Source organism: Flavobacterium sp. Root935 (assembly GCF_001429295.1).
In the GTDB taxonomy this organism is placed as follows: Bacteria; Bacteroidota; Bacteroidia; order Flavobacteriales; family Flavobacteriaceae; genus Flavobacterium.
The window spans coordinates 744,842-802,512 of the sequence record NZ_LMJL01000012.1; the positions used below are offsets into that span (position 1 = coordinate 744,842).

Annotated in this window: 50 protein-coding genes (2 of these 50 running past the window's edge); 27 read left to right on the forward strand and 23 right to left on the reverse strand. The window is 35.8% G+C overall.

The annotated features are described in order from the left end of the window. The 4 genes from pta to ASE40_RS17995 all read right to left on the reverse strand — a co-directional run. Positions 1-2,004 carry the 5' portion of a phosphate acetyltransferase gene (gene pta, locus ASE40_RS17980; RefSeq protein WP_057118507.1) on the reverse strand. Its footprint begins 90 nt before the window's first position, so only the first 2,004 of its 2,094 coding nucleotides appear in the window; its start codon is at positions 2,002-2,004; the stop codon falls past the left edge of the window. A gap of 67 nt (positions 2,005-2,071) precedes the next feature. Further along, entirely contained in the window at positions 2,072-3,145 is a 1,074-nt protein-coding gene (corA, locus tag ASE40_RS17985; protein ID WP_057118508.1) for a magnesium/cobalt transporter CorA, read from the reverse strand. A 165-nt stretch (positions 3,146-3,310) separates the two neighbouring features. Beyond that, positions 3,311-3,742, reverse strand: coding sequence for a hypothetical protein (locus ASE40_RS17990; RefSeq protein WP_128414990.1), 432 nt, complete (start codon positions 3,740-3,742; stop codon positions 3,311-3,313). Positions 3,743-3,976: 234 nt separating this feature from the next. Next, complete coding sequence (locus ASE40_RS17995; protein WP_057118510.1) at positions 3,977-4,642, reverse strand: IS6 family transposase; 666 nt, start codon at positions 4,640-4,642, stop codon at positions 3,977-3,979. Positions 4,643-5,790: 1,148 nt separating this feature from the next. On the opposite strand from ASE40_RS17995, the gene ASE40_RS18000 reads away from it, so the two are divergent. Continuing rightward, a complete protein-coding gene (locus ASE40_RS18000) occupies positions 5,791-6,225 on the forward strand; it encodes a DoxX family protein (protein WP_241774392.1) in 435 nt (144 codons plus the stop codon). Then, positions 6,218-7,348: a chromate efflux transporter gene (chrA, locus tag ASE40_RS18005; RefSeq protein ID WP_057118511.1), complete on the forward strand. Its 1,131-nt coding sequence runs from the start codon at positions 6,218-6,220 to the stop codon at positions 7,346-7,348. The genes ASE40_RS18000 and chrA overlap by 8 nt, the downstream gene beginning before the upstream one ends. Before the next feature lie 320 nt (positions 7,349-7,668). On the opposite strand, the gene ASE40_RS18010 is transcribed toward chrA, so the two are convergent. Then, positions 7,669-8,370 carry a LytR/AlgR family response regulator transcription factor gene (locus ASE40_RS18010; RefSeq protein WP_057118512.1) on the reverse strand — a complete coding sequence of 234 codons (702 nt, stop codon included), beginning with the start codon at positions 8,368-8,370 and terminating at the stop codon, positions 7,669-7,671. Further along, positions 8,367-9,173 (reverse strand): sensor histidine kinase, encoded by an 807-nt coding sequence (locus ASE40_RS18015; RefSeq protein ID WP_057118513.1) that lies wholly within the window; start codon positions 9,171-9,173, stop codon positions 8,367-8,369. Before ASE40_RS18015 ends, ASE40_RS18010 begins: the two co-directional genes overlap by 4 nt. Before the next feature lie 203 nt (positions 9,174-9,376). Between ASE40_RS18015 and ASE40_RS18020 the strand changes: the two genes are divergently transcribed. Further along, positions 9,377-10,549 carry a metallophosphoesterase gene (locus tag ASE40_RS18020; RefSeq protein WP_057119842.1) on the forward strand — a complete coding sequence of 391 codons (1,173 nt, stop codon included), beginning with the start codon at positions 9,377-9,379 and terminating at the stop codon, positions 10,547-10,549. Positions 10,550-10,787: 238 nt separating this feature from the next. Then, entirely contained in the window at positions 10,788-11,009 is a 222-nt protein-coding gene (locus ASE40_RS18025; protein WP_128414991.1) for a hypothetical protein, read from the forward strand. A gap of 663 nt (positions 11,010-11,672) precedes the next feature. Here the strand turns inward: ASE40_RS18025 and galA are convergent. The 7 genes from galA to ASE40_RS18060 all read right to left on the reverse strand — a co-directional run bounded on the left by galA (position 11,673) and on the right by ASE40_RS18060 (position 27,164). Continuing rightward, complete coding sequence (galA, locus tag ASE40_RS18030) at positions 11,673-14,483, reverse strand: beta-galactosidase GalA (RefSeq protein WP_057118515.1); 2,811 nt, start codon at positions 14,481-14,483, stop codon at positions 11,673-11,675. Between the two features lie 40 nt (positions 14,484-14,523). Next, complete coding sequence (gene bglX, locus ASE40_RS18035) at positions 14,524-16,791, reverse strand: beta-glucosidase BglX (RefSeq protein ID WP_082586829.1); 2,268 nt, start codon at positions 16,789-16,791, stop codon at positions 14,524-14,526. Between the two features lie 78 nt (positions 16,792-16,869). Next, a complete protein-coding gene (locus tag ASE40_RS18040) occupies positions 16,870-18,366 on the reverse strand; it encodes a glycoside hydrolase family 30 beta sandwich domain-containing protein (RefSeq protein WP_057118517.1) in 1,497 nt (498 codons plus the stop codon). Continuing rightward, on the reverse strand, positions 18,359-20,647 hold the full coding sequence (locus ASE40_RS18045) for an FAD-dependent oxidoreductase (protein WP_057118518.1): 2,289 nt from the start codon (positions 20,645-20,647) through the stop codon (positions 18,359-18,361). The genes ASE40_RS18040 and ASE40_RS18045 overlap by 8 nt, the downstream gene beginning before the upstream one ends. Beyond that, positions 20,648-22,381 carry a sodium:solute symporter family transporter gene (locus ASE40_RS18050; RefSeq protein ID WP_057118519.1) on the reverse strand — a complete coding sequence of 578 codons (1,734 nt, stop codon included), beginning with the start codon at positions 22,379-22,381 and terminating at the stop codon, positions 20,648-20,650. 28 nt (positions 22,382-22,409) lie between these two features. Beyond that, positions 22,410-24,098, reverse strand: coding sequence for a RagB/SusD family nutrient uptake outer membrane protein (locus tag ASE40_RS18055; RefSeq protein WP_057118520.1), 1,689 nt, complete (start codon positions 24,096-24,098; stop codon positions 22,410-22,412). Positions 24,099-24,110: 12 nt separating this feature from the next. After that, a complete protein-coding gene (locus ASE40_RS18060; RefSeq protein WP_082586830.1) occupies positions 24,111-27,164 on the reverse strand; it encodes a SusC/RagA family TonB-linked outer membrane protein in 3,054 nt (1,017 codons plus the stop codon). Between the two features lie 214 nt (positions 27,165-27,378). Between ASE40_RS18060 and ASE40_RS18065 the strand changes: the two genes are divergently transcribed. Next, complete coding sequence (locus ASE40_RS18065; RefSeq protein ID WP_057118522.1) at positions 27,379-28,554, forward strand: substrate-binding domain-containing protein; 1,176 nt, start codon at positions 27,379-27,381, stop codon at positions 28,552-28,554. Positions 28,555-28,570: 16 nt separating this feature from the next. On the opposite strand, the gene ASE40_RS18070 is transcribed toward ASE40_RS18065, so the two are convergent. Beyond that, positions 28,571-29,575 carry a LacI family DNA-binding transcriptional regulator gene (locus ASE40_RS18070; protein WP_057118523.1) on the reverse strand — a complete coding sequence of 335 codons (1,005 nt, stop codon included), beginning with the start codon at positions 29,573-29,575 and terminating at the stop codon, positions 28,571-28,573. 252 nt (positions 29,576-29,827) lie between these two features. On the opposite strand from ASE40_RS18070, the gene ASE40_RS18075 reads away from it, so the two are divergent. Beyond that, a complete protein-coding gene (locus ASE40_RS18075) occupies positions 29,828-32,344 on the forward strand; it encodes an Ig-like domain-containing protein (protein WP_057118524.1) in 2,517 nt (838 codons plus the stop codon). A 583-nt stretch (positions 32,345-32,927) separates the two neighbouring features. Then, a complete protein-coding gene (uraH, locus tag ASE40_RS18080) occupies positions 32,928-33,335 on the forward strand; it encodes a hydroxyisourate hydrolase (protein WP_057118525.1) in 408 nt (135 codons plus the stop codon). A gap of 502 nt (positions 33,336-33,837) precedes the next feature. Here the strand turns inward: uraH and ASE40_RS18085 are convergent. After that, complete coding sequence (locus tag ASE40_RS18085) at positions 33,838-34,101, reverse strand: IS6 family transposase (protein ID WP_057118526.1); 264 nt, start codon at positions 34,099-34,101, stop codon at positions 33,838-33,840. Positions 34,102-34,262: 161 nt separating this feature from the next. Between ASE40_RS18085 and ASE40_RS18090 the strand changes: the two genes are divergently transcribed. The 7 genes from ASE40_RS18090 to ASE40_RS18115 are packed head-to-tail and all read left to right on the forward strand — an operon-like array spanning position 34,263 to position 40,047. Further along, positions 34,263-34,568, forward strand: coding sequence for a TIGR03643 family protein (locus tag ASE40_RS18090; protein WP_057118527.1), 306 nt, complete (start codon positions 34,263-34,265; stop codon positions 34,566-34,568). A gap of 13 nt (positions 34,569-34,581) precedes the next feature. Continuing rightward, entirely contained in the window at positions 34,582-35,001 is a 420-nt protein-coding gene (locus ASE40_RS18095; RefSeq protein ID WP_057118528.1) for a DUF2452 domain-containing protein, read from the forward strand. A 15-nt stretch (positions 35,002-35,016) separates the two neighbouring features. Further along, on the forward strand, positions 35,017-35,667 hold the full coding sequence (locus ASE40_RS18100; protein ID WP_128414992.1) for a flavin reductase family protein: 651 nt from the start codon (positions 35,017-35,019) through the stop codon (positions 35,665-35,667). A 20-nt stretch (positions 35,668-35,687) separates the two neighbouring features. Next, entirely contained in the window at positions 35,688-37,091 is a 1,404-nt protein-coding gene (locus ASE40_RS18105; protein ID WP_057118529.1) for a cryptochrome/deoxyribodipyrimidine photo-lyase family protein, read from the forward strand. Beyond that, positions 37,078-37,215 (forward strand): DUF2256 domain-containing protein, encoded by a 138-nt coding sequence (locus tag ASE40_RS21755; protein WP_082586833.1) that lies wholly within the window; start codon positions 37,078-37,080, stop codon positions 37,213-37,215. Before ASE40_RS18105 ends, ASE40_RS21755 begins: the two co-directional genes overlap by 14 nt. Position 37,216: 1 nt before the next feature. Continuing rightward, on the forward strand, positions 37,217-38,755 hold the full coding sequence (locus ASE40_RS18110; RefSeq protein ID WP_057118530.1) for a cryptochrome/photolyase family protein: 1,539 nt from the start codon (positions 37,217-37,219) through the stop codon (positions 38,753-38,755). Further along, entirely contained in the window at positions 38,752-40,047 is a 1,296-nt protein-coding gene (locus tag ASE40_RS18115; protein ID WP_057118531.1) for a DASH family cryptochrome, read from the forward strand. Before ASE40_RS18110 ends, ASE40_RS18115 begins: the two co-directional genes overlap by 4 nt. Positions 40,048-40,343: 296 nt before the next feature. Here the strand turns inward: ASE40_RS18115 and ASE40_RS22545 are convergent, their stop codons facing one another. The 6 genes from ASE40_RS22545 to dnaK form a co-directional block, all read right to left on the reverse strand. Then, positions 40,344-40,562: a helix-turn-helix domain-containing protein gene (locus tag ASE40_RS22545; protein ID WP_317039125.1), complete on the reverse strand. Its 219-nt coding sequence runs from the start codon at positions 40,560-40,562 to the stop codon at positions 40,344-40,346. Positions 40,563-40,792: 230 nt separating this feature from the next. After that, complete coding sequence (locus tag ASE40_RS18125; protein WP_057118532.1) at positions 40,793-41,542, reverse strand: hypothetical protein; 750 nt, start codon at positions 41,540-41,542, stop codon at positions 40,793-40,795. After that, positions 41,539-42,354 carry a site-specific integrase gene (locus ASE40_RS22410; RefSeq protein ID WP_317039126.1) on the reverse strand — a complete coding sequence of 272 codons (816 nt, stop codon included), beginning with the start codon at positions 42,352-42,354 and terminating at the stop codon, positions 41,539-41,541. The genes ASE40_RS18125 and ASE40_RS22410 overlap by 4 nt, the downstream gene beginning before the upstream one ends. After that, on the reverse strand, positions 42,318-42,797 hold the full coding sequence (locus ASE40_RS22415; protein WP_241774393.1) for an Arm DNA-binding domain-containing protein: 480 nt from the start codon (positions 42,795-42,797) through the stop codon (positions 42,318-42,320). The genes ASE40_RS22410 and ASE40_RS22415 overlap by 37 nt, the downstream gene beginning before the upstream one ends. Then, entirely contained in the window at positions 42,794-43,348 is a 555-nt protein-coding gene (locus ASE40_RS18135; RefSeq protein ID WP_057118533.1) for a helix-turn-helix domain-containing protein, read from the reverse strand. Before ASE40_RS18135 ends, ASE40_RS22415 begins: the two co-directional genes overlap by 4 nt. Positions 43,349-43,553: 205 nt before the next feature. Next, positions 43,554-45,440: a molecular chaperone DnaK gene (gene dnaK / locus ASE40_RS18140; RefSeq protein ID WP_057118534.1), complete on the reverse strand. Its 1,887-nt coding sequence runs from the start codon at positions 45,438-45,440 to the stop codon at positions 43,554-43,556. Between the two features lie 381 nt (positions 45,441-45,821). On the opposite strand from dnaK, the gene ASE40_RS18145 reads away from it, so the two are divergent. From ASE40_RS18145 to ASE40_RS18200, 12 genes are all read left to right on the forward strand, one after another. Further along, the gene (locus ASE40_RS18145) at positions 45,822-47,093 is read left to right on the forward strand and encodes a Na+/H+ antiporter (RefSeq protein WP_057118535.1); all 1,272 of its coding nucleotides are present in this window, start codon (positions 45,822-45,824) and stop codon (positions 47,091-47,093) included. Positions 47,094-47,152: 59 nt separating this feature from the next. After that, on the forward strand, positions 47,153-47,620 hold the full coding sequence (locus ASE40_RS18150; protein ID WP_057118536.1) for a hypothetical protein: 468 nt from the start codon (positions 47,153-47,155) through the stop codon (positions 47,618-47,620). Positions 47,621-47,705: 85 nt separating this feature from the next. Then, positions 47,706-48,167, forward strand: coding sequence for an SRPBCC domain-containing protein (locus tag ASE40_RS18155; protein WP_057118537.1), 462 nt, complete (start codon positions 47,706-47,708; stop codon positions 48,165-48,167). A 78-nt stretch (positions 48,168-48,245) separates the two neighbouring features. Then, on the forward strand, positions 48,246-48,719 hold the full coding sequence (locus tag ASE40_RS18160; protein ID WP_057118538.1) for a DUF1203 domain-containing protein: 474 nt from the start codon (positions 48,246-48,248) through the stop codon (positions 48,717-48,719). Positions 48,720-48,846: 127 nt separating this feature from the next. Continuing rightward, the gene (locus ASE40_RS18165) at positions 48,847-49,284 is read left to right on the forward strand and encodes an acyl-CoA thioesterase (protein ID WP_057118539.1); all 438 of its coding nucleotides are present in this window, start codon (positions 48,847-48,849) and stop codon (positions 49,282-49,284) included. 89 nt (positions 49,285-49,373) lie between these two features. Beyond that, on the forward strand, positions 49,374-50,237 hold the full coding sequence (locus ASE40_RS18170) for a mechanosensitive ion channel family protein (RefSeq protein WP_057118540.1): 864 nt from the start codon (positions 49,374-49,376) through the stop codon (positions 50,235-50,237). A 155-nt stretch (positions 50,238-50,392) separates the two neighbouring features. After that, positions 50,393-51,385 carry an alpha/beta fold hydrolase gene (locus tag ASE40_RS18175; protein ID WP_057118541.1) on the forward strand — a complete coding sequence of 331 codons (993 nt, stop codon included), beginning with the start codon at positions 50,393-50,395 and terminating at the stop codon, positions 51,383-51,385. A 120-nt stretch (positions 51,386-51,505) separates the two neighbouring features. Next, positions 51,506-51,895, forward strand: coding sequence for a DUF1398 domain-containing protein (locus ASE40_RS18180; RefSeq protein ID WP_057118542.1), 390 nt, complete (start codon positions 51,506-51,508; stop codon positions 51,893-51,895). Positions 51,896-51,924: 29 nt separating this feature from the next. Further along, positions 51,925-52,755, forward strand: coding sequence for a ThuA domain-containing protein (locus ASE40_RS18185; protein WP_057119846.1), 831 nt, complete (start codon positions 51,925-51,927; stop codon positions 52,753-52,755). 6 nt (positions 52,756-52,761) lie between these two features. After that, positions 52,762-53,613 (forward strand): sulfurtransferase, encoded by an 852-nt coding sequence (locus tag ASE40_RS18190; RefSeq protein WP_057118543.1) that lies wholly within the window; start codon positions 52,762-52,764, stop codon positions 53,611-53,613. Between the two features lie 15 nt (positions 53,614-53,628). Next, a complete protein-coding gene (locus ASE40_RS18195; protein WP_057118544.1) occupies positions 53,629-54,870 on the forward strand; it encodes an ATP-binding cassette domain-containing protein in 1,242 nt (413 codons plus the stop codon). After that, positions 54,871-55,482 (forward strand): family 16 glycoside hydrolase, encoded by a 612-nt coding sequence (locus ASE40_RS18200; protein ID WP_057118545.1) that lies wholly within the window; start codon positions 54,871-54,873, stop codon positions 55,480-55,482. A 203-nt stretch (positions 55,483-55,685) separates the two neighbouring features. On the opposite strand, the gene ASE40_RS18205 is transcribed toward ASE40_RS18200, so the two are convergent. Continuing rightward, on the reverse strand, positions 55,686-56,732 hold the full coding sequence (locus ASE40_RS18205) for an RluA family pseudouridine synthase (RefSeq protein WP_057118546.1): 1,047 nt from the start codon (positions 56,730-56,732) through the stop codon (positions 55,686-55,688). Further along, positions 56,722-57,342 (reverse strand): PASTA domain-containing protein, encoded by a 621-nt coding sequence (locus ASE40_RS18210; RefSeq protein WP_057118547.1) that lies wholly within the window; start codon positions 57,340-57,342, stop codon positions 56,722-56,724. Before ASE40_RS18210 ends, ASE40_RS18205 begins: the two co-directional genes overlap by 11 nt. Positions 57,343-57,601: 259 nt before the next feature. Here ASE40_RS18210 and ASE40_RS18215 point away from each other — a divergent pair, with 259 nt between their 5' ends. Beyond that, a protein-coding gene (locus tag ASE40_RS18215) for a D-alanine--D-alanine ligase (protein WP_057118548.1) crosses the window boundary here: on the forward strand, positions 57,602-57,671 show its beginning. Its footprint extends 902 nt past the window's final position; only the first 70 of its 972 coding nucleotides appear in the window; it begins with the start codon at positions 57,602-57,604; the stop codon falls past the right edge of the window.

Below are 57,671 nucleotides of genomic sequence, written 5' to 3' on the forward strand. Positions count from 1 at the left end.
ATTTAAACCTTGTAACATTGGACCAATTGCTAAAGCTCCGGTTTCTCTTTGAACAGCTTTATAAGTATTATTTCCTGTATTTAAATCTGGGAAAATAAGCACACTTGCCTGCCCTGCTACTTCTGAGTCTGGCATTTTGCTTTTCCCAACACTTAAATCAACTGCTGCGTCATATTGAATTGGTCCTTCAATTTTTAAATCAGGGCGTTTTTGTTTTACAATTTCAGTTGCAGTTCTTACTTTTTCTACTTCATCTCCTTTTCCTGAAGATCCAGAAGAATACGAAAGCATTGCAATTTTTGGTTCAATTCCGAAAGCGGCACTTGATTCTGCTGATGAAATCGCTATTTCTGCCAATTGTTCTGCTGTTGGATTCGGATTAATGGCACAATCTCCAAACACCGAAACTCGGTCTTCTAAGCACATAAAAAACACAGAAGAAACTACAGATGAATTTGGTTTAGTTTTAATGAATTGAAGTGCTGGAAGTATAGTATGCTGTGTTGTGTGAGCCGCACCAGAAACCATTCCGTCTGCGTGGCCTTTATACACCATCATCGTTCCGAAATATGAAACATCTTCCATTAAATCCCTTGCCATTGTGATACTTACATTTTTAGCTTTTCTAAGCTCGTAATAGGTATTAGCGTAATCTTCGTAAAATTCAGATTCTATAGGATTGATAATGTTTACTTTTGAAAAATCCAGAGAAATACCAAGTTCTGTTACCTTACTTTCAATTTGTTTTTTATCACCAATAATCGAAATATCAACCACATCCATATCTAGTAATCTTGATGCTGCAGTAATAATTCTATCATCATTTCCTTCTGGCAGTACAATATGTTTTCGATGCTGCTTGGCTCTTTTAACCATGTTGTATTGAAACATTTTTGGCGTCATGCCTTCTGCTTCAAAAGTGATTAATCTTTCTGATAAAGCCTCGTTATCAACGTATTTCTCGAAGGTTGTAATTGAAGTTTCAATTTTATGCGTGTTATTGGCATAAATTTCAGATTTAATCGAACCTATTTTATTGGTAATATGATAAGTACCTCCATCGACAGCAATGATCGGAACAATTGCCGAAAGTCCTTCAATAAGCTTTAAAATACTTTCTTCCGGAACAATATTTCCAGTTAGAATAATTCCTGATATCGTTGGATAATTAGCCGATTCATTTGCTTGTAAAGCGCCTAAAATAATATCCGAACGATCTCCAGGAGTAATCACCAGAGCATTATCATTAAGATGAACCAAATAATTATGAAGCTGCATGGCACCAACGCTAAAATGGCCAATTTCATTATTAAGATAATTTTCTCCAAACAAAACTTTAGCATGCAATTCGTTTACAATTTCCTGCATTGTCGGATTGTTCAAGCTTGAAATTAAAGGAATTGTATTTACGAGAACATTCGAGGGTAAACTCTTCTGCAGACTTTTGGTAACCAATTCTATATTTTCAGGCTGTACTTTATTAGCAAATACTGATAAAACCTCAACCTCTTTTATTTTAAAGGAATCATAAACCAAATACAAACTATCAACCAGTTCTTCTAAAGTCTTTCCAACTCCTGAGCCAATAATTATTGTTGGAATTCCGAGATTTTTCGCAATTAAAACATTCAAATCTAATTCGATAGAAGTTCCTTCTCCGGTAAAGCTTGTTCCTTCAACTAAAACAAAATCAAATCGTTCTTCCAGCTTTTTGTATTTTTCGATTATTAAATCTAATACCTCTCCTATTTTTCCTTTATTCTTCTTTTTGATGAGTTTGCTTTTCGTGATGGCAAATGCATCTTCAAACTGAATATCGAGGTTAAAATACGACAAAACAGTTTCGATATGATTATCTACTTCTCCATCAACAAAATCTTCGATTATAGGTCTAAAATAACCTACTTTAGCTGTCTTCCCAATCAAAATACTCATTAAACCGAGCGTAATGATCGATTTACCACTATTCTGATCACTTGTCGCTATATATATTGCTTTACTCATGATTTATTTATATTTATTCTAAATAACAAATTTAATACAATTCAAATTGTTTTAGCCCTAACAAACGTTAAAACCAGCGTCTTTTTTTGAAATAGAAAATTAAGGCTATTACCAGTAAAAACATGACTCCCATAACTACGAAGTAACCATTTTGAGTTTTAAGTTCTGGCATGTTTTCAAAGTTCATTCCATACACTCCCACAATGAAAGTGAGCGGAATAAATATGGCCGAAATAATAGTCAGAGTTTTCATAATTTCGTTCATTTTTCGGCTTTGTTCCGAGAAATAAAAATTAGAAGCACTTTCTAATGCGCTCATATCAGATTCAATTTGTTCTAAAAGCTCTAAACTTTTTTGGTGAAGCCTGATAAAGAAATTAAACGTTTCTTTCTGAATAAGGCCGTTATTTTCATCATCATCTTTAATTGTTTTAAGATAATACAAAGAATCTCGAAGCGGTACAATTGACCGCTTTAAAAAATTAAAGTTATCTCTATGATTTTCGATTTTTTCCAGAATAACCGGATCGGCGCCTTTTTTGGTTAGATTGATTAATTCCTCAATTTTTTCTTCTTCATCTTCAATTGTAATGTAAAAGTTTTCCATTACGGCATCTAAAAGCAAATACAAAAGATAATCTACTTTTTTAGTTCTAACGATTCCCGCATGTGTGCGAAGGCGTTCGCGGATATGCGTAAAGAAATCACTCCTTTTTTCTTGAAAAGAAATCAGAATTCCATCTTTTAGAATAAAACTAATTTGTTCGACACTTAGATTATCTGAATATTCAGAAGGCAGAAGCGACTTTATATTAAAAAATAAAACATTCTGCTGTTCTTCTAACTTGGTTCTTTTAGTAGTGTTTAAAATATCAGCAAGAAGAAAATCATCGATTTTGAAATGTGCTCCAATCGTTTTAATGAGATTAATATCATTTAATCCGTGAACATTGAGCCAGTTATTTTTGGTATAATCAAAACAAGAGTTCAAAGCCTGAACGGTAAATTTATCATATTCTACAACATCAATATCATCATAAACAAAAAGTTGCATTTCGGTTTCATGCTCTTTATGCGATCCTGTATACTCTAATGTAATATGCTGCAGCTTGCGGCCTTTCTTGTATTTAATCTTTCTCATTCAAAAAAATTTACAATAGTAATATTACGAAAAAGAATTCGAAGAAGAAATGACATTTGTCATTTTATAGAAGACCTTGTAAATAAGACATACTGCAGTACGAATCTATTTTAAAACTATAGATTTTTATTTAAAAACAAACTGATAGATTTTATTTACAATCAACTATTTATTTGATTGATTCCAAAATCTTAAAGGGTAAGTCCAGTCGTTAGAATAAAAATGAGAAGATAATTTATCTCTAAAATCAGGTAGAAATATTTTATATATAGAATAATTTTTAACTTTTAATCTATTAGAATATGATAATGCTTCAAGTACTGTTTGCAAATAGTATTTATTACCTTTATAGTACTCTTTTAATATGGTTATTAATCCAGTTAAATTTATTGTTTTTTCATTATCATTAACTCTTTTAATAAAATCATCTATCCAATCTTCATTTTTTATAATTTGATTCTGATAAGGCAAATTTATCACTAAGTCAGCATACAGATATTCAAGATTGTATCTATCAACCGAACCACCACGAAAGATTTTTAGAAACAACTGCCAAACTATCTTCTTTTTTGTTAGTTGTGTTGATTTCCATTCCAAAGTACTTAACTTTTCTTTAGTTGCATTTGCTAAATAATGGAATGACGAGTACTCAGAGATTGAGCAGTAATTACTTTGCATTGCTCCAGCAATAAAATTTTCATTTAATTGATCCTTTTCTATTTTTTTTAACGAATCATAAATTTCATTTATAACTTGATTTTTGTTAAGGTTTTCTTCAGTGGTTCTGTCGCAACTGCCATGTAAATCCGCAAGAAATCAGAAACCCGAAAATTATGCAGCCAATTTACAAAATGATTTGAACATACTTGTTCCTGGGTTAAGCATTTGATTTTTTCTCAACATGTGTACAACTTCAATTCCTGCCAGGGTTCTTTTGGCAGACGCAAAACTTTTAAAACCTAAGCCGATTTGTATCCGCCACTTTATGAAGCGATGGTCTTGTTCAACTATATTGTTGAGATATTTACATTGACGAATCTTTATATTCGAAAATGATCGTTTGTTATAAACCCGTATTGCACTGGTGTTAGAGCCGCTTTTGTCTATATTTATTACCGTTGGCCTGCAGTTATTTCTTATCGCTTTTATTAAAAATGACTGCGCACTCATTCGCTGTCTTCTTCTGGTCAAAAGAAAATCCACCGTATTACCCCATTTATCAACAGCTCGATATAAGTAACACCAGACACCTTTTACTTTTATATAGGTTTCATCCATTCGCCAGCTGGCTCCTACACTCTTCTTTCTCTTCTTGAGTTCCGAGTCAAGCAGAGGTGAAAATTTAAATACCCAACGTTGAATCGTCGCATGATCAACTACTATTCCACGCATTTTCATTATTTCCTCAACATCCCGGTAACTCAATGTAAATCGCAATTTGAAATAAACAGCCTGCAGAATAATGGCTTTGGGAAAACAATGACCTTTCGTATTCATAAAATATATTTCGAAGATCTAAAGATAATAGTTATTAAACAGATGCGACAGAACCAAAAATTATAATAAATCCCCAACAGTACATCCAAACCAAATTTACAAAGCCAATGGAAGACAGACAACTACATATAATAAGCCAACTTCTTCAAATCATCTAAAAAAATGTTGAAATTTGTCCCGTCGAGGTCACAAACAAGCCAAATGGCGCCAATTGAAGATAATTGGCGCCATTTTTTTATAATCTCACTTATTTTTATTAGTCTAAAGAGCCAGGCTCCTTAGCAGCCTAGCCCCGATAGCAGTGGAAATCCTTTTGTGCCGGTGTTCGGCACAAAAGATTGCAACGAATAGCGGGAAAAAGCTCCCAAAGAAATATCAAACATAAAAAAACCAGTGATCAGCATCGTAAATTGTAGGCAATAGTGCACGTACCTGGGGATGATCTGATCGCTATTTTGTAAATGCAAACCATTATACACAGCAAAATTACGACAAGGATGACCGTAACTCTCAAAACCCCAGCACAGACACAAAAAGCACAGGTCCAAACAGCAGCCCTTATGACTCGGAGAACCTTAATAAGGAATCCCAAAGCGACCCAAAGACATAACCGAAAAGGACATTGAAAAAGACCATATGGAAAATGCCCCTTCAAAGAGGCTTAAAAGTGATACCCAAAAGAGCGATGAGGCTGAAAGCGCAACCTTTGAGACCATAGAACCCGAAAAGGACAATCGCGTAAATAGGGAATTCGAAATAGAATAGCTTGACCGTGAGGAGCTAAAAAAATTTCATCCATTCTCCAACTCGTGTTCCCACCCTGCCTTTTCTCTTCTTCATTTCTAACTCGATGAAAAGCGTAAATTTATAAACCCACCTTTGAATTGTAGCATGATCCACAAGCACTTCTCTAATTTTCATTATTTCCCTCAATATCACGATAACTAAGTGTAAATCTTAATTTGAAATACACTGCCTGCAGAATGGTATATTTTGGATAACAATGACTTTTAGTATTCATTTTTTATTAGTTTTGAAAAACCAAAAATAAAACTTAGTCATAAATGCGACAGAACCAAAATCCAGCTCTTTAAAGTTTCCTTGATCCTCTTTATAATTACGAACCTTGTCTTTAAATTTTAAACTGCATGAAAATTAAATCTAAAATATTCAATACTGATAATTCAAAAACTACCATACTGATCAGGCTCATGACAGGAGCCGTATTTCTCTCTGAAGGCATGCAGAAATTTCTATTCCCTGAAACCTTAGGTGCCGGCCGGTTTGCGAAAATTGGACTGCCCGCTCCTGAGTTTTTAGCGAATTTTACAGGATGCTTTGAAATTATCTGCGGCATTCTGGTTTTACTAGGTCTATTTGTAAGGGCTGCCAGTATTCCGTTAATCATCATTATGATTTCTGCCATTGCCGCAACAAAAACGGAAATTTTAATAGATAAAGGCTTCTGGAAAATGCTTCACGAGAGCAGAACCGACTGGGCCATGCTTTTAGGCAGTATTTTTCTTTTAATAAAAGGCTCAGGCTCATGGGCATTTGACAAAAGATGGTTTAATAATGGATAACAAAACTCCTTTAAAAGAGATTGCAAAACTTTTTCTCAAGCTTGGAGTAATTGGTTTTGGCGGTCCTGCAGCTCATATCGCCATGATGCAGGAAGAAGTAGTTGAAAAAAGAAAATGGCTCACACAGCAGCACTTTCTGGACTTAATCGGCGCAACAAATTTAATACCCGGCCCAAACAGCACCGAAATGGCAATTCATATCGGACATGAAAAAGCAGGCTGGAAAGGCCTGATTACTGCGGGAATCTGCTTTATTTTTCCCGCGGTAATCATTACAGGATTTTTCGCCTGGCTGTATAAAGAATACGGTCAGATTCCAGAAGTTAAACCTTTTATATACGGCATAAAGCCCGCTATTATTGCCGTTATATTGTCTGCGGTTTTTCCACTGGGAAAAAAATCCATAAAAACAATCCAGCTGGGAATTATCGCGGCTGCAGTTTTGCTTCTTTCACTGCTGAATTTCAATGAAATATTTTTGATGTTTGGTGCCGGAGTACTGGCCGTGCTGCTTTATTATTTCAAGCTCGAGAAGAATAATAACCTTCATTCCATTATTCCTCTGGCGCTTTTTCAAATTTCGGATCATCGTTTCTTCTCGGCATTAAACTGGAATTTATTCTTGATTTTCTTAAAAATTGGTGCAATTTTGTATGGAAGCGGTTATGTGCTTTTCGCATTTCTCGATGCTGAATTAGTTACGACGGGGCTTTTGTCCAGAACACAATTAATTGATGCGATAGCTGTCGGTCAGTTTACACCCGGTCCGGTTTTCTCAGCAGTAACTTTTATCGGCTGCCAGATTAATGGTTTTTCAGGAGCTTTATTTTCAACCATTGCCATTTTCTTACCCTCTTTTGTTTTTGTGGCATTACTAAACCCGCTGGTAAAAAAAATGCGGCATTCTCAATTGTTTTCTGCATTCTTAGATGCTGTAAATGCGGCATCCATAGCCATTATAATTTCCATTTGTCTGGAAATGGGAAGCGAAATTATTGCCGGCTGGCGCACTGTCTTAATTGCTTTATTAAGCATTGCCATACTATTTAAATACAAGAAAATCAACAGCGCTTTTATAGTTTTAGCTGGTTCTATAACGGGATATCTGCTGACTTTTGTCTAAATTTTGAAAATTAAAATAAGCAGGATAAATGATATAAACTCTACACCTGAGTAAGGTCCTGGTTTACTGTCATATTCTGCTATTAAAATAATGACATAAGAGTTTTTACTTATCACAATTATAAAATTACTAAATACTATTACTTGGCACTCACAGGACACTACTACCACTGTATGAAAGACTTTAAGATAATTACTTTAAGGCTTTATTTTGTAATTTCAATGCTTCTTCCTATGCCCTGGAAACCAGTAATAATAGGAGTTACAGCACCAAAGCGCTATGGCAGGTTTTATCTTAATTCATGTTTTCTAATTTTTGGATTATAATTTTGAATTTAATAATCCATTTACATTCATCTTATACAGTTTCCCAATAGGAATTGTAAAATCGCTGATTTTGATTCTGTTTCCTTCCAAACTTTTAATATGTTTAATGGCAACAGCAAAGGATTTATGCACCTGAATAAAATCATTTTTGGGCAATTGTTCTAAAAACACAGAGATTTTTTCACGAATTGTAATGGTTTCAATCGTGGTTATAACTTTGGTGTAATTCCCTGTTGCTTCAATATAAAGTATGTTTTCAAGCTCTACTTGAAAGTGTTTTTTATTGCTCTGAACAAATATTCGGTTTGAAATAATACTATTTTCGGACGGTATAACCTTTTGATTAACTGAACTAAACGCTTTATTGATGGCTTTTAAAAAACGTTCAAAACCAAAAGGTTTAAGCAAATAATCCGAAATAGTATATTCGTATCCTTCCAATGCAAATTCTTGATAAGCGGTTGTAACGATTACTTTTGGCAAATTTTGCAGCGTTTTTAAAAAATCAAACCCTTTCAAAACGGGCATATTCAAATCCAAAAAAATCAAATCCACTTCATTGGTGTTCAGAAATTCAAAGGCTTCCAAAGCATCGTAACAGTTTTTTCTTAGTTGCATATTGGGAACTAAATCGCAATAGCCTTTAATGATGTCGTGAGCGATAGGCTCATCGTCAATTATTAAATATCTAATCATAATTGTTTCAAAATTAGTCGGGCCTGATAGACACTTTCTGTTGTAGAAAAAGTCAAATCATGTTGGTTTGGATAAATTAATTCTAACCTTCTTTTTAGATTTTTCAAACCAATTCCAGATTGGTTATCCATTTTTTCGTAGTTGTTTTCAATTGCAAAACTTATTTCGTTTTGTGAAGTGGTCAAATTCATTTTAATATAAGCATTCTGCCTCAAATTTTCAACTCCGTGTTTGAATGCATTTTCCAAAAGTATGATAAACAACAGTGGCACTACTTTTCGTTTTTCATCTACATCACAATTAAAATCGACTGTAATATGTTTATGGTAACGCATTTTGTGCAGTTCGATATAGTTTTTTAAAAAATCAATTTCTTCCTGAATTTTAACTATTTCCTTTTCTCCCTCATAAATACTATAACGCATCATATCCGAAAGTTTCAGTATTAATTCTTGTGCTTTTCGCGAATCTTTGGCAACCAAACCATATAAATTATTAAGCATATTGAAAAAGAAATGCGGACTAACCTGGCTCTTCAAGAGCATCAATTCGGCTTTTGTTTTTTCGCTTTTCAGTTTAGTGATAAAAATAATCTGTCTGATGAGCCAAACAACCCCTAGGCATACAAGCAAAACATAGTAACAAATTACAATTAGGGCAGCTTTTGGATGGTAATTGCCTAAAAATACAACGGATTTGTTTTCCGTAAAAATCACTTCATAAACAGTAATCATTATAGGAATAACTCCTATTATCAGAAGAGCAATTACAACCCATTTTAAATTTCGTTTCACAGCAATCATTTTGCAATATTACAATTATAAACAGCCCTCTGCAATAATGTTGGCAAACAACAGTCAATGCGTTTTGAAATGATGTAAATGAGTGATGAAAGCAGTTTGAGTATTCACAAACACTTTTTTATCGAGCGGATTAAGACGTTTGTCACAATTATTTTAATCGTAAAGCATGCATTTCTATGTTTACCAAAATTAATCGAAAAACAATGAAAAAAAAAATTATCAGATATGTAAAACATATCAGTATCACATTTGTAATATTAGCCGCTATGGCTATTTCATTCGGACTTTATCACGGAGCAAGTTTTCGTTATGCAGAAAATCCCGAAATGATGAATTGGGATAAAGACGGCCCTTATGTTTTTAATAAAAATGACAGCACTGCTACTATCAGATACATTAGAGGAAATCAGGATGACGGGTTTTATTTAGACCAAAAAGATTATCCCTTGAATTCAAAAATCCCCGCTTATTGTTATTTCCCATTAGATGCAACACGTTTTGAATTTACAATAAATAACAAAATTATGATTCCGAAAAACACCTATAATGACAATTCTAAAATTTTAGCCATTTCCGATATTGAAAGCGGTTTTAAAACCTTTCGGGATTTTTTGATTGCCAATAAAGTAATTAATAAAAAGCTAAATTGGACATTTGCAAATGGACATCTTGTTTTGCTAGGGGATTTTGTGGACAGGGATTTTTCTACCACTCAAGTACTTTGGTTTATTTACAAATTAGAACAGGAAGCAAAAGAGAAAGGCGGAACAGTTCATTTTATTTTAGGGAACCACGAATTAAAGAATATGCAGGGAAATTTTGAATCTACTTCCCCGAAATATTATCACGTTGCTTCGATCCTAAAAAAACAGCAAACCGAATTGTATGGCACAAATTCTTTTCTTGGCAGATGGATGTCAAGCAAAAACACAATCGAAAAAATTAATGGTATTCTTTTTACACACGGAGGGATACATCCTGATTTGGCTGATTATAAAATAAATCTGGAAGAGGTAAATCAAATAATTCGCAGTAATTATTACAAACCTTACTATCCTAATCCACAAAAAAATATAGAACAATTACTGATTTCTTCGCACAAAGGCATCGCTTGGTACCGAGGTTATTTCAAAGACGATCTGACTCAGGAAGATGTAGAGCGAGGACTATATAAATTCGACGCAAATTCAATCGTTGTTGGTCATACTCTTCAATCAAAAATTAATACACAATTCAACGGGAAAGTGATAGGAATTGATGTTAAACATCCCAAAGATTATTATAAAAGTATTCCCAACCAAAAATCAGAAGGTTTGTTAATTGAAAATAACCAATATTATAGAGTTTTACACAATGGAGAAAAAAAGGAAATGTAGAGTGAGCCTCTTTATATTAAACCTTAAAAAAGCCTTTTTAATACTGTTTATCAAGCAAATAGAATAAATACAAGAAATTTAAATTTATAAAACCCTCACATTTTAGATACTTATATAAAAAACAAAAAATAAACATATGAAAAATAAAATAGGACTACTGATAACAATACTCTTACCGAGGTAAGGAACTATGCGAATTGGTGTTGGAGCGGCACTGCTTGCACAAATATTGGAAATCGTGAATACTCAAGAACTAACTGAAGCAACATTAGAAGTAAAACAATTTATGGATATTCGGACTGACAAACAAATAATTTCATTCAGTCTAACAGGATACTTTGCTTATATTTTAGTGATGGGTTTATTGCTTGCAGTTGGAGCTGTTGGCACAATTCTTAGCAAGATTTGGGGGTTGTTTTGTTATGGGTATATCTGGCAGACCGCACCGCACTTTTTATAAATTTTTAGGAAATAAATCCAAAGTTAATTGTACTTGGATTACAAATATTTTTACTCTTAGCTTTGATTTATCTTAGACAAGCCAGACATTAATTTGATTTTATGAGATTCGTATAACATTTCCTTGAAAATCATTTGAGAAATCAAATATTTTTTTCACCAATCCCAAACGGGACATCCAAACCAAATTCCTTAAGCAAATGAAAGTCAGGTACTACCAATACAAAGCCAATCTCTTCAACTCTTCAATAAAATTTATAGAAATTTGTCGTGTTTCTTTCACAAAAGCCAAAAGGCGCCAATTGAAAAAAATTGGTGCCTTATTTTCGTTTACAGTATTATAGAAGGTAACTTTGAATCATTTTTTCTTTTTTTAAATCGCTCTAATACAATATATAACTGCAAAGAATTATATATTGTTATACAAAAAGATAAATTTTAAGTTTTTCATTCGAAAACTTAACAGGAATCGACAAAGAATATATCCGAAATTAAGTTTTTAATTCTCTTAAATTGTTTTAACTGCTGTTCAAAAGCTGATAATACTATCCTATTTACAATTGTTTATTATCTCATCATCCGTTTCCATTTTTTTATTATTACCTTTTACTTAACTGATGCAAAAAACTGGTTTATTCCTGTTATATAAATCTTAGAATCTTAACTACTCAATAGTTACTAAACCACCTAAGCCAGCCCTATTGCCAGTATTTGTTTCAATCAGCACGCTTAACTCTCTTTGGCCTTTTCCATCAGGAAATTGTACAATAAAATCAGTTTCAGCTTCGTCTTTTTTTACTGCCAATAGTTTCCTATCCAGCCAGATTTCGGCTTTTCCTTTGAGGTCTTTAAAAACAATCTTACCTCCATTATCCTGCTGCGCCTGATAAGGCCTAAAACTGTTTCTGTAAACCGCAAAATTGCCATCAACAAAAACTCGCAGCTGACCCGCAGTAACAGACTGCCAGCTGTTCATATCATTACCGGCAATCTCTTTGTTCGGATCTGGTTTCAAGGCACTTGTTGGTGACAAAAGCCATTTATCTAAAACCATATAGGGTTTTATAACTCCAACTGAAGGAATATCTGCAACAGCTTGCACTTCTAAAGAAAGTACAGCTGATTTTAACCCAAGAGAATTTGCTTTTAAAATTAATTTTCCACTTCCACCTTCTTTACTCTGAAGAATAACTTGCGCCAGACCATTAAACAGACTTCTTTTATTCCCTTTTTCCATTTCATGAGAATTAGGATCGCCATTTCCAAGTCCAATGATTTCGCCTGAACCCTGAACCTCAAACTCAATTGGCAAATCTGCTGTCTGTACCGCCCTTCCCTTGCTGTCCAAAACTTCAACTGTTACTGGAACAGCATCCCAGCCATCACCTTTTATCTTATTTCGGTCTGGTGTTAATCTTATCTGTGCTGGTTTACCTGTTGTTTCAACGGTAAAATTTGAAACTTTTTTTCCGTTGCGATAACCAACAGCTTCTAATTTTCCTGCTTCATAGGGAACTTCCCAACTGTTCATCTCATACTGATCAACTTTTTGTTCGCTTAACACTTTTCCGTTCAAAATCAATTTAACTTTTTCGGCATTGCTAATCGCCATTACTTTTACAGGAGTTCCTGCTTTTTCCCAGTTCCAATGCGGCACTAGCTGCAATATTGGTTTGTCTTTAATCCATTGCGCCTGATGAATATAAAAAGCCGTTTTCGGGAATCCGCACAAATCCATGATTCCAAAATTTGAACCAGCCGTCGGCCAGTCAAAAGGTGATGGTTCTCCATGATAGTCGAATCCTGTCCAGATAAAACATCCTAATAAATACGGACGTTCTGCAATAGTTTTCCAAGTTTCTCGATGTGTAGCACCCCAGCTTGCTCGTTGCGTATCATAAGCATCCAAAATATGTTTTGTCAAATCTGTGGTATAATTTCCGCGAATCATATATGCAGAAGCATCCTCAGAACTGGTCAATATCATTTCTGGGTGTTCTTTGTGGAATCGGTCATAATTATCCATTTGATAATTAAAACCAACCACATCAACTGCCTGCGAAACATTTATTGGTTCAAAAAGTCCTCCGTTTGCAGCAGCGGTAACAGGCCTTGTTGTGTCCAGCTTTTTGACTTCTGCACTCATTCTTTTGACCATTTTATAGCCAATTTCAGTTCCCTGCATGGGTTCTTCATTAAAAACCGACCATAAAATAATACTCGGATGGTTTCTGTCTCTGCGTACCATCCAGGTAAGCTGGCTCATATATTCGGGCGAAGAATTGAAATTTCTGTTTTCATCCATAACCAGAATACCCAATCTGTCACAGGCATCCAAAAACTCTTTTGACGGCGGATTATGGGCACAACGGTAAGCATTTGCTCCCATTTCTTTAAGTTTTTTGATTCGAAAATCCCAAAGCGAATTTGGCACCGCCACCCCGACTCCGGCATGATCCTGATGATTGCAGACTCCTTTTAATTTCAATGGTTTGTCATTGAGATAAAAACCAGAATCAGCTGTAAAACGAATAGTTCTGAATCCGCAGGCTGTGGTTAAAGTATCTGTTATCTGCCCGTTTTCTTTAACAACAATTTTGACTTTATATAATATTGGGTGCTCAACTGACCATAATTCCGGATTGTTTACTTTTAGCGATAAATTTGCAACTGTTTTATCAGTCGGAGAAGCTTTAACTGCTATTTCAGCAGCAGTAATTTCATTTCCTTTTGAGTCTACAAGAGTTGAAGAAATTGCGACATCTTTACTAAGATATTCGCTATTCTGAAGCGTAACTTCAACTGGAATTTCCCATTCAGAGGTACTCTTTTTAACCGGATTGGCAAATACTCCATCAGTAATAATATGCAGAGGAGAACTCTTTACCAGCCAGGTATGGCGGTAAATACCAGCACCTTCGTACCACCAGCCTTCCTGATCAACGGCATCTACTCGTATTGAAATAACATTGAGATCATCTCCATATTTGGCCATATCAGTCATATCGATGTAAAAAGAAGTATAGCCTGACCAGTTTCTGTGCACCACATTTCCGTTTAACCAAACGGTACAGTGCGTAGAAATACCATCAAATTGAAGTTCCAGATTTTTTCCTCTGTCTTTCGGATCGATTTTAAAGGTACGTCTGTACCAGCCAATGCCGCGTTTGCGATATCCCTGCGCAAGATTGGCAGTAGAATCAATTTTTCCTTCAATCGCCCAGTCGTGAGGCAGGTTTAGTATTAGCCAGTTGGTATCATCATAATCCGTTGCCGCCGCACCGCCTGCTTTTCCAGCTTTTGCATTAAAATAACTTTCCAAATGCCCTTTCACTTCCGGAAACGGAATATCTCCCAAATGAAATCTCCAGCCTTTATCCAAAGAAAGTTTTTCACGATAATTTGAAAGAGAATTCGACTGTGCAAAACTTGTTAAGCTTAGCAAAGAAAAAACGAAGGTTATAATGAGTTTCATATTCTTAATTTTAAAATGATGAAATTTGTAAATTGAAGGCTTATTTTAGCTCAAATAAAGCTGCTAAAACATCACGCGAATTACCACCTACATAAACTTTGAATTTTCCTTTTTCCAGGATTGAATTTCCATTTTGATCGAAAAAAGAAAGATCATTGGGAGTAATTTTGAATTCGACAGTCGTTTTTTCTCCTGTTTTCAAAAGCAGTTTTTTAAAAGCTTTCAGTTCCTTTACCGGGCGCACTATTGAAGCCGTTACATCCTGAATATAAAGCTGTACTACTTCTTCTCCGTCATATTTACCTGAGTTTTGAAGATCTACAGAAACTGATAATGAACCTTTTTCATCCATAACTGGAGCAGACGTTTTTAAATTACTGTAGTTAAAAGTCGTATAACTCAAACCGTAACCAAATGGATAAAAAGGTTCGTTTGGAATGTCATGAAATCTGGAATAAAAATCAGTTGGTTTTTCTTTGGCATTAGGTTCACCAGCGGGACGCCCGGTATTGAAATGATTGTAATAAACCGGAATCTGCCCCAAAGAATAAGGAAAACTCATTACCGTTTTTGCCGATGGATTGTATTTTCCTGATAAAACTTCTGCAACTGCGTTTCCGGTTTCTGTTCCTAAAACCCAGCATTGTACCAGTGCATCGCTCAAACCTTGAACTTCATTTAAAATCATGGGTCTTCCAGAAGAAACGAGCGTAATAATTGGTTTCCCCGTCTTTTTTAAAGCTTTTAAAAGTTCTACTTGACCTTGGGCAATAGCAATATCAGCCAATGATTTATCTTCACCCGATAAATTACCTGTAATTCCGATATTTATAATTACAACTTCTGCATTTTCTGCATTTTTTACGGCCTGATTTATTAATTCGGGAGAAGTCGAATTATCCTGTTTATAGCCATCGACAAAAGTTATATTTGAAAACTGTTTTTTTAAACCCTCATGGATAGTTAAGCAGTCATGGGCATCAGCACTGGCTTTCCACATATCGACCATATCTGGTTTGCTATTGGCATAAAAACCAATCAAAGCAATCTTCTGATTTGGATTTTTAAGCGGTAAAACTTCGTTATTGTTTTTTAGAAGCAGAATGCTTTTTTTAGCTGCTTCTCTGGCAACCTTTCTGTTTTCTGCATTAAAAACATTTTCTTTCTCACGTTTTTCATCCAAAAACTTATAAGGATTTTCAAATAATCCCAGTTTGAATTTATAATACAAAATCGCTCCAACAGCTTTGTCCACTTCTGCTTCAGTTAATTTTCCTTCCTTAACTAATTCAGGCAAAAAAGCAATGGCCGTTCTGCTCTCCATATCCATCATGCTTCCTGCTTTCAGTGCTTTGTAAACCGCATCTTTTTTGTCTTCTGCATAGCCGTGGGCAATCATTTCTGCGAAAGCATTCCAGTCGCTTACCACAAATCCTTTAAAACCTAATCTGTTTTGCAGAATATCGGTAAGCAGAAAAGAATTTCCGCTGGCTGGCACGCCATCAAAAACATTGAAAGAAGTCATTACCGTTGCTGCGCCAGATTTTATAGCGGCTGTGTAAGGCGGCAGGTATTTATTGTAAAAAGCAACTCTGGAAACATCTACATTATTATATTCCCTTCCCGCTTCTACGGCTCCATAAACGGCAAAATGCTTCACGCAGGCCAAAATATCAAAGACACCATCCAGATTTCCCTGAAAGCCTTTTACCCTTGCCGCTGCAATTACAGAGCCATAATATGGGTCTTCTCCTGCGCCTTCCATTACACGTCCCCATCTCGGATCATTTGAAACATCGCACATTGGTGCAAAAGCCCAGTTTAAGCCAGATGCAGCAGATTCTTTTGCAGCGATTCTGGAATTCTGAAATACCTGTTCCATATCCCAGCTGCAGGCTTCTGCAAGCGGAATTGGAAATAATGTTCTATAACCATGAATAACATCAAAACCAAACAATAGCGGAATTTTTAAACGGCTTTGTTCTACTGCAATTTGTTGTACTTTTTTGATTTTTACAACACCAAGCGTATTTAGAAACGAACCAATTTTTCCCTGTCTGACAAGATCCAATTTTTTCTGCTCTCCATCAACCTTATTATCAGGTCCTGTAAACATTCCGTAATTTATTTGGTTGAGCTGCCCGGCTTTTTCTTCTAAAGTCATTCTGCCCAATAAATCTTTTACGCGTGTTTCTATTGGCGCATTTTTATCCAGGTAAACTGCTTTTTTAGTTTGCGAAAAGGCAATAGAAGTTGTGGATAACATTAGCACAGTGGCTAATGTTATCCTTTTATGAATTTTAAACATAATTTTTGAAATTAGTAATCCATAAAAAATATCAGAAGTAATTTCTTTTACGAATTATATTAAAATGCGGTTTTAGTTTTATTGTTCTACCCAAAATTCAACGGCAAGATCTGGAACAATTGGATTTAAAGTTTTAGGTGATAATATACCAACTGAGATATCTCTTTGATAAGGCGTATAGCGATATCCTTTGAATTTTTTATCAGATTTAGTTTCAATATTAAATTGAAAAGGTTTTCCAGAACGGTTAGTCAGAACAATAACCTGTTTTCCCTTTGGAGTTTTGTAAGCCATTATTCTGTTATCTTTTAAAATTGTAATTTCATCAACGGCAAATCGTTTAGAATCCCAAGGCATATACTTTAGAAAACCTGCAATGGCATTAAAATTCTTTTGAAAATAATCCCAATGCCCTTTTTGAACGTTTGAAAAATGACTGAAATTATCATCAGTCTCCGGGCGCCAGACACCTAACGCAAAACTCTCTGCTTCTTCGTTAGTAGTTGGTTTCAGCGCATGTAGCCAAAACCATGTCGGCGAATTGGCAAATGTCATCCAGTTCATAATTGTCTGGGCGGTATTGACGAAATTTCCGTCGCTTACCCCATCGTTTTTGGTATAATTAAAATACTCAAACTCGTTGGTAAAAATATATTTTCCGTCTGTATTGCCGCTGTATTTTGTCGTTTCATCAATCAAAATATTAGAGTTTGAACCAATACGATGCAAAACCCAGGCATCAACATATTTTAAGGCTTCAGGATCTTTTTTGATTTCCTGCGCGATAAGCCCCAATTGTCCGTCCCAGGAGTCCGTCATGATAATAGCTTCCGGAAAAGCTTTTTTAATTTTTGGTGCAACGGCTTTAAACGCTTTATAATACACCTCAGCATCAAAATAATCTGTAGTAGAGAATGATTGGTTAGCCATTTTATCATTCGGATCAAACGGTTTTGCAGACGGAGCAACATATCCTTTCGGCTTAACATGCTGTCCAGCTTCATTCTGCAGACCCCACATTTTTACTTTTAGTCCGTTTTTATCTAAAAAATTCGCATCATCAACTAATGCATTTCCAAAATCATCTAAAAAATCAGGTTTAGTACTTTTTAATGTTCCTCCTATAAAAGAACTATTTGATTTCCAATATGGTGCAAGCGACCAGTATTCTAACGAAATACCTTCCATTCCTGAACCTTTCATCAATTCTTTCAAATCATTTAGCTGATTTGGATATCTTTCCTGAAAACGCTTGCCCTCTTTATCCAAACCTCTGAAATACAGTCCCATCGCCAGTCTGCAATAGCGAAATCCTTTCAGCATATCTCTATAAAGCCTTTTTCTCTCAGACTTTACCAGATTATTCGGAATTGCGATAACCTCATCTGGAAGTCCAATGTTTCCCGAACCGATAGCATCGTTCTGGATTTCAATTCCCAAACCCCAAATGGTCTGTTCGGGTTTGTCCAGACGAATTTTGTAATTGCCCTGATCCGGCTGCTGCGCCAATAAATGAGAACCTGCAGCCAAAAGGGTAATCAAAAGTGTTTTTTGTATGATAGTATGTTTATTCATAACATCTTATTTCATAGATCTGTGCCGAAGGATCTCCATTTGTCGCATTTACCTGCACTCTAAGCTGAGCCGTTTCAATGCCTTCGAAACTGTATTTTACTTGTCTTTGGAAATTTTCTTTTACAGTTAAAACAGTTTCCCATTTACTATCTTTAAAAGCTAAAATTTCAAAGTCTTTCGGACATTGCGGATCCTGATAAAATGGTCCGTATGCGTGATATTCTCTCAGCAGATGTCCTGGAAAAGTCAGTTCTACTTCTTTAATATTTTTTGTATTTTCCCAAGTTAATTGTAAATACTGAGATAACGGCAAATTAGGATCTGATTTCCATAAATTTGTAAAACGATGTGGTCTAGTAACCCCGCTGATTACATTTTGAGGCCCAAAGCAAGGCTGTGGCGGATTCACTTTGAAACTTAACGTTTGCCCATTTCCAAATCTTCTCATTTTCTCAGCACTGATCTGATACATTGCCATGTGTCCTGATTCAATTTTTCCTGCGCATAGCCATTGCAATTCTGGATTTGGTAAAATATCCAGACGGACAAATTCGCCAGCTGGAGCATTATCTAAATTAACAGGCCATTCTACCCAATGTAATCCAGGTTCTATGGACAATTCCGCTTTCGCTAAAATTTCGCCTTTATTTACGCTGTAATCCCAGATATGCTCTGACTTTTTTAGTTCGACAGAAAACTGCTGTGCTTTATCTGAATTATTTCGAAGGCAAACTTCAATTTTATTTATTTGTTTTGAACCAACAGCGATCAACTGGCCTTTTCTGTATTCCAATTTTTCAATCTCATACTGCGGCTGATCTTCCCAAATTTTGAGGCCTTCATGAGAGCCTTTGCTTTCTGGGCCTGCACCAAACAATAAAGCTTCACTGCTAGCCGTTATTTTCGCTTTAAGCGCAATATCTTTTTCATCTTTATTGGCATAATTCGGAAGAAAACATCCGTCACGTAATAACTGCTGCTGAATTTCCTCAATAATTTTAACAGGCGCTTCCGTTATCGGCAGATTTTTCTGTTTGGCAATAGCCACTGCTGTTCCTGCCGCCTGTCCCATAAGCGCCGTGGTATTCATAACCCTTACCGTTCCAAGAGCGGCGTGCGTAACACTTACATTTCTTCCTGCCATCATTAGATTGTCCATATCTTTAGCAATCAAACTTCTCAGCGGAATTCCATAAGGTCCTGCATAGCTTTTTACGGCATATTCTGAAAACGTAGAATAGTTCTCATTACTTGCGGGTTCACTGTTTGCAGCTAATAAACCTCCGGGAGTATGAAGATCGATAAACCAGCCTCCAAAAGCGATTTCATCATCAAAAACGGTACAGTTCTGCGGATCATGTTCAGTCATAAGATACTGCCCCATAATGCGGCGGCTTTCTCTTTTTCCCGGAACCTGACCTACCCAGTCCAAAGCGTATTCTTTAACAATTTCCTTCATTTTAGGATCTTTGTTTTTCATCCAATCCCAAACTCCAAGCGCGTGACGTGTCAATTCGTGTCTAATGGTTTCATTGTCTGTAATGGTGTTGTACGGAACTCCAATTTCAATCCACCAATAACCTCCTTTTTTTTGTTTTGGAGGTCTTCCCTGCTTGTAAAAGAAACTGGCATCTTCATAATGCATTGCCCAGTCTGGCGCTTTATAACTGCATTCTTTTCCGATATATTTTGTTTTGAAATGAATGGAACTTCCCATTACATCTTTGCTTGCTGTTTCTGGTGCGTGAGGTTCGTTAAATTCGCTTTTAGCTTCGCTTCCCAAACGGAATTCACAGCCTGCTAAATCAGCAACGATTCCGTCTCCTGATGCATCTATAAAAGTATCTGCTTCAAATAAAATATCAGTTTCTGTGTTTTGCACTCTGCCTTTTACACTTTTAATAGTACGACCTTCTTTTTCTACTTCAAACACATCAGTATTTACTTTGATCGTAAGATTTGGCGTTGATTGTGCGAGATTGTATAAAGTTAAATCCCAAATGCTGTTTGTCCAGCCATTTTCGAAAATTTCTTCGTGATTTGCTGCACGCTCGGCTATCAATAACTCTGAAATAATTCCTGTTTCTCTTGCGTAAGCATGAAATGCACAAGCTCCATGAGGGGTAACACGTATCTCGGATGAACTGTTTCCGCCAAAAACGGGACGATTCTGAATGATACAGGTTTTAGTGCCTAAACGTGCTGCCGCAACAGCCGCACAAAAACCAGCCAAACCGCCTCCAACAACTACCAGTTCATATTTTTCTTTTAAAGTCTGCATTTAAATTGATTTTATAAGTAGATTTTTTTTGTTTTTAAATTTTAAGCTCAACAGTATGACAGCACTTAAAATAAGTAATACTGCGGCAAATATTCCGATAAGGATTTGAGAATGACCTGTAGAAAATGCCATAAGGGCAAACATAATTAATGCTAAAACACCAATGCTGTATCCTAATAACTGAGCAGGAAAAATGGCGATTTGGAAATCGCTTTCTGAACTTGGTACTTCCTCCTTAACAGTTAATTTTTCTTGAATTTGTTCAAATCCAATATCCATCGTCTTAGAACCAAACTCCATAATTGCCAGGACGATTAAAGGAACAAAAATTCCAACCCCTACTTCAAACAGCTGGCTGTTGGCATGGTAAAGATTCATAATGAAATTATTTGATTTTATGAAAATAGCCCCTTTCAACACAATTGAAACAACTACGGTAATTCCGGTTGACCACCATATCGAACTTTGTTTTATTTTTCCGAAATACAAACCCCAAAGCATTGGAAGCACCATAGCCACTACCAGTAAACCGGTAATAGTGAGGATAATCTGCTCTGCCCCTCCGAAATAAGGAATGCATACGGCAATTGCCATTATTAGAAGTCCTATTAGAAGAGAACTTATCCTTCCTATAAATACAACTTGTTTTTCGCTGGCATCAGGCGCAATGATATCTTTATAAACACTGTTTGTAATCGCTGCTGCATAAACATTTATTTCTCCGTCGATGTAACTGGCAGCTGATGAAAACATCGCGGCAACCAGTAATCCCATAAGGCCCGGAGGCAGTACCCAGGCGCAGGCCATGATATAAGCCTGCTCCGGGGCTGCATCAGGATGTGCAACACGATAGATGATTGGGGGAAGCATCCATACAATTGGACTTATGATATACAGCCATCCAAACAAATTTGAAGATTTACGGGCATTTTTAGGACTGCTCACCGCTAAAAACCGCTGAACAAAAACCCACTCCCCGCCTAATTTAAACGTATGAACAATAACCCAGCCGATTAGAAACAGCCATGTGAAATTTCCTGATACGGGAGAAAGAAAATCTTTTGGCAATTGATCAATCACACTGGAAACACCGCCTGCTTTCTGAATGCTTAATGGCACAACAAACAAAACAGTCATCGTCAGTACCACAAACTGCACGGCATCGATAATCAAAACGGCCCATAAACCACCGCTGACGGCGTACATCAGCATCAGAAAACCTGATATGATAATGGTATAGGTAACCGATAGTTTATGCGTCTGGGGATCTGCCAGCCAATTATCCGGAGATAACGGTATGAGGGAGGCAACCACAACGGCGAAAGAATAGAGGGCAACCCCCATAGCAATGATTTTAAAAAGCATGCCGATCCACGTATAAAACTGCACTGCCCCCTGCCCGAAACGAATGGCAACATATTCCCCAACTGTACTGATATTAAGCGATGCCCATTTTTCGGCAAAAAACTTTCCAACCAAAAAAGAAGCAATTCCCGAGCACATCAATATGCTTACTGCAACAAATCCCTGTTTGTAAGCGATTCCGCCCCAGACCACAAATGTACCGGCAGAAAATGCGCTCATAAAGGCCGATAAGCCCGAAAGCCACCACGGAGATTGTTTTCTAACCGCAAACATATCCTCAGATGTTTTATTGCGTTTTGAAAGGATGCCGCCGATAAGCAAGATACCGGCAGCGTAAATAATAAGTATGATATAATCTATTAATTCCATTTAAAGTAAATTATAATTTTAATCTAATTTAGTAATTTGGATTTTGTGTCAAATTAGGATTAACAGTTCTTTCAATTGCAGGAATTGGCCATAAATATTGTCTGCCAGCATCAAATTTTCTGGTGGTGAAATTTTTAGCCGCTCCTGTGGCAATGTATGGGGTATAATCCGGGATGCCATCTGCATCAATTACAGGTGCACCGGCAAATGGGAATTTAGCTTTATGGATAGCATTGCCAGGAACCGGATCAGGAATACCTACACCAGGCTTGTTTAATGCTTTCTCTGCAATTTTCCATCGGATAAGGTCCATATATCTTAATCCTTCAAATGCAAATTCAACTCTTCGTTCACGGCGTATAATAGTGCGCAATTCTGTCTGATTGGTTGTAGTTACAGCAGGATATAATGTAGTCTGCCCTACCGTTTTTCCATAAGCTCTTGCTCTGACAGTATTTAGGTAAAGCAATGTAGTGGCGTCAATAGTATTCATTTCAATGTCAGCCTCGGCATAAGTCAAAAACATTTCTGCGTAACGGATAATTTTCAAATCATTGTCTTCTAATTTCCTGTCAGCCCAAGACTGATCAATACCTTTTTTCCATAAAAAACCTGAAAAACTGGCATTGACAGCATTTGCACGATTATCGTTATTAGTTACCATTGCATTATCACTTATTCTTCTTACTTTTAAAGAATCTGGATGAGGCTGGTAAATATAACCAAGCCATATAGAACTAAAAGGAACAATGGTCTGCGCTAAACGCGGATCCCTGTTTGCAAATGGTTTTTGGGGATTATAAAGCGGCGATTTATCCACAGGCAGACCATCTATACATTCGTAAGAATCCACTAATTCCCAAGTTGGGAATTTAGCAGCAAATCCACCAGCATTTCGAGCGATATGGTCTGGGGCAGTAAAACCATCGGAAACAACCCCATTGGCCTGGTCCCTTACTACGGTTAAAATATTTTCTTTGCATTGTTCTCCCGGCTTTAAAAACAAATCACGATAACTTGGATACAGCGTATATACATTTAAATCTATAACAGCTTTAGCCGCTGCTTTGGCAATGTCATATTTTCCCATATATAAAGCTGTTCTTGCTTTAACGGCCAGCGCAGTACCGCTTGTAAAACGCTGTATCGCACTAGCATTGTAAGAGGCAGGCAGGTTTGCAGCTGCAAAATCTAGATCTTCAAAAATAAATTGCAAAACAAGATTTTTATCAGTTCTGGTAAAAGAATACGATTCAGCTAAGGTGATCGGTGTTTTAATTAACGGCACATCACCAAAATGTGTAATTAACCTTGAATATTGATAGGCCCTGGCTAATTTAGCCTGCGCTTCAAAAGAGGCTAAGGCTGCTGCTGAGGTATTTCCGGCAGCTCTGTTTAAACTGGCAATGATTGTGTTGGCTCTTGTGATTATTTTATAGGCATCTGTCCATAATTTTTGAGCATCGGGATCACCGCTGTTCATGGTACCGTTAATTACAGCATTTGGATTGGCTCTATATAAATAATTATCGCTGTACTCTTCCTTATCATTCTGGATAAAGGAGAACCGGTACAAATCATTCACAGCAATCGTAAGCTCAGTTTCGTTGGAATAAAAGTTACCACTCGATGGATCTGATAATGGATTATAATCTAATTCCTGACAGCTGGTAAAGAACACCAGACATAATGCAGTTAAATATATTGAAATTTTCATGATAATTAATTTTTAAAATTTAACATTTAAACCTGTCATAACGGTTTTAACAATTGGATATGAAATAGCATCTACTTCAGGATCTGAACCTTTTGGAAAATGGCTGATCGTAAATACGTCGTTAGCAGCTAAATACAGGCGAAGTCCTTCCAATCCAAGCTTATCAGTGATTTTTTTACTAAAATTATATCCCAATGTGATATTTTTAATTCTTACATAGCTGCCATCAACCAGCCAAAAATCAGACATGGCATAGTTATTTCCACTGCTTGCATTAGACAATCTTGGATATTCTGCGGCTGCGTTTTGCTCCGCTGTATTATTGACGCTCCAGAATTTGCCATCAATCAGTGTCGGCACATTCCCAAAAGTTTCCTGAAATGGCTGTACTGCATAATTGCTAAGTCTTACCTGTTGTTTGCCTACTCCATAAGCAACAAATGAAAAATCAAAAGTTTTATAAGTCAATCTGCCATTAAAACCGAAGGTGTAGCGTGGCAATGATCCACCCAAAATAACCCTGTCTTTGTCAGGCGTTATTTTGCCGTCTCCATCAATATCCATGTATTTGACATCTCCAGGTTTTACACTGGCACTTGTAACCGGAGAGCTTGCAACTTCTGCTGCTGTCTGGAATATGCCGTTTGATTTATATCCATACCAAGCTGCAAATTCCTGTCCTTCAATATTTGATGTATCTCCTAATATAGAAGTTCCTTTCAAATCATCAACATTTGTTTTAGCATCGGCTAAATTCGCTCCTAAACTGTACTTCCAGTCCGATCCGATCTTGTCTGACCAATTAACAGTCACTTCAAAACCTTTTGAGCTGACTTTCCCTGCGTTTTGAAAAGGCGCATCATACCCAAGATAAAGCGGCACATTTAGTTTGAGTAAAATATCCTTAGTCTGCCTGTAAAATACATCTCCGCTTAAAGTCAGCCTGTTATTTAAAAAAGTTGCATCTAAACCAATATCTGTACTTTCCTGTGTTTCCCATGTAATATCGTTAACTGCATAATTAACCTGAGAACCAGAAGTTGGAGCAACCACTGCACCATTTTGATAGAATAAAGCATTATACAAGTTAATAGTTGCCTGATAAGGATAATTTCCTATACGCTCGTTACCTGACTGTCCCCATGAAGCTCTAAACTTCAAAAAATCAACTCCAAATTCTTTAACTGATTTAAAAAAAGATTCTTCAGAAACCGCCCATCCCGCTCCCACAGAAGGAAAGAAAGCCCATCTTTGATCAGCATTAAATCTTGAAGATCCGTCATAACGACCACCTGCCTGAAAATAATATCTGTTTTTGAAATTGTAAGATACCCTTCCAAAATAAGAACTTAGAGCCGTTTCATAAGCAGAGCCTCCATTGTCTCTGAATGCTAGAAGCCCAGCATCTAGATATGGAAAATTCGATAATGTATAGGTTGCGCGAGAAGCCGTTATACTTTCATTGTATGAGTAATTATTTTCATATCCCACAGTGGCATCTAAATTATGTTTCTCACTGAAGGTATTTGCGTAATTAGCAATAAACTGTCCATTAAATCTATAAAAGTAAGGTCTCTCTTCTCTCAGCGAAGAAGAAGCCGGCTGCTGTCCCACGGCAACTTTTTTCGAAGGATCTAAAGCATCAGTGAATTCAACTACTTTGATGAACTGTTTATTTGACGAAAAAATTACTGTTGGAGCAGCCTGACCTGTAATAGTCAGCCCCTTAAAAGGCTTGAAATTCACAGCAATACGACCGGTTAGATTATTCACTATATCCTTTTTAAAACCGCCGTCGCTGATTTGTGCCAATGCATTACGCCCGTCCTTACCAAGTGCAAATCTGCCATCCGAATAATAATCATCATAGATTGCAGGCATAACTCTGGCATCCAAAAAAATGTTATTATTGAAAATATTAACATCTTTACTTTCAGTTCTCACCACACTCATATCAAAACTGGCACTCAGTTTATTGCTAAATTTAAAATCATTATAAACTCCCGCGTTTAATTTTTTAAAACCACGGTTATCATACAATGCCTCAATGGAAGAATACCCAAAAGCGGCTCTTGTTTTAACATTTTCAGATCCCGATGAAAATGCAAGGTTATGAATAATCCTTGGCGCATTATTTTTAATAATAGAAGACTGCCAATCGGTATCAGGATACAAGTCAGGATTAGCTGCATTATTAGCTTTATAATTATTAATGGTAGCTTGTGAATATAAAGGAGCGGCACCGTCATTAGCCAAATACTCATTATATAACTGCATATACCTGACAGCTCCCATTGAACCTGGCTGGTTTACTGGAGTCGCCTGTGCATATTCATAACTATAATCAAAACTGGTTTTTCCAGATTTTGCTCTCTTGGTAGTAATCAATAAAACCCCAGCAGCTGCCCTTGATCCATAAATGGCTGTAGATGCAGCATCTTTCAAGGCTGTTATCGTTTCTATATCTTCAGGATTCAGGTAATCAATATTTCCTGACGGCACGCCATCAACTATTATAAGAGGATCATTTCCTCCCGTATCTCCTAATGTAGTTACCCCACGAAAGCGGATTTTTGATTGCGAACCAGGAGCAGCGCCATTTCTTGTTACCGTTACTCCTGCCATTTGCCCTTGCAAAGCATCAGAAACTTGAACTGTTCTTCGTCCAGCTATTTCCTGAGACTTAACCGTTGCAATTGCTCCTGTCAAATCTTTCTTTTTAGAAGAACCGTACCCGATTACTACAATTTCCTGCAATTCTTTACTAGAAACCTTTAATACTATATTAAGGTTCGTTTGTCCTGATAAGGGTATTGTCTGAGTTTCAAAACCCATAAAAGAAGCAACAAGAATATTTCCTTTTTCAGCTTTAATTTCAAATTTTCCATCAAAATCGGTCGTGGCACCAATTTTTGTTCCTTGGATCTGAATCGTTACACCTGGAATGATCAATCCAGACTCATCTTTAATAATTCCTTTAACAGAATTTTGTGCGTACATATTCATACAAAGCAAAAAGCCTGTAATACTTAAAACGCAGCGAAGTTTGAGAAAAAAATCGTACATAATTTGTTTTGGTTTAGATTGGTTAGTAAATTTTTAATATTGATATTTTAGAGCCAAATATTAAAAGTTCTGAGCCAAATGTAGAATTTAAAGCACATCTAAGCAACGTATAAAATTGCGTATCAATCGTTTTTTCTATCTCAAACGTTTGCAGTATCGTTTTCGATAGATAGAAAATTTCTATCTTTGAAAAATATTTTGAATCCAAAATGCCATGCCGAGAGTTAAATGCCCTAAATGCAGCAAAGTAGAGACTGTTTTAAAGTCAGGATTTATCCGACAAAAACAGCGTTATTACTGTAAAGAATGCAACTATAATTTCACTTTAAATCATGAAAGTAGAAAAGCAAAAAATAAGACGAAGAAAAATTATCAGACAACAATAGTCGATATCGGGCAGGCAATGGGAATTTCGGCTACGACTGTCAGCCGTGCATTGAGGAATCATCCCGACATTAGTCCTGCAACAATTTTAGCAGTAAAACAGGTAGCTGTAGAAATGGAATACCGCCCTAACCTTCTTGCCCGAAATTTTGCCAATAAGCAATCACAGACAATTGGTGTTATTATCCCGCATCTGCAGTCTACTTTTTTTTCTTCGATGCTTGGAGGGATTCAGAAAATTGCTTCAAAAAACGGCTTTAAAGTCATAATATGCCAGTCGAATGAAGATTATGACACCGAATTAGAAAATGTACAAGTACTGATGGACAGTCGAGTTGACGGTCTTTTAATCTGTCACTCCTCCAGTACTATTCAATTTGATTATATAGAATCATACAGCAAAAGAGGAATTCCTATCGTCAATTTCTACCGCATCAATCCTATAAAAAGCATTTCAAAAGTTTTAGCAAAAAATACGGAAGGAGCAGAAAAAATCACCAACCACCTTTTGGAGCAGGGATGTAAACGTATAGGAATCATATTAGGTCCTAAATCTTTATCCATTACAGAAGAACGTTTGCTTGGCTATCTGAATGTCTTAAAAAAGAATAAAATTAAAATAGACAAAGAACTTATTGCTTATACAGATTATTCGAATATAAGCATTAACGGAGTGGTAGATGACTGGCTGAATCTAGATCAAAGACCCGATGCAATTTTCTGCATTTCAGACCGATCTGCCATATATGTAATCAAACATCTTAAAAAAAGAAAGGTTAAAGTACCTTCAGATATCGCTGTTGCCGGTTTTGGAAATGATCTGATGGGGGAATTAATAGATCCGCCGCTTACTACTTATAATATACAAACTTCAGTAATTGGTGAAACTACAATGCAAATGTTTTTACATCAATATAATAATGATTCTGAAACAGAAACAAAGATTCAAACAATAGACGGAGATCTTTTAATAAGAGAATCAAGCCTTAAGAGAAAAAACCAATAAATAGAAAGTCATTAAATCACTTTCTTGTAGATTGTCTAATAATCAGCTTCGGCCTAAATGAATTCTTAATTTTACGGCCAGGTGTATCCATGATAATATCATTAATTAGTATTTCAGCCGCAAGTTCTCCAAGTTTATGAGGATTTAAATCTATAGTTGTTAAAGAAGGATTCAAATAATGCGAGAAAGAATCATTCCCACATCCCGCTACAGCCAGTTCATTAGGCACGTTAATCTTCTGATGGCTTAAATAATGTATTATTTCTATTGCTCCTCTGTCATAAATACAAAAAACGGCATCTGGTTTTTCTTTTTTATGGAGTAATTGTGAAACAGCAAAAATTTCTCTTTCACGCTGCAGATCACAATAAATTATATTTTCTTTTCTAATTTTTATACCTGCCGATTCTGCTCCGGCAATACAGCCTTCAACTCGTTGTCTGCTCATAATTAAATTCTCAGGACCTGCAATAATCGCAATATTTTTATATCCTTCCTGAGCTAAATGTTCGCCAATCATAAACCCCGCAACAAACTGATCATTTGAAACAAAATGAGTATCAAGACCTAAAAGTTCTCTGTCAATTGCCAAAAGCGGAATGTTATTTTTAACAATGCTATGGTGTTCTGTAAAATTACTGGTCTCTTTAGAATGTACAATAGCGATACCGTCAACATTCAGCCCGATAAGAGTTTGAATTCCCTTAATCTCATCCATGAAAGAATCTTTTGACTGGCAGGTAACAATAAAAAACTTCTGCTCAATTGCCCTCTCCTGCATACCGCTAATGATTGAAGCATAATAACCTCGTTCAATATCAGGAACAAGAACTCCTATAATATTGCTTCTATTGCTTTTAAAGTTCTGAGCAAAAAAATTAGGCTGGTAGCCAAGGTCTTTTGCTGTATCTCTGATAATCTGTTTTGTTTTTTCTGTGATATCCGAATGATCTTTTAAAGACCTTGAAACAGTTGAAATTGAAAACCCCGTTTTCTCAGAAATATCTTTTATTGTAATCATTTTCTTCTTCATTTCACAAATATAATTATTTGTGCAAATTTTAATTTCGTTTGCGCAAAAAAAATCATTTATTCTCACAAATTATAATATTTTTTATAATAGTTTTGACTGTTTTTCAACTGATTAATAATTTCATTTTTACTGTTTTGTGACCAATTAAATTGCTTTTAAAGTAAAAAAAATGAAGTCATAAACGGATCAATAAATTAATTAACAGCTGCATAATCATTACTAACTAAAACCAAAATTATTATGAAAAAAATTAAAACTTTAATGCCGGCATTTTTTTACAGTTCACTGCTGTTTTTGCTTTTTAGTTTTACTGCCCGGTCGCAGAATTACCAATTAGTATGGTCTGATGATTTTAACGGTACTGGAGCACCAGATTCCAATAAATGGGGCTACGAACTGGGCGGTAACATCCGAAACAGCGAGCTGCAGTATTATACCAACAGCCTCAACAATGTAAAACAGAACAATGGAAACTTAGAAATTACTGTCATAAAAGAAGACTTTGGCGGTAAGCAATATACGTCTGGAAGCGTTATTTCTCTAAATAAATTTTCAGTAACATACGGGAAAATTGAAGGGCGTTTTAAAATGCCTAACGGAAAAGGATTGTGGGCCTGCTTTTGGACTTTGGGTTCCAATTTTCCGCAGATTGGATGGCCAAAATGTGGTGAAATAGACATTTTTGAGCATCTAAACAGTGAAACTATGGTTCATGGAACAACACATTGGGCAGGAGCAAATGAAATACATGTACAAGACGGTTCCACTTATAATGTTGATGTCACACAATGGCATGTGTATTCCATAACGTGGGATGCCAACTATATTAAATGGTATGTTGATGATATTTTGTACAAACAATTTAGAGTCACAGACGGATATAATTTTACAGGCGAATTTCATAAACCTCATTATATACTTATAAATCTTCCTATTGGAGGAACTTGGCCAGGACCGCCTGATGCAACAACTGTTCTCCCTGCCACAATGTACTGCGATTATGTAAAAGTTTATAAAGATACCGATAACACTCAAATTGCAGCAACAGGTTTTTCAATATCTCCAAATACACTAACTTTAAACCAAGGGGGGAAACAGGTAATAAATACTGCATTTGTACCTGCAAATACAACAAACCAGATTGTTTCATGGACCTCAAGCAACAGCTCAGTTGCAATTGTAAATAACTGGGGACTGGTTACCGGCACGGGTATTGGTGCGGCAACCATAACTGCAATAGCTTCCAATGGAAGTACTGCCACCTGCAGCGTTTCTGTACAGAATCTGGCTAATGTAAATAAATTAGTGAATGGAAATTTTGATGCCAATACAACGGCAACCCAGACTCCCATAGGCTGGTCTGAATGGGGAAGCGCATCAAATGCACAGACTTCAGCAGCTGCGCCTTACTCACCAGCATACAAAGGTATCCAATGGGGCACTACAGCTTATGAAGTTGCAGTCTTTCAATCATTAACTGGTATTGCTAATGGAAACTACACAATGAAAGCCTGGGTTCGCAGTTCCGGCGGCCAGAATTTTGCCACCATGTATGCAAAAGGCTACGGCGGTACCGACCAGAACTACTCTGTTGCTGCCAGTATACCTAATTGGACTCAAATACAAATCAACAATATCAAAGTTACCAACAATACCTGTGAGCTTGGGTTTTATCAATCTGCAAAAGCAAATAATTGGCTGGATTATGATAATGTTGAGTTTTATTTGTCACCAGTTGCTATCACAGCATTTGGAATTTCACAAAACAGTATGACAATGCCTATTGGAACCAACAGAGCTCTTAATACTGTTTTCACTCCGGTTAATGCTACTGATCAAAATGTAGTATGGACCTCCAGTAACAATGCAGTAGCCACAGTAAACAATTTAGGAATTATTACTGCTGTAGGTGTTGGAACGGTTACAATTACAGCTACTGCTTCTGACGGAAAAACTGCAAATTGCAGCGTATCTGTACAGGATCTTGTAAACTTTAACAAACTTAACAATGGTAATTTTGAAGCAAACACAACCACAACACAGACGCCAACAGGATGGACTGAATATGGTACTGGCTCCGCTAATGCGCAAACCTCAACAAGTTCGCCGCATTCTGGAACTTACAAAGGCACTCAGTCCTCAGCCTCAGCTTTTGAAGTTGCCGTTTTCCAGTCCCTCACCTATATTGTAAACGGGAATTATACCATGAAAGCCTGGGTACGTAGTTCTGGCGGACAAAGCACGGCGCTTATGTATGCAAAAAATTACGGAGGAAATCCATTGAATTATTATTTAAATACAAGCATACCCAACTGGACTCAGGTACAGATCAATAATATCATTGTAACAAACAATAGCTGCGAATTGGGCTTTTATCAATATACAGGTACTGCAGACAAATGGTTGGATTATGATGATGTAGAGTTTTATTTAACCTCTGCCGGATCTGCCAATACTTTAAGTTTAAAAAACGTACAAAACTTAAATTCAGAGGTAATCAATGCTTCTTTACCAGTAGAAAATTTTGTTGCTTATCCTAATCCTGTCAAATCAGGATCTACATTAAATATCTCATCAAATGACGAAGTTCCATTCGATATTTTTATTATCAATATGAACGGGGAAACTATATTTTCTAAATTGAACAATTATGATACTTCTACCGCTGTTCCAATTTCTAATTTGAATAAAGGAGTCTACTTTCTTAGGACTACGAACTCTGTAAGAACAAGGATTCAAAAAATTTTTGTAGAGTAGTTTAAAAATTGAAACAATCAATATTATGAAGGTTCCAGGCTCAAGATTAGAATCCTACTTCTCACCATAATAGTATGATAGACGAAAAGAAAGTGTTCAATCTTTCCAAAACCTTTATAAAACGTTGTAAGACCTGCAAATCTTTAGATTCGCAGGTCTTCTTTAAGAAACTATTAAATCTTTCTAACAGTGCTCAAATCTGCTTTTATTTTCTTTTTTATACAATCGTAATTTCTCTTTTGATGTTTTTTATTGAATATACCGCATTAAATAAAATACATTCTTAAATTTGTATGATCTACTACCTTGCAAACGCAAATTATCATTAAGCTTATGTATGCTAGACTTGAGAAATTTCTAAAAAGTAAAACAAATATAAATCAGAAGTCGCTGCTTACAATTTCTCCTGCTTTACTTTAATACAAACAAAGCGGAACGAAATCCTGCTGTATTATAATCAGATATTTAATGATTATTATTTTATAAATAAAGTCTGTGTCCGATTGTATACTAGTAATAAACCATAACAGGATATGAAATTTACAACAGGAGAAATAATATTTTAACACTACAAAACAAAAACATGAAAAAACTACTAATAATATCCATTCTGGCAGCATTCTCCACGATAATGTCTGCTCAACAAAACAACTTCCAGCTTTCAAGCCACATCTTGGATGTATCAAAAGGAAGTCCGGTCAGCGACGTTACAATACGATTAGAAAAATATGATCAACAAACAAAAATATGGTCTTTCATTGAGGAGAAAAAAACCGATATAAACGGGAGAATCACAGATTTTCTAAACTCGGAAAAATCTAATTTAGGAATTTACAAATTGACTTACTTTACAGCCGATTATTTTAAAAACAATCATGTAGAAAGTTTTTACCCCTTTATAGAAGTTGTATTTCAGATAAAGGACCAAAAACATTATCACGTTCCTATAACTCTCTCCGCTTTTGGATATTCAACTTACCGAGGAAATTAATTCAGCTGAAAAATATTTTATTTTTGAGTTTTCCCAAAATTATGTTTTAAAAAAAAGGTCCTTTCGCATCTGTCAGAATCAAATATAAGAATTTAGGTAATTTAAAAATTAGCCCGACAATTTACAAAATGATTTACACATAGATATCCCTGGTCTAATCATTTGCTTCTTAATAAGCATATTACCAGTTTAATTCCGCTAATATTCGTTCGGCCGATTCAAAACTTTTAAAACCTAATCCGTTTTGTATGCGCCACTTGATAAAACGATGCTCCTGTTCGGCAACATGTTAAGATATTTACATTGCCGGATTTTAATCTTTGAGAACGAGCGCTTGTTGTAGACTTTGATCGCTGCTGTATTAGAACCGCTTTTATCAATGTTTATTACTCGTGGTTTGTAGTTATTACTAATTACTTTAATTAGACTGGGCACACATTCTCTGTCTTTTTCTAGTCAAAAGAAAGTTAACCTTATTACCTAATTTATCAACTGCCCTATATCAATAACACCAAATACCTTTTACCTTGATATAGGTCTCATCTAATCTCCAGCCCGTCCCCGCTCTGCCTTTTCTCTTCTTCATCTCTGACTCAAGCAGAGGTGTAAACTTATAAACCCATGGCCGAATCGCGGCATGACCCACAAGCACCCCTTTAATTTCCATTATTCCCTCAGCATCACGGTAACTAAGTGTAAATCTTAGTTTAAAATATACTGCCTGAATATTGATATATTTTAGACAGTGATGATCTTTAGGATTCATTTGTTGATGGGTTTAAAATTATATGATAACGTTATTTCCAAATGGGGGCAGAACCATATCTATGGGTTTAAAATTATATCTATTTTCAATTTTGAGGCCGCCCGCAAATGTAAAATGATTATTTTTGTTTAACACTAATTAATAATCATTAAACAAAACATATGATAAAGTCAATCATTGCAAAAATAGACCATAGTGTATTGAATGAAATTCAGATCGACAGAATTATAGAAATGGCATGGGAAGACCGAACTCCTTTTGATGCAATAAAATTTCAATTTGGTCTATCTGAAAGTGATGTGAAAGCTTTGATGAAGAAAGAATTAAAGTTCAGCAGTTACAGATTGTGGCGCGAGAGGGTTGAAAATTGTAAAACAAAACACACAGCAAAGAGACCCGAAGGTATTGACAAGTTTAAATGTAACAGGCAAAGAGCAATTTCAAATAATAAAATCTCTAAGCGTTAATAAAATTTTACAGATGACGAAAAACGATAAACCCGATAATGTAGTTTTTTCAAAGGATCATGGCTATAATGCAAGGCTATTGCCATATGCTACAAATGTGGGCGCACCGGTAATAAAAGCAGATGATGCAGCAGGCTGGAAAAACATGGGCATAAATAAGGTAAACAAAGAATTTGAAAGTAAATTCAACGAACTGAAAATGCATTACCTGGATTTAATCGAGGAATTCCAGTGGAATGAACTGGTATACAACGCCAGATTTTCTTTTGAACCTATTGTGGGCGAAATATATCATTTATATAAAGATGCAGATGGTTCTCACTTTCTTTCACTAATAGGGCCCAAAGAATGGAATAAGGAACATGCAGGTACTTTTAGACTTAACAGCGATAAAAAATGGATACTGATCGATCTGAAAAGCTCAATCTTTTAATAAAACTTCATACTAATGAAAAACAAAATAAATTTTAAAACCAGTGATCTTGAAAAAATGGAAAAGCAGACTGCCGTGCATTTAATAAACAGTTTAGGCGGTTTTAAAAGTGTGGCATTAGTTGGAACTTCTGATGGTGAGGGAAATACTAATTTATCCATTTTTAGTTCTTTTTTTCATATTGGTGCCAATCCTCCATTAATAGGCATGATTTTTCGCCCCAGCCCGCCAGAGCGTGATACTATGAGAAATATTATAGATACAGGATTCTATACTATTAATCATATCAGCGAACAGATATACAGGCAGGCACATCAGACATCAGCGAGATACAGCAGAGAAATTTCAGAATTTGAAGCTGCAGGACTCAGCGTGGAATATAAAAATAACTTTCCCGCTCCTTTTGTGCTCGAAAGCAGCATACAGTTAGGTATTGAATTTAAAGAAAAAATGGCCATTCCAATCAATAACACTACTATGATCATTGGGGAAATAGTCCAGATTTTTATTCCCGAAGACTGCTTGTCTGAGGATGGTTTTGTCGATTTAGAAAAAGCCAATACCGTTACATGTTCGGGTCTGGACAGCTATCATAAAACCATCCAGTTAGACCGTTTAAGCTATGCAAAACCAGATAAGGAAATTACATCACTGCTTAAAAATTGAATAAAAAAAAGATAAATATTATGTGGTTCAAACGTGATCTCCGTTTTACAGATCACGAACCCCTGTTTATGGCCCAGCGGGAAAATATTCCGCTTCTTTTAGTTTATTTTTTTGAGCCGTCGATAATGGCTTGCCCTGATTCTGATGTGCGTCACTGGCGGTTTGTTTATGAATCCTTACAGGAAATGCAGTCTAAATTAAAGTCAATTGCTGCGCAGATTTATTATTTTCATAACGAAGCTGCAACTGTTTTTGAGCACCTATGCAGTCTTTATGATGTTCAAACGGTATTTTCGCATCAGGAAATAGGCAGCAAGGCCACTTTTGACAGGGATAATGCCATGCAGTCTTTCTTTGATAATCATAAAATACTTTGGAAACAATCGCAGCTCCATGGTGTAATCAGAAAGCTGCGATCTAAACAAGATTGGGATAAGCGCTGGGAGCAAACAATGCGTGCAATTCCTAAAATGATTGATCTGACTACTTTTAAATTTGAAAATTTAGATCCTGATCTCTATCAAAAGCTAAAAGGGAAAGCGCTTTCTAGTGAAATTAAGCAGCGAAATGAAAATTTTCAGCAGGGCGGCGAATATTGGGCCTGGCGGTATTTGCAAAGTTTTGTAAAAGAAAGACATGTCAATTACAGCCGGCATATTTCCAAACCTGGTTTAAGCCGAAAAGGCTGCAGCCGCTTATCCCCCTATTTGACCTACGGAAACATCAGTATGCGAATGGTGTATCAATATACCAATCAGTTTTATGAATCATCTTCCAGCAAAAGGGCTATACTTAATTTTGTTTCCAGACTGCATTGGCACTGCCATTTTATGCAGAAATTTGAAAATAACTGTGAAATTGAATTTGAAAATATAAACAAAGATTATGATTCCCTGATAAAACCCAGAAATGAAATCTATATAAAAGCCTGGCAGGAAGGTAAAACAGGCGTTCCAATTATTGATGCCTGTATGAGATGTTTAGTCCGCACAGGTTATATAAACTTTAGAATGAGGGCCATGCTGGTTTCCTTTTTTACATTCAATTTGTGGCAGGACTGGCGTGAACTGCATTTTCTGGCAAGACAGTTTTTAGATTACGAACCCGGAATTCATTATCCGCAGATTCAGATGCAGGCCGGTACAACAACAGGCAGTACCATTAGAATTTATAATCCGATAAAAAACTCACAGCAGCACGATGCAGAGGGTATTTTTATAAAAAGATGGCTGCCTGAGCTGGCTGAAATTCCACCACAATTAATTCATGAACCATGGAAATTAAATATTATCGAGCAGCAATTTTACAAATGCGAAATAGGTAAAGATTATCCAGAGCCCATCGTTGACATAGAAGAAACCCGGAAATACGCCAGTGATATTGTCTGGAGTTTTAGAAATAAACAAAAAAATGCGAGGAGTTAAAAAGCAAAACCTGCGCAGTAAAACCTGCATCGTCTGCCAGAGACCATTTGCATGGAGAAAAAAATGGGAAAAGGTATGGGACGAAGTGAAATATTGCAGTGATAAATGCAGAAGCAGTAAATAATATGGAAACCAAAACTTTAAGGCTCATTCTTGGAGATCAGCTAAATGGCAATCATTCCTGGTTTGAAACGATAGACAATTCAATAACCTATGTGATGATGGAAATCCGGACAGAAACCGACTATGCCATACACCACATACAAAAAATAACAGGATTCTTTGCGGCAATGCGCCAGTTTTCCAACTTCCTGAAATCCAAAAAACACCATTTTATTTATCTGGAAATAAACGATAAAGACAATTTACAGTCCCTTGAGGCCAATCTATCCCTTCTAATAGAAAGGGATCATTACACAAGATTCGAATACATGCTGCCCGATGAGTATCGCGTAGATGCAGTATTACAAAAATTTACATCCCAGATTTCTATTGCTTCTAAAGTTTACGATACCGAGCATTTTTTCAGTACCCGTAATGAACTGGGAAAATTCTTTGAAGGCAAAAAAACTTTGCTGATGGAAAGTTTTTATCGCGCCATGCGAAAGAAACATCATGTACTAATGTCAGCAGACAGCCCACTGACAGGCCAGTGGAACTATGATCAGGAGAATAGAAAGAAACTGCCTAAAAATCATAAACCCGCTGCTCCTTTAGTTTTTAATAATGATGTTTCCCACATAGTGGATGCCATTTTACAGAATGATATTAAAACGATCGGATCTATTGACAAAACAAATTTTATCTGGCCAATAGACAGGGAACAGTCCCTTGAACTCCTTGATTATTTTACAGATGAATGCCTGCCTTTATTCGGTTCTTACCAAGATGCGATGGTCCCTTATGAGTGGTCCTTATACCACTCCAGATTATCATTTTCGTTAAACACAAAAATGATTTCTCCATCTGAAGTCATACAAACGGCAATTGCAAAATGGGAGAAAAATTCTAAAATCATCACTTACAATCAATTGGAAGGTTTTGTACGTCAGATTATTGGATGGCGGGAATACATGAGGGGTATTTACTGGCTCAAGATGCCGGAATATGCTGCATTAAATTTTTTTGGCCATAAGGAAAAATTGCCTCAATGGTTCTGGACAGGCAAAACTAAAATGAACTGTCTTAAAGACGCCATAACGCAGTCCCTGACATTTGCTTATGCGCACCATATCCAGCGTTTGATGATCACAGGGAATTTTGCCCTTTTGGCCGGAACCGATCCTGATGAAGTCGACAACTGGTATCTTGGCATATATATCGATGCTCTGCATTGGGTTGAAATAACAAACACACGAGGCATGAGCCAGTTTGCAGATGGAGGAATTGTCGGCACCAAACCTTATGTCAGTTCAGCTTCTTATATTGATAAAATGAGCCATTACTGCAGTACCTGCTTCTATAATAAAGCAAAAAAGACAGGCGATAAAGCATGTCCTTTTAACAGCCTGTATTGGAATTTTTATGATAAACAGGAACAGAAGCTCGCAGAAAATCCAAGAATTGGAATAATGTATAAAACATGGCATAAAATGAAGCCCGAAGCTAAAGCAGCAATGTTGAAACAGGCTGATTATTATTTGAAAAATATAAATAACTTATGAAAACAGCATTAGTTTGGTTTAAAACAGATTTACGAATAACCGATAATGAAACATTATTGAAAGCAGCCTCACAAAATGACAGTGTTATTCCTGTTTATTGTTTCGACGATTCACATTTTGCAGTAACACCTTATGGATTTAAAAAAACAGGAGATTTCAGGGCCCAATTTCTTATGGAATCCTTAATTGATCTGGATAGGAATTTAAGAGCATTAGGATCCGGACTGCTTATTTTGAAAGGAAAGCCTGAAATTGAAATTCCAAAAGCAGTGAAACACTACAAAGCTGTTAAAGTGTATGCCAAACGTGAAGTTGCTTTTGAAGAAAAGCGTACTGAAAATTTAGTTCAGTCGGAGCTTTGGAAGCTTCGATGTGAATTTTTAACCTTTAGTACCAGTACTTTGTATCATGCAGAGGACCTACCTTTTTCAATAAAAAACATACCGGATGTATTTACTGATTTCAGAAAAAAAACGGAGAAAGATGCTGCAATACGATTGGCATTTGAAAAACCGGAAAATATAAAGTCGCCAGAAATTCCTAAACTTGAACTTCCAAATCTCAAGCAGCTTGGTTTAAAAAAGATAATTATGGACCCAAGAGCTGCTTTTGAATTTGCTGGAGGAGAATCTCAGGCCTTAAAAAGATTAGATTATTATTTTTTTGAATCCAATCTAATATCAACTTACAAGAAGACCCGAAACGGAATGGCAGGTCCTGATTATTCTTCCAAATTTTCGTCCTGGCTTGCCTTGGGATGTATTTCTCCAAGATTTATTTACCAGGAACTTAAAAGATACGAGTCCCTTTATACTGCTAATGAATCAACTTATTGGCTGGTATTTGAATTGCTTTGGCGCGATTACTTTAGATTTATGATGAAGAAATATCCTAACCGTTTTTTTTACAAGAACGGACTTAAAAATAGCGATTCTTCAACTTCAAAAATAGATTTTCAGAAGCTCCATAACTGGATTGAAGGAAAAACAGGTGTCGATTTTATTGATGCCAACATGATTGAACTCAAATTGACGGGCTTTATGAGTAATCGTGGCCGTCAAAATGCAGCAAGCTATCTGTGTAACGATTTAGTAATAGACTGGCGATATGGTGCAGCTTACTTCGAGCAGCAGCTCATAGATTATGATGTCTGCAGCAACTGGGGGAATTGGGCTTATTTAGCCGGTGTTGGAAATGACCCAAGAGGTAGTCGTTACTTCAATATCGAAAAACAGGCAATAGATTACGATAAAGATAAAAGCTTTAGAAATTTATGGTTAAAAAAGCAATAATAACCGACGTAATCTCCCTTTTACAGATTCTTATAAAACCAGGACATAATACGTTCTTATTTTATCTCAGTTTAAATCATTAAAAAAAGACAGCTACATGGTATTTTTTTCTTTCCTTCAAAAAAATATCTTTGCAAAGTCCAAATTTTCCCTAATTAAAATTAGAGACCTCTAAATTTTAACAAACATTAAAATATTAATTATTCGCACATCAAAACCAAAAATTACTTGTCTGAAGATAAAAAATCGTTTTGTATTGAATGCTTTTTGATGATCTACTAGAGTTATCCCTCTATCTATTTATTTCGATTATGATTATACTTTAATGCTTCTGATTCTATTTCCTGGATTGTTTTCTTTTTCCCTTTAGAAATCCATTCTAAAAGCTCTTCTTCAAAAAAGTACAGCTTTTTACCATATTTATAGCACGGAATTTTTCTCTGCCTTACAAGAGCGTAAATTGTAGGCTTTGCTTTTCCTATGAGCCGGCTTGCTTCTTCAATACCAATAGGAATACTTTTTTCTTTAGATTCATATACCTATACATTCTGAATCAAAAGTTTAATCTCGGCAATTTCTTTCACTAAATGTGCTACTGCTTTAGGCAGGTTCTCAAAAGAGATTTCGTTTGTGTCCATAGCTATCGTTTTTAACAGTTATGGCGCAAATGAAAAAAGTGTTTCTGCTGTGTCCTTCTTCACAGCAGAAACACTTGACAAACACAGTGTTTTATATGTATTGGCAGTTAAAAATCTGTAAAATCTTCCATAATCTTTATAAGCCCTTTCTGTTCATCATCTTTCAGATGCGTTTTAATGCTGTTCTGCTCAACATCTTTTAAAGCGTCAGCAAAAGTCAGTTTTAAAAATTGCGCGGCTCTGTCCTGCCTGCTGACTTTAAAGCAATTCCAGATATTCCAGCCAAAATGATACAGATCGAGATTGGACAGATCTTTTACTTTTAACGGTTTAATCTTTTCAAAATTTATGTCTTCAGCATATATGATTATATTCCTGCCCAATTGTTTCAAATCATCATCCGACACGTACAGCGCAAACTCCTGCTGTGCATAACGGATGGCAGTATCAATTCTAGCCTGTTTTTGATTTCTGGCTGCATTTTGCCGCTCCTCCCTTATCTGCTGAATATTTCTGGCTGAATTTTTATTTTCAAGCATTTCGGGCTTAATTAAAGCATCCTGTGGCTGCTCTTGTATTTTTTCAAGGTCTTCACCTGGAATCCGGCTTTCAGGCGATTCATTTTTTTTTGTCTTCAAAAAACGATTCAGTAATCTCTCAGCCAAGTCGTTAAGAAATAAACTTAGAATTGCAAACATTAAAATTCCAAATCCAGTGCAGATCCAAAAGAAAACGCCGGCCGTATATTCATCCGCACCTTTTTCCAGAAGGACCAGTCTTCCGATTGCACCTACAAAAACACAGACTAAAAAAACAGACAGGTAAACTGCTATATATTCAAAGTACTTTATTTTCATTTCGCTGTTTTCTTTAAAGATTCCAATTGTATTGCCTGGGAAGCTCTGTTTTTCTTCTCATCTATTACTTTGGCGTAGATTTGAGTAGTTTTTACGTTGGTATGCCCGAGCATTTTACTGACCGTATAGATGTCTGTCCCGCTTGAGAGCTGCAGTGTTGCAAATGTATGGCGGAAGCAGTGGAAGGTAATGTTCTTTTTAATGCCGGCAGATTCAACCCATTTTTTCAGAGGGCGTGAAATCCAGGACGGGTCCGGCAGATCCTCAAAAACAAGCTGCCCGGGAAGCCTTGGTTCTCCGCAGAGCTGGAAAGCCTGCCGAGAAATAGGCATATATTCCACACCCCTTGTCTTTTTCTGCGTGAAATGCAGTTTGGCCATACCGTCTTCCAGGCTTATCTCTTTCCATCGGAGCTTCTGAATGTCGGAATGCCGCAGGCCGGTTAGAGCAGAGAAAAGCGAGGCTCTTTTAAGGACGTCTTTTTCACAGGGCGTTTCAGCCAATGCATTCAATTCTTTAATGGTCAGATATTCACGTCTTGACTCCTGATCCGGAATGCCTTTTATTTTTGAAGATAAATCAACTGTTAGATATCCGTCGATAAAGGCCTGTTTTAAAGCCGCTTTAAAAATGGAAAAATACCTTGCCGCAGTGTTGCGGGAAAGTATTCCTTTTTTGCCTCCTCCTAGCGGGGCACCCAGCAGAAACAGTTTAAAATCTTCCGCCATTGTGCTGTCAACCTCGGAAAACATCAGGCTGCCTTTGGAATAGCTTTTTAAAAATTCTCTGGTCCGCTCCCAATGGATCTGAATGGATTTTGAACTACGGGCGTGTCTTTAGACGCCACCGCGGAAATGTATTTAATAAAATCCTCTTTTCCTTTCTCTTTCTGTTCCGCCAATAGGTTATCAGCATCACTGTACAGATCTGTATTATCGTATTCCTTCTGCCTGATTTTGCGCACTCCGTCCGCATACAGCATTATTTCACGGTCGCTTTCGCTTCTGCACATTATTACCCCGTTATCGGTGCGTCTGGGTTTGTAGGATTTAGTTCCGTCTGCATCTGTGCGGGCAGTCCTTTTCTTGTCCCACTCCACCGTTGTTACGGCTCTGTTTAAATATTCACGGATTCTTTGGGGAGTTTTCTTTCCAGAGACCTCAACAGGATAGCTTTCTATGTAAACATACCATTCTTTTCGGTCTTCTGCCTTTCGAAGACGAACAGTCACCTTGGTTTTTGCTAATTGTTTCATATAAAATCTTTTCCGTTATACAAGTTATCAATTTCGCTTTTTGGAGCATATACATGCTTTCCAATCTGTCTGGTCGGGATTGAATATTTCCTGATATGGCTGTAGACAGAACCTTCAGATATTTGAAACCTATTAGCTATTTCGCCGATAGAATAGCAGTCCTCTTTTTCAAGGCTGTATAATTTTTTCTTCAATCCGCTTTCAGCCTGCGGCAGATTACGTGCAGGGCCGAACATCTCTTCCATAACTCTGCGGTCTATTCTTATAAGGCGGGATCCCAGATTAATTGAAGGAATTTTTCCCTGCCCGACAAGCCGGTAAAGGGACTTATTGTTAATGCCAAAAAGCATGCCAGCTTCAGGAACAGAGATAAATGCCCTGTTCTCTGGTATTTTATCCGTAAGCGCTTTGAGCTCCTCTTCAATTTTAAGCCGTTTCATCTTCAGTTTGTATGCTTTTTTACTGCATACATGGGAGCAGTAGACAGAAGTGACGGTTTTAGGAAGAAATTCTTCCCCGCAGTTAACACATTGTTTATTAGCTCTTTTCATTATCTTTGTCTCCTCTTAAGATACCATAAGGGTACATAAGTCCCACTTCGTCTCCACTTAAGGGACAGGTACAAATATGGTACAAATATATGATAAAAAACGATTAAAAAGCAGCAAAAATAAAAATGAATAAAAAAGAAAAACCGCTGTAAACTTTACATTTACAGCGGTTTAGCACTTATTATTACCTGATGTTAATCAGTACTTATTTGACTTCTTCGAATTCAACGTCTTCAACATTGTCTCCAGAAGACTGCTCTTGTTGTGGAGCAGCTTGTTGACCTTGTTCACCACCTTGAGCGTACATTGCTTCTGTAGCTGTTTTCCAAGCTGCATTTACATTGTCTAATCCTTTTTGGATTGCATCAAGATCTTGAGATTGGTGAGCCATTCTCAATTCAGTTAAAGCATATTCGATAGCTGTTTTGTGCTCATCTGTAAGTTTATCTCCTAACTCTTTCAATTGAGATTCAGTTTGGAAAATAGTACTATCAGCTTCGTTCAATTTCTCAGCTCTTTCTTTTGCAATTCTGTCAGCATCAGCGTTAGCTTCAGCGTCTTTTTTCATTTTTTCGATTTCTTCAGCTGTTAATCCAGAAGAAGCTTCGATACGGATATCGTGAGATTTTCCTGTTCCTTTGTCAGTTGCAGAAACTTTGATGATACCATTAGCATCGATATCGAAAGTTACTTCAATTTGAGGAACTCCTCTTGGTGCTGGTGGAATACCATCTAAGTGGAAACGACCGATAGTTTTGTTATCAGCAGCCATTGCTCTTTCTCCTTGTAATACGTGGATTTCAACAGATGGTTGAGAATCAGCAGCAGTAGAGAATACTTGAGATTTTTTAGTTGGGATAGTTGTGTTAGACTCGATTAATTTAGTCAATACACCACCCATAGTTTCGATACCTAAAGAAAGAGGCGTTACGTCAAGTAACAATACATCTTTTACATCTCCAGATAAAACTCCACCTTGAATAGCAGCTCCAATAGCAACAACCTCATCAGGGTTAACACCTTTAGATGCTTTTTTACCGAAGAATTTTTCAACTTCGTCAGCGATTCTTGGCATACGAGTAGAACCTCCTACAAGGATTACTTCGTCGATATCAGATGTAGATAAACCTGCATCTTTTAATGCTTTAGCAACTGGTTCCATAGAACGTTTTACTAAAGTATCAGATAATTGCTCAAATTTAGCTCTAGATAATTTTTTTACTAAGTGTTTTGGTCCAGAAGCAGTAGCAGTTACGTATGGTAAGTTGATTTCTGTTTCAGCAGAAGATGATAATTCAATCTTAGCTTTCTCAGCAGCTTCTTTTAAACGTTGTAATGACATTGGATCTAAACGTAAATCAATACCTTCTTCAGATTTGAATTCGTCAGCTAACCAATCAATAATAACTTGGTCAAAATCATCACCACCTAAGTGAGTATCTCCATTAGTAGATAATACTTCAAATACACCATCTCCTAATTCAAGAACAGAAATATCAAAAGTACCTCCACCTAAATCGTAAACAGCAATTTTTTGATCAGTTCCTTTTTTATCTAATCCGTAAGCAAGTGCAGCAGCAGTTGGCTCGTTGATGATACGCATAACTTTAAGACCAGCGATTTCACCAGCTTCTTTTGTAGCTTGACGTTGCGCATCGTTAAAGTAAGCAGGAACAGTAATAACTGCCTCAGTAACTGTTTGACCTAAATAGTCTTCAGCAGTTTTTTTCATTTTTTGAAGTGTCATTGCAGACAATTCTTGAGCAGTGTATAAACGACCGTCAATATCCACACGTGGAGTATTGTTGTCACCTTTTACAACACTGTAAGGAACTCTTTTTGCCTCATCTTGAGTTTCAGCAAAAGTGTGTCCCATAAAACGTTTAATAGAAGCAATCGTTTTTGTAGGATTCGTTACTGCTTGTCTTTTTGCAGGATCACCTACTTTAATTTCGCCACCTTCAACAAAAGCGATGATAGATGGTGTAGTTCTTTTTCCTTCTGCGTTAGGGATAACAACTGCTTCGTTACCTTCCATTACAGAAACACAAGAGTTCGTCGTACCTAAGTCAATTCCGATTATTTTACCCATTTTTTATATATTTAATTTTTGATTTAATTTCATAACTCAGGTGGCATAAGTCAATCTTTATGCCAATATCAAAAACCAAAGTAATTTGTCAGTTTTAATAATGGCACAACAAAAATCATCTGACAACATGACATTTTTAAAACCTGACAATCATGGCATGATATATTTTTTCATGTCATTATTAAGGCATTAAGGAACTATTTCCCGCTATCCGCTATATCTTTTATGCCTCCCAAAGCTTCGAAACCGGCATAAAGGGATATCGTTGCTATCGGGGCTAGGACAATCATTTTTATAATTACTTTTCGTTACTATCAAATCAGAATAATTTTTAATTAAATACTGAATTACTTACATTAGCCTTTTTTCTAAATAATATAAATGGAGAATTACAGCATCATTATATTCATACTTGCCATTGTCATAGGATTATCTGCCTTTGCCGACACAATAAAATTACCTCAGCCTATTTTATTGGTTATAGTGGGAATTGCAATTGGTTTTATTCCGACAATGACCGAAATCGAAATCAATCCCGAGATTATTTTCCTGATATTTCTGCCTCCATTATTATATGATGCTTCTTTTAACATATCGCCAAAAGATTTCAAAACCAACATCAACACTATCGGAGCTCTGGCTGTTTCATTGGTTTTTATGACCGCTGCGGGGATTGCCGTTGTTGCTTATTTAATGATTCCAGGAATGACCTGGCCGCTTGCTTTTGTATTAGGAGCAATACTTTCGGCCACAGATGCCGTTGCCGCGATCAGTATTACTAAAGGATTAAAATTGTCGCACAAAACATTAACAATTTTAGAAGGAGAAAGTCTTATAAATGATGCTTCTGCACTTGTAGCGTACCGTTTTGCAGTTGCCGCAGTTTTAGGATCTTCTTTTATAATCTGGAAAGCTACCCTTGAATTTATATTTTTACTCGGAGGTGGATTTTTAGTTGGTTTTGTCATGGCAAAAATCCTGGCTTTTATTTTAAACAGAGTTCATAAAAACGTAAACGTAACGATAAGTTTCATGCTTTTAATGCCGTTTGTGGCGTATTTAGTTGCTGAACATCTGCATGTTTCTGGTGTAATTGCAGTTGTAATTTTAGGGTTAGCAATTGCTCGTTTCAGCAATAAAATTTTTCCCGAAAGTCTAAAAAACCAATCTAAAAGTCTTTGGGACATTATTATTTTTCTTCTAAACGGATTAATCTTCATCTTAATCGGACTTAACTTTCGCTACATTTTAAAAGATATTGACGAAGGAATGGTTTTGCCTTATATTGGATATGCTGCAATTATAACAGTTGTAGCTTTGTTAATTAGAATGGCAAGGATATTTCTTCAAAAAATCAATCTTCAAAAAGCATTTCAAAACGGAAAAGGAAAAAGAAAAATCAGCGAACATGCACTTCTCGATTTTAATAACAGTATAATTTTAAGCTGGTCTGGAATGCGCGGAATTGTTTCGCTTGCCATAGCAATTGGACTTCCAAAATTTCTTGAAGACGGAACTCCGTTTCCAGAACGCAATGCTATTATCTTTATTTCTGTAGCAGTTGTGCTTTTAACTCTTATTGGTCAAGGACTTACTTTGCCATTGATTGTTAAAAAACTAAATCCTAAAAAAACAGAAAAAGCTCCATCTTGATTTTAATCATTTTACGCATAATATAATTTTCCCTAACCAATAACTACAAACCACAAAACATGAATTCAGAATTACAAAGCCAATTTGACGAATTTGACAAACCTCCCGTAATAAGACGTAAATTATTACCTTGGTGGATTAAAACTTTCTGCTGGATCTTTATGCTTTTAGGTGTCGCTGCAGTTGGCTCGCTTATTACAAATCTTTTTGTGCCAAATGTAAATTTATCTCTTTATGGATTTTCAAGCAACACAGCATACTCTGGAACTGGTCTTTTTATCATTGCGATTATGCTTTTAAAAGGATTTGCAGCCTATTCACTTTGGTTCGAAAAACCAAATGCGATTAATATTGCAAAATTAGATGCCGTTTGTGGTGTCGCAATATGCATTGCTTCTATGTTTATAATTCCTTTTAGTATGGGAGACGGTCACTTTTCACTAAGGCTCGAAATTTTATTATTAATTCCTTATTATATAAAAGTTAACAAGATAGAATATGAATGGGATAATCTCGAAACTATCTAACATAGAACACAGATTAACAACTAATTAAAAATTTAATACTAATTTTATCCTACTCCGTTTTTGTTTAATTTAAAACTCATCAGAAATGACTTCAGATATTCTTTCGACAACACCAGATTCCGAAATTGTTACGACTCGAATTTTAAATTTCCCGCAGGAACTGGTTTTTAAAGCTTGTAGTACTCCCGAACATTTGAAAAATTGGTGGGGACCAAAAGGTTTTACGAATACTTTCAATGAATTTAATTTTTGCGAAGGTGGCAAATGGAGCTTTATCATGCACGGTCCAGAAGCAGGAAATTATGCCAATGAATGCGAATTTATAAAAATAGACAAACCGAATCTTATAGCGTGGAAACGTCATTCTAAACCATTATTTCAGATTCTTACCACATTTGAAACTGTTGCCGAAAATCAGACAAAAGTTGTGTTTAAAATGCTTTTTGAAACCGAAGAAGAATGCCAAAAACTGAAACCGTATGTTGTTGATAAAAATGAAGAGAATTTTGATAAGTTAGAAGATGAGTTGGGGCGAATGGCCTCGTAAATATATCAAGTAAAAAAAACAGAGCAAGATTTGGATTTTTTTTCATTCGAACAAACATGATTTTTGCTTAAAAAAATTATGGAAGCAAATTTTAAAATCAAGCCTTTAAATCATGTAGAGTTTTCAGGCTACTTCGAATTAACAAATCTAGAACTAGAAAAAATCGGGGCAATTAAAATGATAGTCGATAAATTCCCGGGGTTTCCCTGCAGAATAAGTCTAGAAGATGCACAAATTGGGGAAGAAGTTATTTTATTGCCATACAACCATCATAAAACAACTTCTCCTTATCAAGCAAGCGGACCGATCTTTATACGAAATAAAAACTCTACACCAACATTCGAAATCAACCAGATTCCACAACTGTTTAATCATAGATTACTTTCGTTGCGTGGTTATGACAAAAACGGCTTAATGAAAGAAGCATCTGTAATTGAAGGAAAGACTCTAAAAGAGCATATTATTAAAACTTTCGGAAACGAAAAAATAGATTACATACATATTCACAATGCAAGACCAGGCTGTTATAACTGTTTAGTTGAAAGAGCATAAAAAATTTGTTTTCTAATATCTAATGAAATTGGAAAACAATAAAAAAATATGCACGCATAGTAATTTTATAATATTCTTTTATTTTTTATTCGTAATTTCGATTTCTCATCAAAATTACAACTATAAAATGGCTTCATTTGTAAAAGAAATATCTTTCCGCTGGTCAGATCTTGACCCAAACTTTCACGTTCGTCACAGTGCTTATTACGATTTTGGCGCGCAGCATCGTATTGAAATCCTTGAAGAACTTGGGTTAACATTAAAAGTAATGCAGACACAAGGTTTTGGTCCTGTTTTATTTAGAGAAGAATGCGTTTTTAGAAAAGAATTAAAACTTTCTGACAAAATATTCATTCATACCAAAACTTCAAAAATGAAAGCCGATGCTTCTCGCTGGTCGATTATTCACGAATTTAGAAGAGAAGACGATACCCTTTGCGCAACAATTACTGTAGACGGAGCCTGGATGGACACCAAACTACGAAAATTAGCTTTTCCAACTCCAGAAATTGCAGTTCAAGCGCTGAGTATTTTCCCAAAAAGCGATGATTTTGTTGGACTTTAAAAATAAAGTGTATTTATCTTAACTTTATAATCCAAAAAACGATATTTGAATATCTGTTTTTTGGATTTTTTTTCTCAAAATTAAAATTTATGATCGATTACTTTAAGGACTTCCGAATCGGTATTTTTATAACTATAATAATCATTATCACAATCATTCTTGGCGCGATTACAGATCGAGTGCTTCGTTATCTTTTGTACAAGAAGGAAACAAATAAAGAATATGATGCCACTGGGTTTAAATTCTTAAAACACTTAATTATAACGCTAATTTACATACTTGGGTTTGCCTTTGCCTTAATCCAAATTCCTGAATTTAAAATCATTGGACATTCTTTTTTAGCAGGTGCCGGAGTTATTTCTCTAGTTGCAGGTTTGGCTTCTCAGCAAGCTTTGAGTAATATTGTCAGCGGCATATTTTTAGTCATTTTTAAACCGTTTAAAATCAATGATAAAATCACCATAAATAATTTTGTAGGTACTGTTGAAGATATCAATTTGAGACAAGTCGTTCTAAAAGATGCCGAAAACAATAGAATTATTATTCCGAATTCTGTTATCAGCAATCAAATTATTGTGAATACTAATATGCACGATATAAAATGCTGTAAAATAATCGAAATTGGAATTGGTTATGATTCTGATATCGAAAAAGCATTGGAAATCATAAAAGATGAAATCGCCAAACATCCTCTTTTTATTGATACCCGAACAGCAGAAGCCAAAAAGCAAAAAACTCCCCTTGTTATAGCACGTGTTGTCGCATTGGCCGATTCTAGTGTAAATCTAAAAGCGTGGGCTTGGGCAAAAAACTCTACTGACGGATTTGTAATGTACTGCGATTTACTGCAGAGCATTAAAAAAAGATTTGATGAAAACAATATCGACATTCCGTATCCACAGCGTGTTGTAACTTTAAAAAACAATGATCTAAAAAATCTAGATCTAAAATAATCTGAAATAATCTTAGAAGTCATTCACCAAATTATTGCTGTAATGGCTTAATTTTTAACTCAATCGGTTTTTTCCCATAACTTTAAGAGTGGATTTTTTGGTTTTAAAAATGCATAGCGGTAATTTTATAATCCTTAATAAAAAACCATTTTTAAATGAAAACTTTAAAACTCCTTATACTTTTACTTCCTGTTTTTTGTTTCGCACAAGAACAGAAAATCAAGCAATTAGATATTAATTTATCCAATTATGAATATCCGTTTCCTGTCCAATTTTTAGAATTAAGCAATCAGCGTCAAGCACTTAAAATGGCTTATATGGATACTAAACCAAATAATTATAACAATAAAAATATTGTACTGCTTCACGGAAAAAATTTCAATGGAGCTTATTGGGAAACTACCATAAAGGCATTAACAAAAGAAGGTTTTAGAGTGATTGTACCAGACCAGATTGGTTTTGGTAAATCGACAAAACCTGACAATTTTCAATATACTTTTCAGCAGTTAGCTCAAAATACCAAGAAACTTTTAGATCATTTGGGAATCGAAAAAACAACCATTTTAGGTCATTCTATGGGCGGAATGCTGGCAACACGTTTTGCATTAATGTATCCTGAAACAACAGAAAAACTAGTTTTGGAAAATCCCATTGGCTTAGAAGACTGGAAATTGGTCGTGCCTTACAAACCTGTAGATTGGTGGTATGAGTCTGAATTAAAACAAAATTATGACGCCATAAAAAAATATCAGATGGCTAATTATTATGATGGAAAGTGGAATGCAGATTACCTGAAATGGGCAGAACTCGGCGCGGGATGGACAACAGCTCCAAATTATGACCGCGTGGCGTGGAATTCTGCACTTTTATACGATATGATTTTTACACAGCCTGTTTTGTATGAATTTAAAAACATCAAAAGCCCGACGCTTTTAATTATTGGAACGAGAGATAAAACGGCTTTAGGAAAACCTTTGGTTTCCGCAGAAGTCCAAAAAACAATGGGAAATTATGCTGCATTGGGTAAAAAAACGCAGCAAGCAATTCCGAACTCAAAATTGGTTGAAGTCCCAAATACAGGACATTTACCGCATATCGAATCTTTTGATTCATTTATAAAACCATTAATCGTATTTTTGAAACAATAACTTTTTGTCTGCCAAAAATTACACCAATTTGCACTAATTTTAATGTGCATCAAACTAAAAAATAAATTCGTGTGAATTGGTGCAATTCGTGGCAAAAAAACTAACTTAAAAACTAAAATTATGTTTACAATTGAACAAATAAAAGAAGCTCATGCAAAAGTGAAAACTGGAGCTGATTTTCCAAATTATATACAAGATTTAATCATCTTAGGCGTAAAAGGATACGACACTTACGTGCACGACGGAAGCGTTGTCTACTACGGTTTAAACAATTATACAGCCGAAGCTGAGGAAAAATATCCTGAAATAAAAGTGGCTGATTTTCCGAACAAAGAACTTTTTATCGAATTCTTAGTAAAACATCAGCACGGTGAAACAGATTATATGACATTCTGCAAACATTGCGCACAATGTGGTATTGCAAAATGGCGTGTAGACATTATTGAAATGACTTGTACTTATTTTGACAAATCTGAAAATGAGATTTTGATCGAAAAAATTCCTAGTTAATATTCATGTCATTTTTCAATCAAAATTCGATGGGCATTTTTAAAAGAATTATTTTACTTTTTGTTCTAACAATTTCTTTCTTTGGTTTTTCTCAAAGCAAAAAAGAAAATCCAAAATTTAAAGTAATTGCTTTTTATACCGCAAAAAACGATCAGGCACATATTAGCTTTGTTCATGAAGCCAATAAATATTTTCCAAAATTAGCGTCAGAAAATCATTTTCAATACGATTCAACCAGCAATTGGGACAATTTGAATGCTAAGTTTTTAGCTAAATATCAAGTGGTTTTGTTTTTAGACACGCGACCAGAAAAGAAAGAACAACGTGAAGCTTTTCAAAAATACATGGAAAATGGCGGAGGTTTCATCGGATTTCATTTTTCAGCATTTGCTTTAAATGATTCGAGTTATAATCAGGATTGGAATTGGTATCATAATACTTTTTTAGGATCTGGCGAATATGGAAGCAACACTTGGAAACCGACTTCGGCAGTTCTTAGAGTTGAAAATCAGCATCCTGTCACCAAAAATCTACCAAAGACTTTTACATCAGCACCAAACGAATGGTATCGATGGTCTAATGATTTAACGAAAAATCCAGACATCGAGATTTTAGTCGCAATTGACGAATCCAGCTTTCCATTAGGAACTGGTCCAAAAGCGCATGAAATTTGGCACAGCGGTTACTATCCAGTTGTATGGACGAATAAAAAATATAAAATGCTGTACGTAAATATGGGGCACAATGATATTGATTATGAAGGCGGTACAAACAAAACCTTATCGTATACTTTTGAAAATAAAACACAAAGCCAGTTAATATTGAATGCATTGCTTTGGCTCGGAAATTCAAAAAAATAAAACAAAATGTATAATTCAATTTCTCCTTTAATTACAGCAGAAGAATTAATTCTATTAAATCGTTCAGATATCATTTTAATTGATGCGCGAACGGGCGCAGACGCTTTTGAAATCTATCAAAAAGAACATTTAAAAGGAGCGCGATTTGTAGACTTAAATCGAGATTTAGCAGCAGTTACAGAAAATCCCGCAAACGGCGGACGACATCCATTGCCAGCTGTGGAAGATTTTTCGAAAACACTTTCTTCTATCGGAATTTCAGCTTCAGACCATGTTATAGTTTATGATGATAAAAATGGTTCTAATTTCGCAGCCCGATTCTGGTGGATGATGCGCGCTGTCGGACATGAAAAAATTCAGGTTTTAAATGGCGGTTTTCAGTCTGCAATTCAATCTGATTTCCCTACCAGTTCTGGAATTGAGATTTTTGATAAAACAACTTATCCTGTTCAAAAATGGAAATTACCGCTGGCAGAGATAGAAGAAGTCGAAAAAGCCCGTAAAAACGATCAAAATATTGTAATTGATGTTCGAGACAAAAACAGATTTGAAGGACTCATAGAACCTTTAGATCTAATTGCGGGACATATCCCTGGAGCTATAAATGTACCGCTGACTGAAAATTTAGACGAAAACGGATTTTTCAAATCTCCTGAAGAATTAGCCAAAAAATACAAAGCTATAATTGGAGATAAAAAAAGCGAAAATACAATTGTACATTGCGGTTCTGGCGTTACAGCCTGTCACACTTTATTAGCAATGGACTACGCTGGACTTCCCATTCCGAAATTATATGTAGGTTCTTGGAGCGAATGGTCGAGAAACGATCGCGAAATGGCATTAAAAGAGAATAAATAATACTAAAAATACACCATGCAGCATTGGGATATACTTTTATCAAATCAGGTAAATAAAAAAGCATTTATAGATAATATATTAAACGGTGAAGCAAAAGGAGAATTAGCGGTTTTTAATAACCAAAAAGGAATTCTGTTCTCTGATATTGCAATTGAGAAATTCATAGAAAAAGAGTTTCAATACGACAGCGTTGAAGCCTCTAAAACATCAAATAGACAATTAAGAACCTTTTCTTCCGGAGAACGCAAAAAAGAGTTTTTACGTTACTGTATTGAACAAAAACCCGATTTCATCATTTTCGATAATCCGTTTGATCACTTGGATCAGCCTTCAAGAGTAATCCTCGCTGATTCATTAAAAGATCTTACAACCGAAATCGCTATCATTCAGATTTTAAACCGTACTGTTGACGTATTAGATTTTGTTCCGAATAAGGCATTAATAAGAGACAATACTTTCGAACTACATGCTTTAGTAAAAACCGAAAACCATTTTAAAACCTTAAATACAGCTGCAATTCCAAAAGCTTTAGAACCTCATGACTTTCACGAAAGTGTATTAATTAAACTGCAAGATGTTTCTGTAAGTTACGAAGAACGTAAAATTATAAATAACATTTCGTGGACCGTAAAACAAGGCGAATTTTGGCAGTTAATTGGTCCAAACGGTTCTGGAAAAAGCACTATTTTATCCTTAATTACGGGCGATAATCCAAAAGGTTTTGGGCAGAATTTATTTTTGTTTGGCAGAAAAAAAGGAACTGGCGAAAGTGTTTGGGATATTAAAAAACAAATTGGAATCTTCGCAACTTCGATGACCGATTTATTTCAAAAAAGCCATACATTAGAACAAATGATTTTATCTGGGTTCTTTGACCAGATAGGACTTTATACGGAACCAACAACACATCAAAAGCAAATTGTAACGCAATGGCTTGAAGTGATAGAAATGTTACATTTGCGTAAAAAACGTTTTATTGATCTTTCTGTTGGACAGCAGCGTGTGGCTTTAATTGTCCGCGCCGTTTTAAAACATCCGCCTTTATTAATTTTAGACGAACCAGTTGAAGGTTTAGACGACGAAAATGTAGATTTGGTAATTCAATTAATCAACACTATTAAACAGGAAACTAATGTAAGCATCATTTACGTTTCTCACCGAATCGAAAAAGGCCTTGCTCCTACTTCTGTCTTCGAACTTTTGCCAGCTGAAACAGGATCAATCGGAAAAATAAAATACCACTTAGAATTAAATTAAATGAAAATTAAAATTGCATCAATTCTTATTTTACAGCTGTTATTCATTTCTTGCTCGAGCACGATTTCAACAGTAAAAAAAGAATATACTTTAAACAATTCAAAAGAACTAAAATCAGATTGGACGATTAATTCTAAAGAATGGATTCTAAAAAAAGACACTCTTACAGGAAATGGTTCTCTTTCTCCTTGGGGAGTCTTGGTTTCGAAAAAACAGCTTCCAGAGAATTATGAAATTGATTTAAAAGTCAATATGACAGGAGAATCTTTATTTGAAATAATGCTTAATTTGGATAAAGGAAAATACATTAGAACATACTTGTACCAAATTGATCAAAACATAGTAATTGGCGATGGAATTTATGATAAAAAAGACGATTCGTATGGTAAACGAGGCGGAAAAACGTTGTTTAAAAAACCAATGGAATTAGAAAACAATAAATGGTATTCCGTTAAAATTAAAGTCCAAAACAATCAATTATTCTTTTCTGTAGACAACAAAACTTCTTTAGAATGTTCTCTTGAAAAAAGCAATTTAAATGAAAAAGGAAAACTAGGTTTTATAACCAACGGTGAAGTAAAAATAACTGGTTTAAAAATTAAATCTATTTAAGAATTAAATTAATAACACAAAGCATAACTGTAGAGACGCACTGCTGTGCGTCTCCACAAATATTCACAATGCGTTAGACGCACTGCGGTGCGTCTCTACAGAATATTGGAATGGTAAAACGAAAAAAGCTCCGAAAAGGAGCTTTTTCTATTTCATTTAGTTAAGGAAAAATTATCTAATTATCTAATTGACAAATTCCCTAATTAAGCATCTTCATCCTCGACATTATGCGACTTCACATAATTACGCCACTTCTCGATACAATCTTGAAAATCCTGTGGCAATTCTGTATCAAAACGCATTAATTCGCCAGTATTAGGATGAACAAATCCAAGAGTTTTGGCATGCAGTGCCTGACGCGGCAAAGCTTTAAAACAATTGTCTATAAACTGTTTATATTTTGTAAAAGTTGTTCCTTTTAAGATTAAATGTCCGCCATAACGTTCATCATTAAACAACGGATGTCCGATGTGTTTCATGTGCGCACGAATTTGATGCGTTCTTCCCGTTTCCAGTTTACAAGAAATCAAGGTAACATAACCAAAACGTTCCAAAACTTTATAATGTGTAATCGCAGGTTTTCCAATTTCAGGATCGTCAAAAACCGCCATTTGCATGCGGTCTTTTAAGTGTCTTGCCAGATTTCCTTCAATGGTACCGCTTTCAGCCACAACATTTCCCCATACAAGGGCAATATATTCACGTTCAGTCGTTTTAGCTTCAAATTGTTTTGCTAAATGTGTCATTGCAGCTTCTGTTTTAGCCACAACCAAAAGACCAGAAGTATCTTTATCAATACGGTGCACCAAACCTGGACGTTCACTGCTATTCATTGGCAGATTATCAAAATGATGTGCCAAGGCATTTACCAAAGTTCCGGTGTAATTTCCGTGACCTGGGTGTACAACCATTCCCGGCTCCTTATTGATCAATAAAAGAGCATCATCTTCATAAACAATATTCAGCGGAATATCTTCAGGAAGAATATGATTTTCAAACGGCGGATGCGATAACATAACCGTAATCACATCAAAAGGTTTTACTTTATAATTTGATTTTACCGGAATATCATTTACAAAAATGTTTCCTTCAGTTGCTGCGTTCTGGATCTTATTGCGCGTAGCATTCTGAATCAAATTCATTAAATATTTGTCAATACGCAAAAACGCCTGACCTTTAGGTACTTCAAATCTGTAATGCTCGAATAATTCGTCTTCCAGATCTAAATTTTCTTCAATATTATTGTTCATCTTGTGGGGTTTCTGCAGGCTCAGTTGCTGTACTGTCTGCCTGACTTTCATCTACATAGCTTGCTTTTCCGTCACCTAAAACCAAATCGATTTTAGACGCTTTCAATACGCGGTCTCCTACTTTTAAATTTCTGCCTTTTAAACGCATTTCCAATACCATATCTTTTCCAAGATTCGGAATATAAGTAATAGTTCCTGGCTCAAGTCCTAAAGCTTTTAAAGTCGGAACTGCTTCACGATACGTTTTCTCGATCAAATCAGGAATTTTAACAGAAGAAAAGCCTGAAGCATTAATCTTAATATAAATTTTTCTTCCCACTTTTACTTTAGTTCCCGGCAGCGGATCCTGCTCAACAACACTATATTTTGGGAATTCACTTCTGTAATCAACACTGTCCAGCAGTACGTAGTCTAAATCCAGTTCATCCAATTTCTCTTCTACTTGTTCCTCAGTCAGTTTAGACAAATTCGGAACAGCTATTTCATGTCCGTGATCAGTTGTAAAAGTCAACCAATGCATAAATAAATAACCAATAACCGCAATGATAGCTGCGGCCGCAAGCAATTGCAAGAAAAAAACTCGGCTTGTTAAATACTGACGTAAACTCATAAATTTATTTTTAATAGCGACAAAGATAAAGTATTTCGTTTCAAAAAAAATGATAATTTTGTTTAAAACAAGAATGCAAGAAATTGTTTGACTGAGCGAAGTCGAAGTCCCGTTTGCCGAATTACTTTGCGGGGACTTCGACTTCGCTCAGTCTGACAAATATAACGAACAAACATAATTCGTAAAAATTAGTACAATTAGAAACAAAAACAATAAAATCGATTAAATAACAAAAACGATTAAACAAATAAACAATAAAATGAAAAACATTGCCATCATCATGGGCGGATATTCAAGCGAATACAAAATTTCGCTGATCAGCGGAAACG

Bases quoted from the DNA above. Each gene is read 5' to 3' on its own strand.
- corA (WP_057118508.1), bottom strand. From the start codon at position 3,145: ATGAGAAAGATTAAATACAAGAAAGGCCGCAAGCTGCAGCATATTACA.
- ASE40_RS17995 (WP_057118510.1), bottom strand. From the start codon at position 4,642: ATGAATACGAAAGGTCATTGTTTTCCCAAAGCCATTATTCTGCAGGCT.
- ASE40_RS18000 (WP_241774392.1), top strand. From the start codon at position 5,791: ATGAAAATTAAATCTAAAATATTCAATACTGATAATTCAAAAACTACC.
- chrA (WP_057118511.1), top strand. From the start codon at position 6,218: ATGGATAACAAAACTCCTTTAAAAGAGATTGCAAAACTTTTTCTCAAG.
- ASE40_RS18010 (WP_057118512.1), bottom strand. From the start codon at position 8,370: ATGATTAGATATTTAATAATTGACGATGAGCCTATCGCTCACGACATC.
- ASE40_RS18015 (WP_057118513.1), bottom strand. From the start codon at position 9,173: ATGATTGCTGTGAAACGAAATTTAAAATGGGTTGTAATTGCTCTTCTG.
- ASE40_RS18020 (WP_057119842.1), top strand. From the start codon at position 9,377: ATGAAAAAAAAAATTATCAGATATGTAAAACATATCAGTATCACATTT.
- galA (WP_057118515.1), bottom strand. From the start codon at position 14,483: ATGAAACTCATTATAACCTTCGTTTTTTCTTTGCTAAGCTTAACAAGT.
- bglX (WP_082586829.1), bottom strand. From the start codon at position 16,791: ATGTTTAAAATTCATAAAAGGATAACATTAGCCACTGTGCTAATGTTA.
- ASE40_RS18040 (WP_057118517.1), bottom strand. From the start codon at position 18,366: ATGAATAAACATACTATCATACAAAAAACACTTTTGATTACCCTTTTG.
- ASE40_RS18045 (WP_057118518.1), bottom strand. From the start codon at position 20,647: ATGCAGACTTTAAAAGAAAAATATGAACTGGTAGTTGTTGGAGGCGGT.
- ASE40_RS18050 (WP_057118519.1), bottom strand. From the start codon at position 22,381: ATGGAATTAATAGATTATATCATACTTATTATTTACGCTGCCGGTATC.
- ASE40_RS18055 (WP_057118520.1), bottom strand. From the start codon at position 24,098: ATGAAAATTTCAATATATTTAACTGCATTATGTCTGGTGTTCTTTACC.
- ASE40_RS18060 (WP_082586830.1), bottom strand. From the start codon at position 27,164: ATGTACGATTTTTTTCTCAAACTTCGCTGCGTTTTAAGTATTACAGGC.
- ASE40_RS18065 (WP_057118522.1), top strand. From the start codon at position 27,379: ATGCCGAGAGTTAAATGCCCTAAATGCAGCAAAGTAGAGACTGTTTTA.
- ASE40_RS18070 (WP_057118523.1), bottom strand. From the start codon at position 29,575: ATGATTACAATAAAAGATATTTCTGAGAAAACGGGGTTTTCAATTTCA.
- ASE40_RS18075 (WP_057118524.1), top strand. From the start codon at position 29,828: ATGAAAAAAATTAAAACTTTAATGCCGGCATTTTTTTACAGTTCACTG.
- uraH (WP_057118525.1), top strand. From the start codon at position 32,928: ATGAAAAAACTACTAATAATATCCATTCTGGCAGCATTCTCCACGATA.
- ASE40_RS18085 (WP_057118526.1), bottom strand. From the start codon at position 34,101: ATGAATCCTAAAGATCATCACTGTCTAAAATATATCAATATTCAGGCA.
- ASE40_RS18090 (WP_057118527.1), top strand. From the start codon at position 34,263: ATGATAAAGTCAATCATTGCAAAAATAGACCATAGTGTATTGAATGAA.
- ASE40_RS18095 (WP_057118528.1), top strand. From the start codon at position 34,582: ATGACGAAAAACGATAAACCCGATAATGTAGTTTTTTCAAAGGATCAT.
- ASE40_RS18100 (WP_128414992.1), top strand. From the start codon at position 35,017: ATGAAAAACAAAATAAATTTTAAAACCAGTGATCTTGAAAAAATGGAA.
- ASE40_RS18105 (WP_057118529.1), top strand. From the start codon at position 35,688: ATGTGGTTCAAACGTGATCTCCGTTTTACAGATCACGAACCCCTGTTT.
- ASE40_RS21755 (WP_082586833.1), top strand. From the start codon at position 37,078: ATGCGAGGAGTTAAAAAGCAAAACCTGCGCAGTAAAACCTGCATCGTC.
- ASE40_RS18110 (WP_057118530.1), top strand. From the start codon at position 37,217: ATGGAAACCAAAACTTTAAGGCTCATTCTTGGAGATCAGCTAAATGGC.
- ASE40_RS18115 (WP_057118531.1), top strand. From the start codon at position 38,752: ATGAAAACAGCATTAGTTTGGTTTAAAACAGATTTACGAATAACCGAT.
- ASE40_RS18125 (WP_057118532.1), bottom strand. From the start codon at position 41,542: ATGAAAATAAAGTACTTTGAATATATAGCAGTTTACCTGTCTGTTTTT.
- ASE40_RS22415 (WP_241774393.1), bottom strand. From the start codon at position 42,797: ATGAAACAATTAGCAAAAACCAAGGTGACTGTTCGTCTTCGAAAGGCA.
- ASE40_RS18135 (WP_057118533.1), bottom strand. From the start codon at position 43,348: ATGAAAAGAGCTAATAAACAATGTGTTAACTGCGGGGAAGAATTTCTT.
- dnaK (WP_057118534.1), bottom strand. From the start codon at position 45,440: ATGGGTAAAATAATCGGAATTGACTTAGGTACGACGAACTCTTGTGTT.
- ASE40_RS18145 (WP_057118535.1), top strand. From the start codon at position 45,822: ATGGAGAATTACAGCATCATTATATTCATACTTGCCATTGTCATAGGA.
- ASE40_RS18150 (WP_057118536.1), top strand. From the start codon at position 47,153: ATGAATTCAGAATTACAAAGCCAATTTGACGAATTTGACAAACCTCCC.
- ASE40_RS18155 (WP_057118537.1), top strand. From the start codon at position 47,706: ATGACTTCAGATATTCTTTCGACAACACCAGATTCCGAAATTGTTACG.
- ASE40_RS18160 (WP_057118538.1), top strand. From the start codon at position 48,246: ATGGAAGCAAATTTTAAAATCAAGCCTTTAAATCATGTAGAGTTTTCA.
- ASE40_RS18165 (WP_057118539.1), top strand. From the start codon at position 48,847: ATGGCTTCATTTGTAAAAGAAATATCTTTCCGCTGGTCAGATCTTGAC.
- ASE40_RS18170 (WP_057118540.1), top strand. From the start codon at position 49,374: ATGATCGATTACTTTAAGGACTTCCGAATCGGTATTTTTATAACTATA.
- ASE40_RS18175 (WP_057118541.1), top strand. From the start codon at position 50,393: ATGAAAACTTTAAAACTCCTTATACTTTTACTTCCTGTTTTTTGTTTC.
- ASE40_RS18180 (WP_057118542.1), top strand. From the start codon at position 51,506: ATGTTTACAATTGAACAAATAAAAGAAGCTCATGCAAAAGTGAAAACT.
- ASE40_RS18185 (WP_057119846.1), top strand. From the start codon at position 51,925: ATGGGCATTTTTAAAAGAATTATTTTACTTTTTGTTCTAACAATTTCT.
- ASE40_RS18190 (WP_057118543.1), top strand. From the start codon at position 52,762: ATGTATAATTCAATTTCTCCTTTAATTACAGCAGAAGAATTAATTCTA.
- ASE40_RS18195 (WP_057118544.1), top strand. From the start codon at position 53,629: ATGCAGCATTGGGATATACTTTTATCAAATCAGGTAAATAAAAAAGCA.
- ASE40_RS18200 (WP_057118545.1), top strand. From the start codon at position 54,871: ATGAAAATTAAAATTGCATCAATTCTTATTTTACAGCTGTTATTCATT.
- ASE40_RS18205 (WP_057118546.1), bottom strand. From the start codon at position 56,732: ATGAACAATAATATTGAAGAAAATTTAGATCTGGAAGACGAATTATTC.
- ASE40_RS18210 (WP_057118547.1), bottom strand. From the start codon at position 57,342: ATGAGTTTACGTCAGTATTTAACAAGCCGAGTTTTTTTCTTGCAATTG.